Annotated in this window: 43 protein-coding genes; 24 read left to right on the top strand and 19 right to left on the bottom strand. The window is 67.9% G+C overall.

The features are described 5' to 3' along the window. Positions 1–37: 37 nt before the first annotated feature. The 7 genes from NGB36_RS06250 to NGB36_RS06220 all read right to left on the bottom strand — a co-directional run bounded on the left by NGB36_RS06250 (position 38) and on the right by NGB36_RS06220 (position 7,040). Positions 38–1,252, bottom strand: a complete 1,215-nt coding sequence (locus tag NGB36_RS06250; protein ID WP_255919085.1) for a sensor histidine kinase — start codon at positions 1,250–1,252, stop codon at positions 38–40. 10 nt (positions 1,253–1,262) lie between these two features. Next, positions 1,263–2,003 (bottom strand): ABC transporter permease, encoded by a 741-nt coding sequence (locus NGB36_RS06245; protein WP_255919084.1) that lies wholly within the window; start codon positions 2,001–2,003, stop codon positions 1,263–1,265. Beyond that, the gene (locus tag NGB36_RS06240) at positions 2,000–2,965 is read right to left on the bottom strand and encodes an ABC transporter ATP-binding protein (RefSeq protein ID WP_255919083.1); all 966 of its coding nucleotides are present in this window, start codon (positions 2,963–2,965) and stop codon (positions 2,000–2,002) included. The genes NGB36_RS06245 and NGB36_RS06240 overlap by 4 nt, the downstream gene beginning before the upstream one ends. A gap of 119 nt (positions 2,966–3,084) precedes the next feature. Continuing rightward, positions 3,085–5,316, bottom strand: coding sequence for a hypothetical protein (locus NGB36_RS06235; protein WP_255919081.1), 2,232 nt, complete (start codon positions 5,314–5,316; stop codon positions 3,085–3,087). Between the two features lie 174 nt (positions 5,317–5,490). Next, on the bottom strand, positions 5,491–5,883 hold the full coding sequence (locus tag NGB36_RS06230; RefSeq protein ID WP_255919079.1) for a DUF6113 family protein: 393 nt from the start codon (positions 5,881–5,883) through the stop codon (positions 5,491–5,493). A gap of 2 nt (positions 5,884–5,885) precedes the next feature. Continuing rightward, a complete protein-coding gene (mshB, locus tag NGB36_RS06225) occupies positions 5,886–6,788 on the bottom strand; it encodes an N-acetyl-1-D-myo-inositol-2-amino-2-deoxy-alpha-D-glucopyranoside deacetylase (RefSeq protein ID WP_255919078.1) in 903 nt (300 codons plus the stop codon). A 57-nt stretch (positions 6,789–6,845) separates the two neighbouring features. Further along, the gene (locus NGB36_RS06220) at positions 6,846–7,040 is read right to left on the bottom strand and encodes a hypothetical protein (protein ID WP_255919077.1); all 195 of its coding nucleotides are present in this window, start codon (positions 7,038–7,040) and stop codon (positions 6,846–6,848) included. 378 nt (positions 7,041–7,418) lie between these two features. Between NGB36_RS06220 and NGB36_RS06215 the strand changes: the two genes are divergently transcribed. From NGB36_RS06215 to NGB36_RS06120, 20 genes are all read left to right on the top strand, one after another. Further along, a complete protein-coding gene (locus NGB36_RS06215) occupies positions 7,419–9,575 on the top strand; it encodes a S9 family peptidase (protein WP_255919076.1) in 2,157 nt (718 codons plus the stop codon). Between the two features lie 642 nt (positions 9,576–10,217). Beyond that, positions 10,218–12,101, top strand: coding sequence for an ABC transporter substrate-binding protein (locus NGB36_RS06210; protein ID WP_255919075.1), 1,884 nt, complete (start codon positions 10,218–10,220; stop codon positions 12,099–12,101). Positions 12,102–12,240: 139 nt separating this feature from the next. Further along, positions 12,241–13,188 (top strand): ABC transporter permease, encoded by a 948-nt coding sequence (locus tag NGB36_RS06205; RefSeq protein ID WP_255919074.1) that lies wholly within the window; start codon positions 12,241–12,243, stop codon positions 13,186–13,188. Positions 13,189–13,241: 53 nt separating this feature from the next. Beyond that, a complete protein-coding gene (locus NGB36_RS06200) occupies positions 13,242–14,180 on the top strand; it encodes an ABC transporter permease (RefSeq protein ID WP_255919073.1) in 939 nt (312 codons plus the stop codon). A gap of 32 nt (positions 14,181–14,212) precedes the next feature. Further along, positions 14,213–16,405 carry an ABC transporter ATP-binding protein gene (locus NGB36_RS06195; RefSeq protein ID WP_308288806.1) on the top strand — a complete coding sequence of 731 codons (2,193 nt, stop codon included), beginning with the start codon at positions 14,213–14,215 and terminating at the stop codon, positions 16,403–16,405. A gap of 899 nt (positions 16,406–17,304) precedes the next feature. Continuing rightward, positions 17,305–18,351, top strand: coding sequence for an ABC transporter permease (locus NGB36_RS06190; protein WP_255919071.1), 1,047 nt, complete (start codon positions 17,305–17,307; stop codon positions 18,349–18,351). Positions 18,352–18,433: 82 nt separating this feature from the next. Further along, a complete protein-coding gene (locus NGB36_RS06185) occupies positions 18,434–20,098 on the top strand; it encodes an ABC transporter substrate-binding protein (protein ID WP_255919070.1) in 1,665 nt (554 codons plus the stop codon). 169 nt (positions 20,099–20,267) lie between these two features. After that, positions 20,268–21,260 carry an ABC transporter permease gene (locus NGB36_RS06180; RefSeq protein ID WP_255919069.1) on the top strand — a complete coding sequence of 331 codons (993 nt, stop codon included), beginning with the start codon at positions 20,268–20,270 and terminating at the stop codon, positions 21,258–21,260. A gap of 60 nt (positions 21,261–21,320) precedes the next feature. Further along, a complete protein-coding gene (locus NGB36_RS06175) occupies positions 21,321–22,400 on the top strand; it encodes an ABC transporter ATP-binding protein (RefSeq protein WP_255919068.1) in 1,080 nt (359 codons plus the stop codon). Positions 22,401–22,426: 26 nt separating this feature from the next. Next, positions 22,427–23,626, top strand: a complete 1,200-nt coding sequence (locus NGB36_RS06170; RefSeq protein ID WP_255919067.1) for an ABC transporter ATP-binding protein — start codon at positions 22,427–22,429, stop codon at positions 23,624–23,626. Positions 23,627–24,093: 467 nt separating this feature from the next. Further along, positions 24,094–25,113, top strand: coding sequence for an ABC transporter permease (locus tag NGB36_RS06165; protein ID WP_255919066.1), 1,020 nt, complete (start codon positions 24,094–24,096; stop codon positions 25,111–25,113). Between the two features lie 72 nt (positions 25,114–25,185). Beyond that, positions 25,186–26,952, top strand: a complete 1,767-nt coding sequence (locus NGB36_RS06160) for an ABC transporter substrate-binding protein (RefSeq protein WP_255919065.1) — start codon at positions 25,186–25,188, stop codon at positions 26,950–26,952. A gap of 108 nt (positions 26,953–27,060) precedes the next feature. Further along, positions 27,061–28,038 (top strand): ABC transporter permease, encoded by a 978-nt coding sequence (locus tag NGB36_RS06155; RefSeq protein WP_255919064.1) that lies wholly within the window; start codon positions 27,061–27,063, stop codon positions 28,036–28,038. A 35-nt stretch (positions 28,039–28,073) separates the two neighbouring features. Continuing rightward, positions 28,074–29,147, top strand: a complete 1,074-nt coding sequence (locus tag NGB36_RS06150; protein ID WP_255919063.1) for an ABC transporter ATP-binding protein — start codon at positions 28,074–28,076, stop codon at positions 29,145–29,147. A 27-nt stretch (positions 29,148–29,174) separates the two neighbouring features. Further along, on the top strand, positions 29,175–30,332 hold the full coding sequence (locus tag NGB36_RS06145; protein ID WP_255919062.1) for an ABC transporter ATP-binding protein: 1,158 nt from the start codon (positions 29,175–29,177) through the stop codon (positions 30,330–30,332). A 232-nt stretch (positions 30,333–30,564) separates the two neighbouring features. Then, positions 30,565–31,581, top strand: a complete 1,017-nt coding sequence (locus NGB36_RS06140) for an ABC transporter permease (RefSeq protein ID WP_255919061.1) — start codon at positions 30,565–30,567, stop codon at positions 31,579–31,581. Then, complete coding sequence (locus NGB36_RS06135; RefSeq protein ID WP_255919059.1) at positions 31,578–33,374, top strand: ABC transporter substrate-binding protein; 1,797 nt, start codon at positions 31,578–31,580, stop codon at positions 33,372–33,374. Before NGB36_RS06140 ends, NGB36_RS06135 begins: the two co-directional genes overlap by 4 nt. 5 nt (positions 33,375–33,379) lie before the next feature. Then, complete coding sequence (locus NGB36_RS06130) at positions 33,380–34,357, top strand: ABC transporter permease (protein WP_255919058.1); 978 nt, start codon at positions 33,380–33,382, stop codon at positions 34,355–34,357. A gap of 2 nt (positions 34,358–34,359) precedes the next feature. After that, complete coding sequence (locus NGB36_RS06125) at positions 34,360–35,385, top strand: ABC transporter ATP-binding protein (RefSeq protein WP_269469882.1); 1,026 nt, start codon at positions 34,360–34,362, stop codon at positions 35,383–35,385. A gap of 27 nt (positions 35,386–35,412) precedes the next feature. Next, on the top strand, positions 35,413–36,462 hold the full coding sequence (locus tag NGB36_RS06120) for an ABC transporter ATP-binding protein (RefSeq protein WP_255919055.1): 1,050 nt from the start codon (positions 35,413–35,415) through the stop codon (positions 36,460–36,462). Here the strand turns inward: NGB36_RS06120 and NGB36_RS06115 are convergent. The 9 genes from NGB36_RS06115 to NGB36_RS06075 form a co-directional block, all read right to left on the bottom strand. Further along, a complete protein-coding gene (locus NGB36_RS06115) occupies positions 36,452–37,468 on the bottom strand; it encodes an ABC transporter ATP-binding protein (RefSeq protein ID WP_255919054.1) in 1,017 nt (338 codons plus the stop codon). The two genes, NGB36_RS06120 and NGB36_RS06115, sit on opposite strands and share 11 nt — an antisense overlap. Further along, positions 37,440–38,453: an ABC transporter ATP-binding protein gene (locus NGB36_RS06110; protein WP_255919053.1), complete on the bottom strand. Its 1,014-nt coding sequence runs from the start codon at positions 38,451–38,453 to the stop codon at positions 37,440–37,442. Before NGB36_RS06110 ends, NGB36_RS06115 begins: the two co-directional genes overlap by 29 nt. Positions 38,454–38,494: 41 nt before the next feature. Continuing rightward, a complete protein-coding gene (locus NGB36_RS06105) occupies positions 38,495–39,484 on the bottom strand; it encodes an ABC transporter permease (RefSeq protein WP_255919052.1) in 990 nt (329 codons plus the stop codon). Continuing rightward, positions 39,477–40,400 (bottom strand): ABC transporter permease, encoded by a 924-nt coding sequence (locus tag NGB36_RS06100; protein WP_255919050.1) that lies wholly within the window; start codon positions 40,398–40,400, stop codon positions 39,477–39,479. The genes NGB36_RS06105 and NGB36_RS06100 overlap by 8 nt, the downstream gene beginning before the upstream one ends. 34 nt (positions 40,401–40,434) lie before the next feature. Then, positions 40,435–42,057 carry a peptide ABC transporter substrate-binding protein gene (locus NGB36_RS06095; RefSeq protein ID WP_255919049.1) on the bottom strand — a complete coding sequence of 541 codons (1,623 nt, stop codon included), beginning with the start codon at positions 42,055–42,057 and terminating at the stop codon, positions 40,435–40,437. A 194-nt stretch (positions 42,058–42,251) separates the two neighbouring features. Then, positions 42,252–42,467 carry a hypothetical protein gene (locus tag NGB36_RS06090; RefSeq protein ID WP_255919048.1) on the bottom strand — a complete coding sequence of 72 codons (216 nt, stop codon included), beginning with the start codon at positions 42,465–42,467 and terminating at the stop codon, positions 42,252–42,254. After that, positions 42,464–42,823, bottom strand: coding sequence for a DUF6247 family protein (locus NGB36_RS06085; protein ID WP_255919047.1), 360 nt, complete (start codon positions 42,821–42,823; stop codon positions 42,464–42,466). The genes NGB36_RS06090 and NGB36_RS06085 overlap by 4 nt, the downstream gene beginning before the upstream one ends. A 153-nt stretch (positions 42,824–42,976) precedes the next feature. After that, positions 42,977–44,839, bottom strand: coding sequence for a translational GTPase TypA (gene typA / locus NGB36_RS06080; RefSeq protein ID WP_255919046.1), 1,863 nt, complete (start codon positions 44,837–44,839; stop codon positions 42,977–42,979). Positions 44,840–45,010: 171 nt separating this feature from the next. After that, a complete protein-coding gene (locus NGB36_RS06075; protein WP_255919045.1) occupies positions 45,011–46,867 on the bottom strand; it encodes an ABC transporter family substrate-binding protein in 1,857 nt (618 codons plus the stop codon). Positions 46,868–47,319: 452 nt separating this feature from the next. On the opposite strand from NGB36_RS06075, the gene NGB36_RS06070 reads away from it, so the two are divergent. The 4 genes from NGB36_RS06070 (at position 47,320) to NGB36_RS06055 (ending at position 51,237) form a co-directional block, all read left to right on the top strand. Then, the gene (locus tag NGB36_RS06070) at positions 47,320–47,610 is read left to right on the top strand and encodes an Rv0250c family protein (RefSeq protein WP_255919044.1); all 291 of its coding nucleotides are present in this window, start codon (positions 47,320–47,322) and stop codon (positions 47,608–47,610) included. Positions 47,611–47,695: 85 nt separating this feature from the next. Beyond that, positions 47,696–48,514, top strand: coding sequence for a succinate dehydrogenase subunit SdhC (sdhC, locus tag NGB36_RS06065; RefSeq protein WP_255919043.1), 819 nt, complete (start codon positions 47,696–47,698; stop codon positions 48,512–48,514). Positions 48,515–48,532: 18 nt separating this feature from the next. Next, complete coding sequence (locus NGB36_RS06060; protein ID WP_255919042.1) at positions 48,533–50,467, top strand: fumarate reductase/succinate dehydrogenase flavoprotein subunit; 1,935 nt, start codon at positions 48,533–48,535, stop codon at positions 50,465–50,467. After that, entirely contained in the window at positions 50,464–51,237 is a 774-nt protein-coding gene (locus NGB36_RS06055) for a succinate dehydrogenase/fumarate reductase iron-sulfur subunit (protein WP_255919041.1), read from the top strand. The genes NGB36_RS06060 and NGB36_RS06055 overlap by 4 nt, the downstream gene beginning before the upstream one ends. A 736-nt stretch (positions 51,238–51,973) precedes the next feature. Here the strand turns inward: NGB36_RS06055 and NGB36_RS06050 are convergent. The 3 genes from NGB36_RS06050 to NGB36_RS06040 form a co-directional block, all read right to left on the bottom strand. Continuing rightward, positions 51,974–54,169 (bottom strand): SpoIIE family protein phosphatase, encoded by a 2,196-nt coding sequence (locus NGB36_RS06050; protein WP_255919039.1) that lies wholly within the window; start codon positions 54,167–54,169, stop codon positions 51,974–51,976. Positions 54,170–54,396: 227 nt separating this feature from the next. Continuing rightward, entirely contained in the window at positions 54,397–57,003 is a 2,607-nt protein-coding gene (locus tag NGB36_RS06045; RefSeq protein ID WP_255919038.1) for a SpoIIE family protein phosphatase, read from the bottom strand. A gap of 96 nt (positions 57,004–57,099) precedes the next feature. Beyond that, complete coding sequence (locus NGB36_RS06040; RefSeq protein ID WP_255919037.1) at positions 57,100–57,516, bottom strand: (deoxy)nucleoside triphosphate pyrophosphohydrolase; 417 nt, start codon at positions 57,514–57,516, stop codon at positions 57,100–57,102. Positions 57,517–57,671: the final 155 nt, after the last annotated feature.

Below are 57,671 nucleotides of genomic sequence, written 5' to 3'. Positions count from 1 at the left end.
GGCCTGTGGACAACTGCCCGGGTCGGCCGCCTCTGGGTCAGCCTCGCGGGGAGGTGACCGCCTCGGTCTCCGTCTCATTCACCCTGCGCAACGGCACATACGCCTTCAGAGAGAAGCCGCCGCGCCCGGGCGAACCGGTCTCCAGGCGGCCGCCGGAGAGCAGCAGGCGCTCCTCCAGACCGTTCAGCCCATTCCCCATGCGGTGGCCACGCGCCGGGCCGTGACCGTCATCGACGACTTCGAGACGCAGGTAGCGGCCCTCGTCGGCGTCCCACACCTCGTCGAGCGCGAGATCGCAGCGCTTGGCGCTGCTGTGCCGCACGACGTTGGTCACGGCCTCGCGCAGCGCCCAGGCGAGCGCGCCTTCCTCCTCCGCTCCGAGCCCGGGGTACTGCTCCTGCGGCGGGCGGTCGAGTGACGGTGCGATCCTCGCCTCGACCCCCGCCGTGCGCAGCGCCGTGCGCACGCCCGCGAGCTCCACACCCAGCGTCGGCCGCCGGTAGCCGCTGACCGCCTCCCGCACGTCGACGAGCGCCTGGCGGCTGACCTGTTCGATGTCGGCGACCTGCTTGGCCGCGTCCTCCGGGCGGTCGGGAAGCATGCGGCCCGCCAGCTCGCTCTTGAGCGTGATGAGCGAGAGCGAGTGCCCCAACAGGTCGTGCAGATCGCGGGCGAGCCGCAGACGCTCCTCGTTGGCCGCCAGATGCGCGATGGTCTCCCGGGCGTCGCGCAGCTCGCGCATGGTGCGCCGCATCTGCGCGACGCCCATCATCGCCGCACCGCCCATCATCGCCGGAAGGAACTCGCCGGCCAGGACCCAGCCGCCGGCGCCCACCAGCTTGCCGAATCCCAGCAGCGACAGCGCCGAGAACGGCACCGCCCACCTCGCGCGCCGGTACGGCAGCAGAATGCCCGTCCCGATCGTCACGTAGACGAACAGCACCAGCCACGGCACCCCGAGCATCAGCGTCAGGACCCCCGCCGTCGTGTACAGCCAGGAGAGAATGGCGACCTGCCACCACGCCAGCGGGTCGCGGGGGCGTCGGCTGAGCACCAGGTAGTAGTACGGGACCAGGAAGGCCGCGAGCCCCAGCCAGCCCAGCGCGGTGGCCAACGGGGTGTGACGCCCGCTGACCAGGTCGCCGACCGTGGATGCCATGTACAGCAGGTAGACCGAGGTCCAGCACAGCTTGATCCACTGCTCCCGCCGGGTCTCCGGCGCGTCCCCCATTCCGAGGCGGGTCTCCCTCACGGTCACGTCCTCACGCCTTGCGGGTGTCCTTGCGGTACAGCCATGCTGCCGCACCTACGAAGATCACGAGATATGCGGCGAGGATCGCCATGTCCTTGACGTGCGGTGCATTGCCGAGCTCGATCGCCTGGCCGAGAGCGGTGTAGGGGTGGGTGGGCAGCCACTTGGCGGTCTCCTGCAGCCAGTGCGGGAAGATCGTGAACGGCATCCACAGGCCGCCGAGTATCGACAGGGCGAAGTAGACGAGCATGGTGAGCGGGCGCACGGCGTCACCGGAGGCCATGTAGCCGATGGCCACGCCCAGGGCCGCGAAGACGAGGCTCCCTGCCCAGATGGAGACCGTGAGCGCGCCCCACTGCCAGGCGTCCAGCCGCACGCCCTTGAAGGCGGCCGCCACTATCTGGACCATCACGATCGAGGGCAGGGTCACCGTGGCCGCCGAGGCGATCTTGGCTATGACGTATCCCCGGCCGGGCAGCGAGGTGAGCCGAAGCTGCCGTACCCACCCCTTCTCGCGCTCCTTGGCGATGCGCTCGCTGTTGCCCATCAGCACCGCCGTCAGGGCGCCGAACGAGGCCATGGCGACCATGTAGTACAGCGGCATGGTCAGGCCGGTGCCGCCTATCGCCGTGTCGTTCTTCGCCGGGCCGGCGATGAGCATGAACAGCGCCGACGGGTAGATCACCGAGAAGAACATGAACCGCTTGTTGCGCACGGTGCGGATGATCTCAAGCTTGACGAGCGTCTTCATCGGGCTGCCTCCTCGGCGGTCGCGGCGTCGGTGATCGCTATGAACGCCTGCTCCAGGCCAAGGCCGGAGACTTCCAGATTGCGGGGGTAGAGACCGAGCCCGTAGATCGCGTGTGTGGTCGCGTCGGCGTCGGTGGACTGGATGCGGACCGTGCGGCCCGAGACGGAGAGCGTGGTGAGGGACGGCAGCCCGCGGAGCGCGGCCTCGTCGATCGGCCCCTCAAGGTCGAAGACGATGCGACGGGCACCGGCCTTCGCCTTGATCTCCGCGGCCGAGCCGTCGGCGAGTATCCGCCCCCGGTGCAGGACGATCACCCGGTCGGCGATGGCGTCGGCTTCTTCGAGGTAGTGCGTGGCGAACAGGACCGTGCGGCCCTGGGCCGCCTGCTCCCGCATCTTCGCCCAGAAGGCCTGGCGGACGGTGACGTCCATGCCGGTGGTCGGTTCGTCGAGGATGATCAGGTCGCTCGCGCCCGCAGTGGCGAGGGCGAAGCGCACCCGCTGCTCCTGGCCTCCGGAGAGCTTGTTGACCATGCGGTCGGCTATGTCCTGGACGCCCGCGCTCTGCATCACCTTCTCGACCGGATAGGCGCGCGGGTGCAGGTCGCAGGCGAGCTTGACCAGCTCGCGGACCTTGACCTCCTCCATCAGGCCGCCGCTCTGCAGCATCGCGCCCACCTTGCCCCTGGCTATGGCACGCGCGGGCGTGGACCCGAAGACCTCGACGGTGCCCGAATCGGCGTTGCGCAGTCCGAGCAGCAGGTCGAGGGTGGTGGACTTGCCCGCGCCGTTCGGCCCGAGCAGTGCCACCGTCTCGCCGGAGTGCAGATTCAGATGGAGCTCCTGGACGGCCTTGACCTGTCCGTAGCTCTTGTTCACGCCCGAGAAGCGGACGACGGGTGTTCCCGTGTCACGTTTTGGCGGCGGCGTGGATGCGGATGTCGGTGCGGCTGTAGCGCTCATGGCATACAGCTTCGCCAACCCGCCCGCCCTCGCGGCAGTGCCGCCCGTCGTGTCCTGGGGATGACATCTGTCATCCCCAGGACGTGACATCCCAGCGGTGGATCCCAGCTGTCGGCGCGCTACTTCGCCACGTTGGGGATCGTCGCGATCTTCGTTGCCGCGGTCTTGCGCAGCTCCGGCATCATCGCCGACGCCACGTCCTGCGGGGTGACCGGCGTCTTGGAGCCGTCGCCGCGCACCAGTAGGACACCGTCGAAGGAGTTGCCGTACAGCTGCTGCAGCACCTGCAGGTCGAAGTGGAGCGTGAGCTGCCCCTGCGCGTCCGGGACGATCGTGAGGATCTTGCTCAGCGACTTCTGCGGGCTGAACGGGACCTCCTTCGTCCCCGCGACCACGGTGATCCTTCCGGACATCGCCGGATCACCGATCGTCATGATCGCCTTTTCGAGCGCGGCCTGCGTGACCTTGGGCTGCTGGACGGTCACCTGAAGCGGCACCGGTTGGTTCTGGCCGGTCTCGGCGCGCTGCGTGTACTCCGCCGTTATCTTCTGCGCGGCGGAGTTCGGATCGACGGCCTGGTAGGGCCTGCCCGGGACGGCGACCGGTTTGCCGTCGACGAACTTGACCATGCCGTCTGAGCCGGAGCCGGAGCCCGTGCCCGCCGTCAGCGTCTGCAGCGCGCTGCCCAGTTTGTCCTGGTCGACGGTGATCGCCGGTGCGACGTCGTGCGTTCCTCCGAAGAGTGAGCTGATCACGGAGATCGGGTTGTAGTCGCGGTGCGCGACCTCGCGGACCGTTTCGTCCGTGTCGATGCCGAGCCCGGCGAGCTGCGGGTCCAACTGCTTGGACTGGTTGCCGACCTCGATCTGCAGCGGTGCGGTGGCCCGGTTGCCCATAGCCGCATCCAGCGCCTTGACCGCGTCGTCCTTGCTCTTCCCGCCGATGTTCGTCCCCAGCACGACGGTGCCGTTGGGAACGTCCGCGTGGTCCATGAGCAGGCCCGCGCCGTAGGCGACAGCGAGCACGCCGACCAGGCCGGCACCCGCCAGCACCAGCTTGGAACGCCCCTTGGACGCCGGCTTGGCGCCCACCCCCCTTCGGGAGGACGAAGCGGAGCCCGCAGCCTGCGGCGTGAGGGGGTTCGCCCCCGGCGGGGGCACCGTGCGCACGCCGCTGATCAGCGTGTCGCCGGAGACGTGCGCCCCCGGGCCGTCGTCGGCAGCCGAGGACATGGACGACGCTGCCGACGCGTTCGGCACCTCGGGCGTCGGACCGGGCATATCAAACATTCTCGGCGCAGCGGGCGCACCCGGCACTCCCGGCACACCCGGCGAACCCAGCGGGCCGGGAGCCGCTGCCGGTGCGTCGGCCGCGGCGTCGGAGAGTGGGCGGAAGGACCCGGTGCCGCCGCTCGGCGGACGGTACCCGGGCCGCGGCGACTCCGTCGGCGTACGCAGCCCGCCCGTCATCGGGCCGACAGTGGGACCGGCGGGCGGCTCCTGCCCGGCCGCGGGTGACGTCTGCGTCGGGAACGGCACGCTGCCGGCCGGCGGCCCGGCGACCGGGCCCTGCTCCTGATCGGACGACGGACCCGTCTCCGGCGGCCACGGCGGAGCCGTGCGGGAGGGCGCCTCCTGCTCGACGGGCCCCGCGGGGTGCGGCACGCCCGCATTCCCGTTCAGGTACGGGATGTTGGGCTGACGCGGGACACCGGCGCCCGGGCCGCCCGTGGCCGACGGCATCCCGCCGGACGACGGGCCCCCGGATTCACCTACCGCACCGGACGATGCGGCTGAGCCGGACGAGCCGGACGCGCTCGGCGGCTTGCGTGGCGCGAACCAGTCGCTGGCGGGAGGCTTTTCCGTACCGCCGCCCGGCGCACCGGCCTCGGCCGCAGCCATACCCGCAGCCGCGCCCGCACTCGCAGCACCGGCAGCGCCCGCGGAACCGACGCCCGGTGGCGGCCAAGGAGCAGGCGCCTGCCCCGAGTCGGCAGAGGGCACCTCCCCCGCAGCACCCGCGCTGCCCTGGCTCTTCGCCGAGCCGTCCTTGCCCTCCGTTACCGGAGTACGCACCACCACCGGCGGAATCGGCCGGGAGCCGGGGATGTTGATCCGGATCCGGGTGGTCAGCGTGGTCTCGGTCTTCGGCCCATCGGGGCGGCGCTCGGCCGCGCCCGCGCTCTCCGCGGCCGCCCCGCTCCCTGCGGGGCCGTCACCGCCGCCCAGCGGATCCTCCTGCGGATGCAGCGACGGATACTGGCGCGTTCCGTACGGCGGGGTCCCGGACGGGTACGCGGCACCGCCGCGCCCCTGGGGTCCTGAGGACGAACTGTCAGTTTCACGGCTCAATGCAGGTTCTCCCGGTTAGCTTCGCCACCCGTCACGGCCATCCGCAGGCGGCTCGCCGGCGCGCACCACCATACTGGCCTGCGCCAGGCAGGGCCCCGGGACCGCCGATCCGAACCGATACCGATGCACGACCGATGCCCCGCCGGCGAGTCAGCTTCCGGGACGCAGCTCTCATCACTGCCCAAGTCGGGCGCCCCGCACACTCGGTGGCGGGCCCGATGGCGAATGACGCTGCACCGTAGCGCAGATCACCCCGGCGGCCATACCACCGAGCAGGAAGATGTACGGGCCGATTTCGGCGGCGAAGAGGAAGTCTCCTTCCGGCCGCGAGACGCTGAGGTACATCACGGTGAGGAACCACGCCACCAGGGGGACCACGGCGCCCAGTCGGCTCTCCATCAGCGTCCTGCCGCCATAGAAGAGCGCAGCCGTACCCACCAGGGCCAGGATCAAACCGCCGGGAAACCAGCCGTCCTGGACAAGCGCACCAGCCACCGCGACGAGACAGCCGAGCACGGCCAAACCGACATATCCGATGGACGAGATGAACGGGCGGTTACGCGACATCGTCACACCCCCAGCCCGGCGAACAGATCGTCCTCACGCGCGTCCGCTCCTCCGCCGGTTCCCGGCGTCCCCCGCACCAACCGGTAGTACTCGGTCGCGAAGACCGGCTGCCCGAGGTCGTTGGAGAGCGCGAAGAACGGCCCGTCCACCGCGATCTGCGTCGCGTGCGCCCGCATCGCCGCCGACTTCCGCTCCGCGTGGGCGCCTGCGTCGATCGCCGCCGTCACCTGAGCGTCGTCCAGGACGCCCGGCACGTCGTCGGCGGTGGCGATCCCCTCGAAGGGGAACGAACGACCGGCCGCCCGCAGCCGGCGGAAGCCCTCCTCGACGACGGAGCGCGGCACGCAGTTCCAGTAGATCTTGGAGATGGTGTGCGGCTCGCCGTCGCCGTGGGCCGGGTCGGCGGCGAGGTCGGCGGCGCGCATCGCGACCTGGTGTGCCTTGATGTGGTCGGGGTGCCCGTAGCCGCCGTTGGTGTCGTAGGTGACGAGCACCTGAGGCTGTACTTCGCGGATTACCTCGACCAGATCCCCCGCCGCCTCGTCCAGGTCGGCCTGCCAGAAGCAGCCCGGCCGCTCGTTCTGCGGAGCGCCCATCATCCCGGAGTCGCGGTAGCGGCCGGGACCGCCGAGGAAGCGGTGGTCGGTCACCCCCAGCTCCTTCATGGCCGCGGCCAGTTCCCCGATCCGGTACTCGCCGAGGATGTCGTCGCGGTCGGCCGCCAGATGGGCGAGGCCGGGCGGGATGACCTCGCCCTCCTCACCGAGCGTGCACGTCACCAGCGTCACCGCAGCGCCCTCGGCGGCGTACTTGGCCATGGTCGCGCCGTTGTTGATCGACTCGTCGTCGGGATGGGCGTGCACGAGCAGCAGACGGCGGAGTCGGTGGTCGGGCGGTTGGCTCATACCACGCAGGGTATGACGTTCCGGCCCGGATCCTGAATCAGCGCGGGTCAGCGCGGGTCAGAACTTGAAGCTGCTGATCATCCCGGCCACGTTCGTCGTCAGCTGGTGGATGGTGGGCGCGATGGAAGAGCTGGCGAGGTAGAAGCCGAGCAGCACGCAGACCAGCGCGTGGCCGCCCTTCAGTCCGGACTTGCGAATGAGAAGGAAGACGACGATCAGCAGCAGCAGCACCGCCGATACCGAAAGTGCCACAGCGGCTCACCTCCACGTACGCAAGGCCGGACCGTGCCGGCAGGTCATTACCCACCTACGCCCGACGATCATAACTTTCCGCGCGACCGCATACGTCGGTGCACGGAAGCACGTGGGGGCGCACGCATGTACGCACCCTCGTCCGCCAGTTGACGCATCGACAGCCCCGACCTGGGAGTAAGAGCGCGGCGGGCCGGCACATGCCGCCGGCCTCATGCGTACACGCCCTCGGAAGCGGGGCCGCGAGCCGTCCGAAACCGTCCGGCATGTGGGATCGCCAGGGATCACACGTGCGATCTTTGGCCACGCCCGTTTGCGGGTAACAGGCGCGCGTCGTCCCCGCGGGCAATCGCGCTCCGGACGAATACGCTCGGCGCCATGAGCGATCACGAGCAGCAGCCTCACGACGACGGCGACCACGAGCACGTGTCCTTCCCCCAGCAGTACGCCCGCACCCAGCGGTTCACGCTCGGTGCCCCCCGTACCTTCTCGGCCTCACCCGACGGCGAGCGCGTCGCCTTCCTGCGCTCCGCTTCCGGGACCGACCGGGCCACCATGCTGTGGGTGCTCGACGTCGGCTCCGGTACGGAACGCATCGCCGCCGACCCCCGCGTACTGCTCGCCGGTGCCGAGGAGGAGCTGACGGCCGAGGAACGGGCGCGGCGCGAGCGCAGCCGCGAGGGCTCTGCCGGTGTGGTCGGCTACGCCACCGACGACGCCGTGGAGTTGGCGGCGTTTGCGCTGTCGGGGCGGCTCTTCACCGCCGAGCTGCGGGCCGGCACCACCCGCGAACTGCCCGTGCCGGGGCCGGTGACCGACCCCCGTCCCTCCCCCGACGGCCGCCGCATCGCCTATGTGGCGACGGGCGCGCTGCGCGTCGTCGACGCTGACGGTACCGGTGACCGCCCGCTCGCCGAGCCGGCGGGCGAGCACGAGAGCTGGGGCCTGGCCGAGTTCATCGCCGCCGAGGAGATGGGCCGCTCCCGCGGCTTCTGGTGGTCGCCGGAGGGCGACCGGCTGCTGGCGGCCCGGGTCGACGACGCGCCGGTGCGGCGCTGGTGGATCTCCGATCCGGCCAACCCGGACCAGGAGCCTGCCGAGGTGGCGTACCCGGCGGCCGGCACGCCGAACGCGGATGTCTCGCTCGCCCTGATCGGTCTGGACGGCTCGCACACCGCGGTCGAATGGGACCGCGAGCGCTATCCGTATCTCGCGCGCGTCCACTGGTCCGCGGCCGGGCCTCCGCTGATTCTCGTCCAGGCGCGCGACCAGCGCAGCCAGGTGTGCCTGTCGGTGAACGCCGGGACGGGGGCGACGACTCCGCTGCACGCGGACGAGGATCCGGTATGGCTGGACCTGTTCTCGGGGGTGCCGGCCTGGACGCCCGACCGGCGTCTGGTGCGCATCGAGGACAAGGGCGGGGCGCGGGTGGTCGTGGTCGGCGACCGTCCGCTGACCGGAGCGCAGTTGCATGTGCGGGCGGTACTCGACGTCGCGGACGAGGACGTGCTCGTCGCCGCCTCCGCCGGGCCCGAGGCGGACGATCCGGGCACGGGCGAGGTGCACGTCTACCGGGTGAGCGCACAGGGGGCGTTCCGCCTCTCCGAGGAGCCCGGTTGTCACTCGGCCGTGCGTGGCGGGCCGTTGACGGTGCTCGCCTCCGCGGTGCCGGGCCGTCCGGGGGCGGTGGTCCGCGTACTGCGGGAGGGCAAGCCGGTCGCCGAGATCGCCTCGTATGCGCAGACCCCCGTGATCACGGCGCGGCCGCGGCTGGTGGAGGCGGGCGAGCGGCGCATCCCGGCCGCGGTGCTGCTCCCGTCCGGCTACCGGGAGGGGGACGGTCCGCTCCCGGTGCTCATGGATCCCTACGGTGGCCCGCACGGCCAGCGCGTCGTGGCCGCGCACAATCCGCATCTGACCTCGCAGTGGTTCGCCGACCAGGGGTTCGCGGTGGTCGTGGCGGACGGCCGCGGCACGCCCGGCCGCTCCCCGGCGTGGGAGAAGGCCGTGGCGGGGAACTTCGCCGGGGCCACGCTGGAGGACCAGGTCGACGCGCTGCATGCGCTGGCCGATGGGTATCCGCTGGACCTCACGCGGGTGGGTATTCGCGGCTGGTCGTACGGCGGCTATCTGGCGGCTCTCGCAGTGTTGCGGCGGCCGGATGTGTTCCACGCGGGCGTGGCGGGGGCGCCCGTCACCGACTGGCGTCTGTACGACACCCACTACACGGAGCGTTATCTGGGCGATCCGTCTCAGTCACCGGAGGTCTATACCGCCAACTCGCTCGTCGAGGGCGGTGAGTTGTCGGGCGCCACCGTTCCCGCCCGCCCGCTGATGATCATCCACGGCCTCGCGGACGACAACGTCGTCGCAGCCCATACGCTGCGGCTTTCCTCCGCGCTGCTGGCCGCGGGACGGCCGCATGAGGTGCTTCCGCTCTCCGGCGTCACGCACATGACGCCTCAGGAACAGGTCGCGGAAAACCTGTTGCTGCTGCAGGTGGCATTCCTGAGGCGTTCACTGGGAGTGGCGTAGCAGTCGGATGCACGACTGAATGCACGCGGAAAAACGGAAGGCCGCCGGGCGGACCTCCGCAAGTCCCGCCATTAGAGCACCACTCACAGTGGTGGCACAACTGGCACAGAGATTCGCGGCGCGCATACGCACCGGAATTTGACCGGTCAACAACTCGACAGCTACATGTCGGCCCGCGCCGGGTGCCACCCACTCCACCAGGGCGCCGCTGCACCGATGCCCGGTTTGCTGCCCCTTGATACGGTGCATGCAAGACCAGAGCGGGCCGGATGCCCGAGTGTCCGGATTACAGACCCTCAAACGGGTGACACCTCCTCAAACATCCTCAGATGTCACCACTTTGGGTGGTGACAAGGACTGGCAATCGGTCAAGTCATCCATTACATAAAGCCGAGCGTTATCAATCTTTAATCGATGGTGTGTCGACATGATCTGTGCATATCAGCAAGATGAGTCGCCAAGCCGTTGGAACCAAACTCTTGCGCCAGACCACCCCGCGGACGAGAACTTTCGCCATCGGATCGCGTCCGCCCGGGTCTGCGCTGCGGACCGGTCCGGCCGGTGGGGAGATCGATGCCACCGCCGGGCGAGCACGAGCGGCAGTCAACAGGCGACCTGTCATCTTGAGAAGTGGGGAAACTGATGAGAAGCGGGAAAGAACGGGTCATCGGGGGGATGGCGGTTCTCGCCGCCGGCGCACTGGCCCTCTCCGGGTGCAGCAGCAGTTCCGGGTCCTCCGCGGCTGGTACGGCCGCCACGGCCTACTCCTACGGGAGCATCCCCGCCGCCTCGTCGAGCGTGAAGCAGGGCGGGGTGCTACATGTCCCCGAATACCCCGGTTCGGCGCCCAACTGGATCTTCCCGATCACCCCGTCCGCCAACTCGTCCGTGTACGACATCGACCAGTTCCAGTACCTGAGCTGGCGGACACTGCTCTGGTCGCCCAAGGGGTCCAGCCCGGAGTGGGACTGGTCCCGCTCGATGACCGACGGCAAGCCGACCGTTTCCAACGGCGGCAAGACCTTCACCATCAAGCTCAACGGCAAGTACACCTGGAGCGACGGGACCAAGGTCTCGGCCAAGGACGTGCTGTTCTGGTTCGACGTCTACAAAGCCGCGCTGAAGGAGAACCCCTCGAACTCCGGGAACTACGTCCCCGGCCAGTTCCCGGACAACGTCACCTCCGCCACAGCCGTGGACGACCAGACCGTGTCCTTCACCTTCGACAAGGTCTACAACCCAGACTGGTTGATGGGTACGGCGTTCGCCCTGATCGTGCCAATGCCCGCCCATGCCTGGAGCAAGACCTCCGCCAACGGCCCCGTGGTCGACTACACCAACCCGTCGAACGCCAAGGCCATCTACGACTACCTCGCCGCCCAGTCGAAGGATCTGTCCACCTACGGCACCAACCCGCTGTGGCAGGTCGTGGACGGACCGTACAAGATCAAGTCATACAACACCTCCACCGGTGCAGCTGACTTCGCGGCCAACACCACCTACACCGGCGAGGGCAAGCCGAACATCTCCGAGGTGGATCTGCTCTCGTACACCTCTCCGACCTCTGAGTTCAACGATCTGCTCAGCGGCAAGCTCGACTTCGGCTACGTCGACACAGAGGACTGGCCACAGCTCAACAGGCTCAAGACCAAGAACTTCAACCTCTACGGCCTGCCCACCTTCGCGTTCAACGACATGTACTTCAACTTCAAGGACGCGACCGGCGGCTTCGACAAGGCCGTCAACCAGCTCTACATCCGCCAGGCCTTCGCCCACCTGCAGGACGAGGACGCCGAGATCAAAGGCATCTTCCAGAACAAGGCAGCGCCCGCGTACGGCCCGCTCGGCGTGGTGCCCAAGTCGCCGTACACCCCGGCCAACGCGCTGAAGAACCCGTTCCCGTTCTCCGTCGACACCGCCAAGCAGTTGCTGACCGGCCACGGCTGGACGGTCGTCCCCAACGGCACCACCACATGCACCAACCCGGGCACAGGCGCCAACCAGTGCGGTGCGGGTATCGCCAAGGGGCAGAACCTGGACTTCACGTTCTACTACGCGACCACCCCGAAGGTCATCGGGCAGGAGGTCACGGCCTTCGCTGCCAACCTCAAGCAGATCGGCATCAACGCCACCCTGAAGACCGACACATTCAACAACGTGTACTCCCAGGAAGACGACGCCTCCAACCCGAAGAACGACAACAACTGGGGCATGGCCGACTTCGGCGGCTTCACCCAGGACATCTACCCCACGACCGACAGTCTCTTCAACACCACCGGCACGTACAACGAGGGGGGCTTCTCCGACAAGACGATCGACGCCCTCACCAACAACTCGATGTACTCGCCCAACTCCAGCGCGCTGACTGCCGAGATCAATGGAGTGGACGCAGCCCTACCGGCCATCTTCCAGCCCAACCCGGACACCATTGTCGCCTGGAGCCCCAAGCTCTCTGGCTCCCCTGACGCCTTCGCAGCGACCACCCAGACAATGCTCAACCCGGAGGACTGGTACTTCACCAAGTAGTCCGGAAGCCCGCACCGCGTCAGCCCGGCCCGCTCAGCTCCGCTCAGCGAAGCCGGGCGGGCCTGCGCGGTAACCGGGTATTCCCCAAAAGCAACCAATCCTCCCACACGCATAACGCTATGAAGCAGGAGATCCGGATATGGCCGGCTATCTCATCAAACGCCTGGCCACGGCCATCGTCGTGGTCTTCGGCATCACCCTCGTGACGTTCTTGATGCTGCACATCGTCGCTCCGTCACCGGGTCAGACCGTGCTCGGGCCCAAGGCCTCACAGGCAGCCATCCGCGCCTACAACCACGCGAACGGATTCGACCGCCCGTGGTACGAGCAGTTCGGTACGTACCTGAACCATGTACTGCACGGCAACTTCGGCTGGTCCTACAAGACCAACCAGTCCGTCAACGCGATCTTCGCCGAGAAGGCTCCGCTCAGCGCCTTCCTTTCCGGAGTCTCCCTCATCGTGGCAGTGGCCATCGCCATGCCGCTCGGGATCTACCAGGCGGTCAAGCGCAACAGCATCGGCGACATCACCGCGACCACGCTCGCCTTCGTCCTGTACTCGATGCCGGTCTTCATGGTCGCCCTGCTCATGATCCAGGTCTTCGCCCTCAGTCTGGGATGGGTCGACCCCAACGTCTCGCAGGACCAGTCGCTCAGCGGCGCGTTGAACGACTGGAAGGACCTGATCCTGCCGATCGCCGCGCTCGCCACGACCGCCGTCGCCTCGTACTCCCGCTACCAGCGATCGTCGTCCCTCGACGTTCTCGCCCAGGACTTCATCAAGGTCGCCAGGGCCAAGGGGCTCTCGAATCGCCTGGTCTACTCGCGCCATCTGATCCGCAACGCTTCCCTGCCGATGATCACGCTCATCGGGCTCTCCCTGCCCGCGCTGATCGCCGGCAATGTGCTGATCGAATACGCTTTCAACATCAACGGGCTCGGGCTGCTCTTCGTCAACAGCCTCCAGAACGACGACTACAACGTCCTGCTCGGCTACACGCTGCTGACGGCCGTCCTCACCGTCGTCGGCAACCTCATCGCCGACCTCGCGCTCACCGTCTCCGACCCGCGGATCAGGCTGGTGTGACCCATGACCCGACTGATGCACCCCGCACCCATCGGCCCGACGGAGGAGTCGAAGTGACCACAGTCATCGAGCCCATCCCGGCCGGCCCCGGCGGTCCCGGGTCCGGCCCCGCCTCCTCCGACGCCGGTGACTTGAGCACCGTCACCACCGTCGGCTGGAAGCTCACGCTCCGGGAGTTCATGAGCAACAAGCTGGCTGTCGCCGGCGTGGCGATCCTCGTGTTCTTTATCGCCTTCTGCTTCCTGGGGCCGCTGGTCTACCACACCAACCAGATCGACACCGACCTGCTCAACACTAATCAGGCACCCAGCGGCAGCAATCCGCTGGGCACCGACACCAACGGCTTCGACGTGCTCGGGCGCCTCATGCTCGGCGGCCAGACGTCGCTGGAGATCGGCTTCATCGCGGCCGTCATCGCCACCATCATCGGCACGCTCTGGGGGGCTGTCGCCGGACTCATCGGCGGACTGATCGACGCCGCCCTGATGCGCGTCGTCGACATCCTGCTCTCCATCCCCTTCCTTCTGGTCGTCCTGATCGTCGCCCACCGCTACGGCTCCAACATCTGGAACCTCAGCCTGATCCTGGGTGTCTTTTCCTGGCTGGTGCCGGCGCGTCTCGTCCGCGGCGAGGTGCTCACCCTGCGCGTCCGCGACTTCGTCTCCGCCGCACGCACGATGGGTGGCTCCCGCACTCACCTGATCTTCCGTCATCTCATCCCGAACGCGATGGGGACGGTGATCGTCAACATCACCTTCCAGATCGCCGACGCCATCCTCGCCCTCGCCGCCCTCGGCTATCTGAACTTCGGCGTCCACTACCCCGACACCGACTGGGGCTCGCAGATCTCCGACGCCCAGGACGCACTCTCCAACGGCTACTGGTGGCTGGTCTTCCCGGTCGGCGCCGCGCTGGTGCTGGTCGTGATGGCGTTCAACCTGATCGGTGATGGCCTCCGCGACGCCGTCGACGTCCGACTGCGCAAGCGCTGATGGCCGAGACAGCGACGGAATCGAGGAAGACGATGGCTCCCCTGCTCGAGGTCTCGAACCTCTCCACTCACATTCAGCTGTCCCGGTCGACGGTCCGCGCGGTCGAGGACGTCTCCTTCCACCTCGAAGCGGGCGAGACGCTCGGCCTGGTGGGAGAGTCCGGCTGCGGCAAGTCGATGACGGGCCTGTCCCTCATGGGGCTGCTGCCCCCGGGCGGCCGACTGCTCGACGAATCCTCCATCCGGCTCGACGGACGCGAGCTGGTCGGACTGCCGGACAGCGAACTGCGCAAGATCCGCGGCAACGAGATCGCCATGGTCTTCCAGGACCCGATGTCATCCCTGGACCCGACCAAGACGATCGGCTACCAGGTGGCCGAGCCGGTCCGGCTGCACCGCGGCGCGGACAAGGCGCAGGCACTCGAACGCGCCACCGAGGTTCTCGCCCTGGTCGGCCTGCCCAGGCCGAAGGAGCGGCTGAACGACTATCCGCACCACCTCTCCGGGGGCCTGCGCCAGCGCGTGATGATCGCGATGGCGCTCGCCTGCGAGCCGAAGGTGCTCATCGCCGACGAGCCGACGACGGCGCTCGACGTGACGATCCAGGCACAGATCCTCACCCTGCTCGCCGACCTCAAGGACCGGCTCGGCATGGCGATGATCCTGATCACCCATGACATGGGGGTGGTCGCGGGGCACGCGGACCGCATCAATGTCATGTACGCGGGCCGGATCGCCGAGACGACGGAGACCGGCAAGCTGTTCTCCGAGATGCGGCACCCCTATACCCAGGGGCTGCTGGCCTCCATTCCGCGCCTCGCCCAGGACAACGCGCAAAAGCTCTACACCGTGCCCGGTCTGCCGCCGGACCTGTCCGACCCTCCGGCCGGCTGCCGCTTCGCCGCGCGGTGCACCTATGCGACGGACCGGTGCCGGGAGGAGGAGCCGGAGCTGGTCGGCTCCGAGGAAGATCACCGGTTCGCCTGCTGGCACCCCGTGGACGGGCCGCTGGACCTCACCGTCCCCACGGTCGCTTCGGCGCCGTCCGAGGACGAGGCCGAAGCCGATGCGCAGGCAGAGCCCGCGACGGAAACCGACGCCGAGCCGGAGGCCGATCCGGCAGCTGCGCCCGTCGCCACGGTCACGACGCGCGCCCAACCGGAGCCCGCCTCACATCCGCTGCTCGAGGTCACCGATCTGGCCAAGGAGTTCCCGATCGCCTCGGGACTGTTCCGACGGTCGCAGCTGAGCCTCAAGGCCGTCTCCGGCGTCTCCCTCACCCTCGGTCCCGGCCAGACCTTCGGCCTGGTCGGCGAGTCCGGCTGCGGCAAGACCACACTCGGCCGGATGATCGTGGGCCTGGAGAAGCCGACCAGCGGCACGGTCACCCTGGAGGGCCGCGAGATCGCCTCGATGCGGGAGCGCGAGCTGCGCCGCTTCCGCCGCGATCTGCAGATGATGTTCCAGGACCCGTACTCCTCGCTCGACCCGCGCATGCGCGTGGAGGCGATCCTCCGCGAGCCGCTGCGGATCCAGGGGATGGGTTCCGGCAAAGAGCAGCTGGACCGGGTGACCGAGCTACTGGGCGAGGTCGGCCTGCCGAAGAGCGCGCTGGAGCGGTTCCCGCACGAGTTCTCCGGCGGTCAGCGCCAGCGCATCGGCCTTGCCCGTGCGCTCACCCTCAACCCCAAGGTGATCGTCGCCGACGAACCGGTCTCGGCCCTCGACGTCTCCATCCGCGCGCAGGTGCTCAACCTGATGAAGCGGCTGCAGGCCGCCCACGACCTCTCCTATGTGGTGATCTCGCACGACCTCGCCGTGGTGAAGTACCTGGCGGACCGGATCGGCGTGATGTACCTCGGCAAGATGGTCGAGCTCGGCAGCGGCCAGGACATCTACGAGCGGCCGGCGCACCCGTATACCGCGGGCCTGCTGGAGGCGATTCCGGTCCCGGAGCCGGAGGTCGAGCGCGGCAAGCGCGGCGGCGGCATCAAGGGTGAGCTGCCCAGCCCGGTGGACCCGCCGTCAGGGTGCCGCTTCCGTACCCGCTGCCCGTTCGCGCAGGAACAATGCGCCGTCGAGGAGCCGAAGATGCGTGTCTTCGGGGACGGCCACGTGGCCGCGTGCCACTTCCCGTTGCAGGCGCCGGTGGTTGATGCGAAGCCGTCGGCGCCAACCGCCGAATCAGCAGGTACGTCGGGGGGAGAGGCAGCGGCTGCGCGATAGCGGGCGACGTCGGGAGGGCCCGGAGCATCCGGCCCTCCCGCTCCCTTGGACTGCGCCGCGCGATGGTCTACACCATCGAGGCGATGCCCAGCGCCAACAACGACCAGGCGTGCTTCACCGCCGCCCTGCAGGCAGCCCCTCACGACGCGACCTGCGGCTGCTGGCCGCAGGATCCGGCCCGGTCACGCGCGTTTGCGGGGAGACGGACGTTCGCATCAGCCACGGGCTGCACTGCTTTCACTCAGCCCCTGAGCGTACGGGGACGCACCCCTACGCACGCGTGTGGGTCCGCACTCCCCAACGTGCCCCATCCTCCGTCGGCCACTGCTGAGCGGGATGCCGCACCCGCACGGAGCCCAGGTGCATCGCTGACCGGCGTTCTTCTGGGCGTTCCCATGTCACCGATCAAGCCACGGAGAGGCTGGCGCAAGCCTCAAGCACGCTCCTGGACGGGGCTAGCACAGGCCGCCACGCAGGCTGATTTCTTTCCCCGTCTTCCCCTGTTGTTCTTCCTCGGGACGATTGCCGGAAGGTCAGAGGGGAAACGCTCTGCATAGATCTCTTCACTATGGGCTGACGACGCCTCACACAGCACCTTTTACAACGGCGGCCCATTGGCGATCAAGGTTGCAGTGTAAACAATTGGCCAAGTCACCACTGGTCGGGGTGGCAAAGGATATTTGCTAGAAAAACAACTTAAAACGGACTACAGGAGCGGGATCAAGCGCACCCCAAATACGGACAATAGCCGCAGTCATTCACAAGCTGCGAATCTCGCCTGATCTCATTCCGGTCTCAGCCTGCCTACGTCTCTTGAGCGCTGAAATGACTCATGCGTAGAGTCCCCTCACCGCGTAGCGCCATGAACAACTGATCTCACTCCCGGGGATGTCCGCACGATGACCCAGCAACCCCAACCGATCGACGCCACCCGCGAGACCCCTTCGCCGGCTGACGAATCGGCAGAAGCGCCGCAGAGCCCGCAGCCTGCGGGCGGCGCCCCGGCTATCGCAGGCCGTTCCCCGGGCCGGATGGCGTGGGAGCGAATGAAGCGCGACCGCGTGACGTTGATCTGCCTAGGCGTCACTGTCGCATTCATTTTGATAGCAATATGCGCCCCCTTGCTTGCGAAAGTGGGTGGCTGGGGACCGATCACCGCAGATTCCAAGGCGATCAACCCGGACACGGGTAACTATCCGTACGGATCGTTCGGCGGCATCAGCGCCAAGCACCTGCTCGGCGTGGAGCCGGGCACCGGGTACGACATCTTCGCCCGCGTCGTCTACGGCCTGCGTACCTCGCTTGAGGTCGCCCTGAGCGCCGCGGTCATCTCCACCGTGGTCGGCACCGTGGTCGGCCTGGCCGCCGGCTACTTCGGTGGCAAGCTCGACCAGATCCTGTCGCGCATCATGGACATCGTCCTGGCCTTCCCGCAGCTGCTGTTCCTCATCGCACTGACCCCGGTCATCGAAAACGCGCTGCAGACCAACGCCCACGGCGGCACTAACGAGAACCTGCGGCTGCTCGTTCTGATCATCAACATCTCCGTGTTCGCGTGGGCCTACACAGCGCGCCTGGTACGCGGCCAGGTGCTCTCCCTGCGCGGGCGCGAGTTCATCGAAGCGGCGAAGATCATGGGCGCGGGCCGGAGGCACATCCTCTTCCGGCAGCTGCTGCCCAATCTCTGGGCGCCGATCCTGATCTCGTTCGCGCTGGCCGTGCCGCAGAACATCGCCACCGAGGCGTCGCTGTCGTTCCTCGGCGTCGGTGTCGTCCCACCGAACCCCGACTGGGGCGCCATGCTCTCCACCGCTGCCGAGTTCTTCATCAACGACCCGGCCTACCTGTTCATCCCCGGCATCCTGCTGCTGATCCTCGTCTTGGCCCTCAACCTCTTCGGCGATGGCGTGCGAGATGCACTCGACCCACGCGCGAACCGCAGCTGACGCGCGCCCCCTCCGTCGGTCGCGCGGCGTGTTCCATCCCGGTGCACGTCCGAACCGAGAAATACAAGAAGGAGCACTCCCCATGATGCGCAGGACGCGCACGACCGCCCTCACGGCGGCCGCGATCGCGCTTGCCCTGGGCGCCACCGCCTGCGGTGGGTCCTCAGGCAGCGGCCAGGCAACCAAGGGTGGCACCCTCATTTACTACGCGCCCAGCGACTTCGACCACATCGACCCTCAGCGCACGTACACGACTGAGGGTCAGGAGATGGACAACTCCATCATCCGGACGCTCACCGGCTGGGACGAGCCGGTCGACGGCTCCAAGCCGAAGCTGGTCGGCGACCTCGCGACCGACACCGGCGAGGCCAGCCAAAATGACACGGTGTGGACGTTCCACATCCGTCCGGGCATCAAGTATCAGGATGGCACCACCGTCACCTCGTACGACGTCAAGTATGGCGTGGAGCGCCAGTTCTCCCCCGACATCAACGGTGGCCCGCCCTACGCGAGCGAGTGGCTGGTCGGCGGTGCCAATTACACCGGGCCGTACCAGGGCAAGTCGCTGGACTCCATCCAGACGCCTGACGCATCTACGATCGTCTTCCACCTCAACCAGCCGGTCTACGACTTCAACGAGACCACCGCCATGTCCGGCTGGTCCGCTGTGCCCAAGGCGAAGGACACCGGCTCCAGCTACGACCAGCACGTCTGGGCCGACGGCCCGTACCAGATTCAGTCCTACACGAAGAACAAGGAACTGATCCTGGTCAAGAACAAGTACTGGTCGAAGTCGACGGACCCCATCCGCGACCAGAACGTCAACGAGATCGACGTGAAGATGGGGCTGAGCCACTCCGCCATCGACCAGTTGATCGCGTCCGATGGCCCCTCGGCGCAGAACGCCCTCCAGGAGTACCCGCTCGACGGAGCGGACCTGAGCCAGATGGCCAACAACCCGGCTGTGAAGTCGCGTTATCACATCATCAAGTCGCCGGGCATCTCCTACCTCGCCCTGAACGTCAACACCATCAAGGACATCAGGGTCCGCGAGGCGATCGAGTACGCGGTCAACAAGCAGAACGCCCGTGGTGCCTTCGGCGGTTCAGTGTATGGCGACTACGCCACCACCATGCTGGCCCCGGGTGTGGAGGGCCACAAGGACTTCAGCCTCTACACCAGCAACCCCATGGGCGACCTGACTCAGGCTAAGTCGCTCATGCAGCAGGCCGGCAACCCCAAGCTGACGCTGTCCCTGGCCGTGGAGAACTCCACCTTCCAGGAGAACTTCGCCGACGGCATCAAGAACGACCTCGGCAAGATCGGCATCAACGTCAACATCACGCCGGTCGACCAGAGCACCTACTTCTCCACGCTGGACAACACCAAGAACCAGTACGACATGGCGTGGATGGACTGGATCCCGGACTGGCCGAACCCCAGCACCGTGCTTCCCGTTCTCTTCGACGGCCGCCAGATCGCGAAGCTTCCGCAGTCGAACCAGGACATCTCATACCTGAACGACCCGGCGGTCAACTCGGCGATCGACGCTGCCGCGAAGATCACCAACCCGGCCCAGGCCGACGCCGCCTACGGCAACCTGGACGAGCAGATTCTCAAGGACGCCTCCGTCGTGCCGCTGTTCTACATGAACTTCAGCGACATGACCGGCTCCAAGGTCGGCGGCATCGTCCCCGACCCGGTCGAGGCCGAGCTCAACCTGGCCCACGTGTACGTCAAGCAATAGTGCCGGTGGTCGCCGCGACCCGGTGACCGCGCCGCACAACACAGCCCCGCCGGCGGCCACGCCGCCGGCGGGGCACTCCGCCACCATCGTCACCCGAGCGCAGGTCACACCCCGCCGGTCCACCGCGAGAGGGAGGCAGACCAGGCTTCACGCCAGGTCTTAGCACCGCATGTTTCGTTATCTGATCCGACGCCTACTGGCCGCGGCCGTCGTCATCGTGGTGATCAGCCTGATCACCTTCGTCATCTTCTTTGCGCTGCCGTCGAACCCCGCGCTGCTCGCGTGCGGTAAGACGTGCAGCCCCTCCCGGCTCGCGGAGATCAAGCACTCGCTGGGGCTCGACCAGAGCCTGGCCACTCAGTACTGGAACTTCGCCAAGGGAATCGTCGCCGGACGGACCTTCGGCGACAACAGCGTGGTGGTCCAGTGCAGCGCCCCCTGCCTGGGCATCTCCTTCGCCTCCGACACCCCGGTTTTCCAGACCCTGATGCAGGACTTCCCCGTCGACCTCTCCCTGGCCCTGGGCTCCGCGGTGATCTTCCTCATCGTCGGCGTCGGCCTCGGTGTGCTGGCCGCCGTGCGCAAGGGACGGCTCGCCGACAAGCTCTCGGTGGGCTTCGCCCTGTTGGGCGTCTCGCTGATGCCCTTCTTCCTCGGCCTGGTACTCCTGTGGGCCTTCGTGGACAAGTGGCAGCTGCTTCCGGCCCCCGGCTACACCCCGATCACCCAGGACCCGGTCGCCTGGTTCGAGGGGCTGATCCTCCCCTGGGCCACGCTGGTCATCCTCTTCCTCGCTATGTACACCCGGCTGTCGCGCTCGTCGATGCTGGAGGTGCTCAGTGAGGACTACATCCGCACCGCCCGGGCCAAGGGCCTCCCCCGCCGCACAGTGATCCTCAAGCATGGGCTGCGGGCCGCGATCACCCCGATCGTGACGATCTTCGGCATGGACTTCGGCTACCTGATCGGTGGTACTGCCGTCATCACCGAGAGCGTGTTCGGCCTCAACGGCATCGGCAAGCTCGCGGTCGACTCGGTGACCAACTTCGACCTGCCGACCATCCTGGCCACCACGCTCTTCGCGGCGGTGGCGATCGTCCTCGCAAACGTCGTGGTCGACATCGTCTACGGCCTCATCGACCCCCGCGTCCGCCTCGCATAACTGCTGTGCCATCCCGGGGAAAACCCCCGGGCCCCTGGCCGGAAACCAAGGAAGTACCCAGTGGCCATCGAACTCTCGCCGCAGACCGCGGACGGCACCGTCCCCTCCACCTTCCTCGACGTCCGGGACTTGCGCGTGCACTTCCCCACCGAGGACGGCCTCGTCAAGTCAGTAGACGGTGTCTCCTTCGCCTTGGAGAAGGGCAAGACGCTCGGTATCGTCGGCGAGTCCGGCTCCGGCAAGTCCGTCACCAGCCTCGCCCTGCTCGGCCTGCACAAGGGAACGCGTGCCCAGGTCTCCGGGGAGGTCTGGCTCGACGGCAACGAGCTGGTCGGACTCTCGGAGGCCGAGATGCGCGCGCTGCGCGGCGAGAAGGTCTCCATGATCTTCCAGGACCCACTCTCCGCTCTGCACCCCTTTTACACGGTCGGCAACCAGATCGCCGAGGCCTACATGGTGCACCACAAGGTCTCCAAGAAGGAGGCCAAGGAGCGCGCCGTCGAGATGCTCAAGAGGGTGGGCATCCCGCAGCCCGATCGCCGGGTCAGCGACTACCCGCACCAGTTCTCGGGCGGTATGCGGCAACGCGCCATGATCGCCATGTCACTGGTGTGCAACCCCGAGCTGCTCATCGCGGACGAACCGACGACCGCTCTCGACGTGACCGTCCAGGCGCAGATCCTCGACCTCATCGCCGACCTGCAGGAGGAGTACGGCTCCGCGGTCATCATCATCACCCACGACCTGGGCGTCGTCTCGCAGGTTGCTGACGACATCCTTGTGATGTACGGGGGCCGTCGCATCGAGTACGGATCGGCCCGGGAGGTCCTCAAGCATCCCGAGCACCCCTACACCTGGGGTCTGCTCCAGTCGATGCCCAGCCTCACTGGGGACGTCCACGCGAAGCTCAACCCCATCAAGGGCACCCCGCCAAGCCTGATCAATCTGCCAAGCGGCTGCGCCTTCAACCCGCGGTGCGCCTTCAAGGACCGCGTCCCCGACGGGCGCTGCACCACGGAGCGTCCCGAACTGCGGCCCATGGCGGGCAATGAGAAGCACATCGCGGCCTGCCACCTCGCGGATGAGGAGAAGGCCGAGATCCGCGGCACCCGCGACAAGACCGACCGGCTCGCGAAGTGACGACGGCGGACGAACAGGAGCATGGCGTGAGCACCACCGAGTCCATTCCCGAGCAGAAGCCGGCATCCGCCGCGCAGTCCGGCGGCGGGGAGAACCTGCTGGAGGTCAATGGCCTCCAGATGCACTTCCCGATCCGTCAGGGCATCCTCTTCCAGCGGCAGATCGGCGCGGTCCGGGCAGTCGACGGCATCGACTTCGCCGTGAAACCGGGCGAGTCGCTCGGCCTCGTCGGCGAGTCCGGCTGCGGCAAGTCGACGACCGGGCGTCTGGTGACGAGGCTGCTGGAGCCGACCGCCGGCTCCATCCGGTTCGACGGCGAGGACATCACCCACAAGCCGGTCACCAAGATGCGCACGGCCCGGCAGCAGCTGCAGATGATCTTCCAGGACCCGTACTCGTCGCTCAACCCGCGACACACGGTTGGCACGATCATCGAGACGCCGATGCGGCTCAACGGCATCAACCCGGAGCAGGGGCACAAGAAGCGCGCCCAGGAACTGCTGGAAATCGTCGGTCTCAACCCGGAGCACTACAACCGCTACCCCAACGAGTTCTCCGGCGGCCAGCGGCAGCGCATCGGCATCGCCCGCGCCCTGGCGCTGAAGCCGAAGCTGATCGTCGCCGACGAGCCGGTCTCGGCGCTGGACGTCTCCATCCAGGCCCAGGTGGTGAACCTGCTGCAGTCTCTGCAGGAGGAGATGGGCATCGCGTTCCTGTTTATCGCCCACGACCTGGCCGTCGTGCGCCACTTCTCTCAGCGCGTCGCGGTGATGTACCTCGGCAAGATCGTCGAGGTCGGCAACCGCGAGGACATCTACGCGCGCCCGCGCCACCCGTACACCCACGCGCTGCTCTCCGCCGTGCCCGAGGCCGACCCGGACGGCGGCGACCGCGAGCGGATCCGACTCGCCGGCGACGTGCCGTCGCCGATCAACCCGCCGTCCGGCTGCCGCTTCCGCACCCGGTGCTGGAAGGCGCAGGAGAAGTGCGCAACGGAGGAGCCGCCGCTGGTGCAGATCTCGGGGAACAGCGCGGGTCACCTGACGGCGTGCCACTTCCCGGAGGAGCCGTCGATCACGTCGCGCGATGAGGACGTTGTCCTGGACCCGGCGCTCGCCGCGCTGGAGGAATCTGCGGGCAGCGGAGCTGCGGCCGAGTCCTCGACGGGCGAGGCGGACAAGGCAGCCACCCCGGAGAAGTCGGAGAAGGCGACCGACAAGGACTGAGAGCCCGCCTGCGCGGTAGCAGAGCCATCGGCCGGGGTGCACATGTGTGCACCCCGGCCGATGGCGTGCCTGCCTCTGTGTAGGCCGAAAGTCGGCTGTGCGGATCTATCAACCGAAGACAAGCAATTGGCAAAGGTGGGCAAGAGCGCGTCGGCCGTTCTACAGCACCCCCACCGGCCCGGCCACACGCTGTTGGGCACAACATGTTCGTATGTCGGCGGTGCGACACAGAAGTTGCTGCACTGTAAACCCAACGGATTCCAGGTTATGGGAATTCGCCCCCTCCATCGGGGCACGTCAAGCACGACGGCATAGCAATTTGCAAAACTTCTGCCTAAGAAGGTGACGGACTTCACATCCACCCTCGCCAGCCTCTTGACTCAACGATGAGTCCATTGCGAAAGTCCCGTCAAACCAAGGCAATACAGAGGCTGCACCGATCCGCCGTGCGCGGGGATGGAGCCACCATGTCGAGTTCCACCCAGGCAACTGCAGGGAATGATCAAATCCCTGAGGGCCCGTCGGCTGACACCGCCGCTGTGCCGTTGGAAATCATCGGGCGCTCCCCGCGGCAGTTGGCCTGGCTCCGCTTCAAGCGGGATAGGACCGGCGTCATCTGTGCGGGCATCGTCGGAGCGTTCATCCTCATCGCGATCTTCGCTCCCTTGATCTGCGCGCTGTACGGCAAGAATCCCTACACGCTCTACGGGCAGAACGACAACCTGCTCAACTCGTACGGCATGCCCATCAAGCCCAACGGCGGTATTGATTCGAATCATTGGTTCGGCATCGAGCCGGGTCTGGGGCGCGACATCTTCGCCTTGTTGATGTACGGCATCCGCACCTCCCTGGGGATCTCCCTCTGCGTGACGATCCTGTCGGTCGCACTCGGCGTACTCGTGGGCCTCATCCAGGGCTACGTCGGCCGCAAGACGGACTACTTCCTGGGCCGGCTCACCGACTTGATGATGTCCTTTCCCCAGCAGTTGTTCTTCATCGCCTTCACGCCCGTGGTGATCGCGCTGTTCGTCAAGCCCACCGAGCAGGAGCCGACGTACATCCGCTTCTTCGCCCTGGTGCTCGTACAGTTCTTCCTCGGGTGGATGTCGGTGAGCCGACTGGTCAGGTCTCAGGTGCTCTCGCTCCGCGAACGCGAGTTCGTCGAGGCTGCCCAGCTCACCGGTGCATCCACATGGCGGATCGTCTCCAAGGAACTGCTCCCGAACATCGGCAGCACCATCCTCGTACAGACCACCTTGCTGCTCCCTGTGAACGTCACGACCGAGGCAGGGCTGTCGTACCTCGGCGTTGGAATGCAGGACCCGACGCCTGACTGGGGCCTGATGTTCCAGAAGGCAGCCGAGTACTACCAGTCCGACATCACCTACATGTTCTTCCCCGGCATCGCGATGCTCATCTTCGTTGTCGCGTTCAACCTGCTTGGGGATTCGGTCCGGGACGCTCTCGATCCCAAGACCATTCGTTGAGTGTGTCCACGTCGTCCGTCCGGGTCCCCGGTAGGTCGGCATCCAAAGGCAGTCCAGTGACAGGCGGGAATCATGAGAACGCGTAAGGCTCATTACGCCGCGATTCTGGCGGTGGGGGCACTGGCCCTTAGTGCGTGCAGCGCCGGCGGCGGTGGCGGCAGTGGAACCAGCGGCAACGGACCGACGGCCACAGTCCAGAACTTCGGGCTCGGCACCGCAGCCGACTCCCAAGGCCCGGCCACGCCCGTCTCTGGTGCGAAGACCGGCGGGACGGTCACCGATCTGGAGCCGACCGGCATCGACTATCTCGACCCGGGGCAGGTCTACGTCAGCAACGAACTTGCCATCGCCCAGCTCTACAACCGTTCACTCACGGGCTACAAGATCGACCCGAAAACAGGCAAGACCATCCTCGTCGGCGACCTCGCCACCGACACGGGTGAACCGTCGGCCGGCGACAAGACCTGGACGTACCACCTCAAGGACAACCTGAAGTTCCAGGACGGCACGCCCATCACCTCGCAGGACATCAAGTACGGCATCGAGCGGCTGTACGCCAACTTCGAGACCCAGGGTCCGACCTACATCCCCACGTGGCTCGACGGTGTGAACTACCGCAACGTCTACTCCGGTCCGTACGGTGGCAAGTCCCTGCCCGACTCCGCCATCGCCACGCCGGACTCCAAGACCATCATCTTCCACTTCCAGGCGCCGCACGCGGACGCCCCGTACGCGATGGCGATGCCGAACGTCTCGCCGATCCCCGCGTCCAAGGACGACAAGCAGAGCTACAACAACCACCCGGTGTCGTCCGGCCCGTACCAGATCCAGAGCTATCAGCCCGGCAAGCAGCTGGTCCTCACCCGGAACAAGTACTGGGACCCCAAGACGGATCCGATCCGCAACGCGTACCCGGATGAATGGAACCTTCAGCTCGGCATCGCCAACCCGGGCCTGACGCAGCGCCTGATGGCGGAGTCCGGCACCGACAAGGACGCCCTGGCACTCTCTCAGCCAGCAGACGCGTCGCAGATGTCCACTCTGGTCAGCGGTTCGCAATACCCGTCGCGTACTGTGAGCGCCTACCAGCCATACGTCGAGGTCATCAACCTCAATGCCAACGTGATCAAGGACGAGCGGGTACGCCAGGCCATCGCCTACGCGCTCCCGCTCACCGGCATCCAGCAGGCCATGGGCGGCGCGGCACAAGGCGACCTGGGCACCAACCTCCTCAGCCCCACCATCGGCGGCTTCAAGCCCTTCGACCCGTACAACAAGCTCAAGCAGCCACAGGGAGACCCTGCCAAGGCCAAGCAGTTGCTCCAGCAGGCGGGCGTACACAACCTGACTCTCTCCTTCGCCTACGCCAACACCCCGCGCTGGCAGGAGGTCTCGCTGATCATCCAGAAGGCGCTGGCCAACGCCGGCATCAACGTCCAGCGCATTCCGCTCGACCCGACCTCGTACTACACGCTGGTCGGCAAGGCGAACAATCAGTACGCGATGTACCGCACGGGCTGGGGCGCCGACTGGCCGGTGGGCTCCACGGTTATCCCGCCGTCCTTCGACGGCCGTACCATCGGCGACGGAAGCCCCAACTACTCCCACCTGAACGACCCGTACGTGAACTCACAGATTGACGCGATCAACAAGATCACGGACGTCAACCAGGCGGACGCCCAGTGGGAGAAGCTGTCAGAGTACATCCTGACCCACGACACCACGCAGATCCCGTTCCTGTACGACAAGTTCTACCAGGTCTACGGTGACGGTCTCGGCGGTGTCACCTATAACCAGGTGATCGGCACGATCAACCCGGGCACGGTCTACGTCAAGTAAGTCCTGGCGCCGAATCCGGCACGTCCAGCCGGCCCCGCCCAACCGGGCGGGACCGGCCTCCGGCCGGATCTGCGGTCCTGTCCTCGCTCCTAGGGAAGAGCCCGCCCCATGCTGCGTTTCCTCGTACGCCGGGTGCTCGGTGCCATCGTCATTCTGCTGCTGATCAGCGCCGTCACCTACTTCCTCTTCTTCGCCCTCCCGGCCGATCCGGCCGCCCTCTCGTGCGGCAAGAACTGCAATCCGCAGACCCTTGCCCTCATCCGCAAGAACCTCGGCCTCGACGAGCCGGTCCCAGTGCAGTACTGGCAGTACATGATCGGGATCTTCTTGGGCCGGAATATGACGATCGGCCACTGCTCGGCCCCGTGTTTCGGATATTCGTTCGCCAGCCAGCAGCCCGTTTGGTCGACGCTCATGAACCGCTACCCGACCACCGTGACCCTCGCTGCGATGGGCGCATTGATTTTCCTTGTTATCGGTGTGGGCCTCGGCCTGATCTCGGCGGCTCGCCAGGGCACGGCGTTCGACAAGATCGCCAGCGCGGTCTCGCTGACCGGGCAGTCGGTACAGATCTACTTCATCGGCCCTCTCGCGATCTATTTGTTCGCCGACACCCTCGGCTGGCTCAGCCGAGGACACGACCCGGACTGGACCCACGACCCGGTCGGTTCGATCACGGGAATGATTCTTCCGGCCATGGTGATGTCGGTGATCTTCTGGTCCAACTACAGTCGGCAGACACGTTCATTGATGGTCGAGCAACTCTCCGAAGATCACGTACGGACCGCCCGGGCGAAAGGCATGACGTCCCGCTATGTCTTCATGCGCTACGCGCTGCGTGGCGCCATGGGGCCCATCATCACCATCTTCGGCATGGACCTCAGCTCGGTCTTCGGCGGCGCGATCATCACCGAGTACACCTTCGGTCTCCATGGACTCGGCCAACTCGCGGTCTCCGCAGTCACCCAGACCGATCTGCCGTTGGAGATGGGCGTCATGCTGTTCGGCGCGGCCGCGATCGTGATCGCCAACATCATCGTCGACGCCTGCTACGCCGTCATCGACCCGCGGATCCGGCTCTCATGAGCGGCGCGCGCAACGCACCAGAGGAGGCCCCTCACGTGACCACGCTCACCAAGCCGGAGCAGCCATCCGGTCGCCGCGATGGGGCACCGTTCCTCTCTGTGCGTGACCTCTCCGTGCAGTTCGCCACCGAGGACGGCATCGTCAAGGCGGTCGACGGGCTCTCCTTCGACGTCGAACGGGGCCGGACGCTCGGCATCGTCGGCGAGTCGGGCTCCGGGAAATCCGTCACCAACCTCGCCGTACTCGGCCTGCACAATCCACGGAACACCGCCATCACCGGCGAGATCGTCCTCAACGGCCACGAGCTGACCGGAGCCCCCCAACGCACACTGGAAAAGCTGCGCGGCAACACAATGGCGATGATCTTCCAGGACTCCCTCTCGGCGCTCTCCCCGTACTACACCGTGGGCCGCCAGATCGCCGAACCGTTCCGCAAGCACACCGGAGCAAGCAGGAAGGCGGCCCGGGAGCGAGCCGTCGAGATGTTGCGCCGGGTCGGCATCCCCCAACCCGAGCTGCGAGTCGACGACTACCCCCACCAGTTCTCCGGCGGCATGCGACAACGCGCCATGATCGCACTCGCACTCGTCTGCGACCCACAACTGCTGATCGCCGACGAACCGACGACCGCACTCGACGTCACCGTCCAAGCACAAATCCTCGACCTGCTCAAGCAACTGCAGCAGGAGACCGGCACCGCGATCATCTTCATCACCCACGACCTGGGCGTGGTCGCCCGTATCTGCGACGACGTACTGGTGATGTACGCAGGCCGCTGCGTGGAACGCGGAACAGTACGCGACATCCTCACCACGCCCCGACACCCCTACGCGTGGGGACTGCTCAGCTCAGTCCCGCGACGCAAGGCCCCCGTCGACGCGCCGCTGAGGCCGATCCCGGGCACCCCGCCGAGCCTGCTCAAGCCCCCGACCGGCTGCCCCTTCCACCCCCGCTGCGAATTCCGTGAATATGTGGGTGACACGCGCTGCCAGGACGAGCGACCGATGCTCACGCTCGACAGCGGCCGGGGCGCGGCCTGCCACCTCCCGGCCGAGCAGCAGAAGTCGATCTTCGCCGAGCAGATCCGGCCGCTGCTGGGCCGGAGCTGATCAGGATCAGGAATCAGGGGAACGACGATGAGTGAACAGCTGAGCCTGGCCAAGCCCGCACTACCGTCGCAGCGCAAGGGCGGTCCGCTGCTTGAGGTCGAGGGACTCACCAAGCACTTCCCGCTCCGGGACGGCTTCCTGTTCAAGCGGCAGGTCGGCGCCGTCCAGGCCGTGGACGGCGTCGACTTCACCATCCACGAAGGCGAGGCACTCGGCCTCGTCGGCGAGTCCGGCTGCGGCAAATCAACCACCGGACGACTCGTGACCCGACTACTCGAACCAACCGCCGGACAGATCCTCTACCAGGGCCACAACATCACCCACACCGACCGCAAACACCTCGCACCCATCCGCTCACAAATCCAGATGATCTTCCAAGACCCCTACGCATCACTCAACCCACGACAAACAGTCGGAACGATCATCACCGGCCCCATGGAAATCAACCACATCCAACCACCCGGCGGCCACGAGAAACGCGTACGCGAACTCCTCGAAACCGTCGGCCTCAACCCCGAGCACTACAACCGCTTCCCCCACGAATTCTCCGGCGGCCAACGCCAACGCATCGGCATCGCCCGCGCACTCGGCATGCAACCCAAACTCATCATCGCCGACGAACCCGTCTCCGCACTCGACGTCTCCATCCAAGCCCAAGTCGTCAACCTCCTGCAAAAACTCCAGCACGAACTCGGCATCGCCTTCCTCTTCATCGCCCACGACCTCGCCATCGTCCGCCACTTCTCCCACCGCGTCGCCGTCATGTACCTCGGCAAAATCATGGAAATCGGCAACCGCACCGACATCTACGAAACACCACGCCACCCCTACACCCACGCACTCCTGTCCGCAGCCCCCGAAGCCAACCCCGACGACGAACAAGAACGCATCCGCCTCGCCGGCGACGTCCCCTCACCCATCAACCCCCCAACCGGCTGCCGCTTCCGCACCCGCTGCTGGAAAGCACAGCAAAAGTGCACAACCGAGGAACCCCCACTGCTGCAGATCGCAGGGAACAACACAGGCCACCTGACCGCATGCCACTACCCGCAGGACCCGACGACCGCGGCGCGCGACGAGGATGTCGTCCTCGACCCGGCGCTCGCGGCGCTGGAGCAGAACGCCCAGGAGTCGGCCGAGGAGTCGGCCGAGGAGTCCGCTGAGGGCTCCGCCGAGGAGCAGTAGGCCGGGACACCCGCAACACGAACGGCCGGAGTGCGCATCTGCGCTCCCCGGCCGTTCTACGGCACCCGCACTGGCCGCACGCAGTTCAGCCTGCGGCGTTCGCATGTCGGTGGCGAGTGCATCACGTTGCCGGTTCGTAAACGACATGATGGGGCTTCCGGGCCTTTTGCCCCGCTTCCTCCGTGCGCCTCTTGGACTTGACCGGGGCTTCGCCGCGACAGTGGGCGTCACGATGTCCAGCCCCACCCAAGCCACGACGTACCCGGAGCCCTCACGGAGCACCGGCGGTGCAGACGCCACCGTGGCCGCGGAGATCGTCGGGCGCTCGCCGCGGCAGCTGGCCTGGCTGCGCTTCAAGCGGGACAGGACCGGCATCGTCTGTGCGGTGATCGTCGCGTTCTTCATCCTGGTCGCGGTATTCGCTCCGGTGATCACCTGGTTGTACGGCAAGAACGCGTACACGCTCTACGGGCAGGACGACAACCTGCTCAACTCCTACGGACTGCCGGTCAAGGCCAACGGGGGCATCGACGCAGACCACTGGTTCGGCATCGAGCCGGGCCTGGGACGCGACATCTTCGCGCTGCTGGTGTACGGCATCCGCACCTCGCTCGGGATCTCCCTGTGCGTAACGCTGCTCTCCGTGGCGCTCGGCGTCTGCGTCGGTCTGGTCCAGGGGTATCTGGGCGGCGGCACGGACTACGTCGTCGGGCGTTTCTCCGACCTGATGATGGCGTTTCCGAGCCAGTTGTTCTTCATCGCGTTCACGCCCGTCATCATCGCGATGTTCGTCAGCCCCAGCGACCAGGAGCCGACCTGGATCCGGTTCACCGCGCTGGTCCTGGTGCAGTTCGCGTTGGGCTGGATGAGCCTCGGTCGGCTGGTCAGGGCGCAGGTGCTGTCGCTGCGGACGCGCGAGTACGTCGAGGCGGCGCATCTTTCGGGCGCCTCGCCCGGGCGGATCATCCGCAGGGAGCTGCTGCCGAACGTGTGGAGCACCGTCCTGGTGCAGGCGACGCTGCTGCTCCCATTGAACGTCACCGCGGAGGCGGGCCTGTCCTTCCTCGGCGTCGGCATGCAGAAACCCACCCCCGACTGGGGGCTGATGTTCCAGGACGCCGCGCAGTACTACCGCTCCGACATCACATACATGTTCTTCCCCGGCATCGCGATGGTCGTCTTCGTCGTCGCATTCAACCTGTTGGGCGATGCCGTCCGCGACGCGCTCGACCCGAGGACCGTCCGGTGAGGCCGCATCCGGTGAGGCCGCATCCGGTGCGCCGTCTCGCGGCGACGGCGGCGGGCGTCCTCGTCATCAGCGCGATGGGCGCACTGGGCGCATGCAGCCCGCCCGGCGGCGGCCTGGGCACGGGCGCGGGCGGCGCCACCGCCTCGGTGCAGACCGTGAGGCTCGGCGCGGCGGCCGATTCGGCCGGCCCGGCCCCCGCCGTGCCGGGCGCACGGCGCGGCGGGGTGGTCGTCGACCTTGAGGAGACAGGGCTCAACCATCTCGACCCGGCTCAGGTGTATGTCAACCGCGAGCAGGCCATCGGCTCCCTCTTCGTCCGCACGCTCACCGACTACAAGATCGACCCGCGAACGGGCCGGACCGTGCTCGTGGGCGACCTCGCCACCGATACGGGTGAGTCGTCGGACGGTGGCAGGACCTGGACGTACCACCTCAAGTCAGGCCTGAGGTGGCAGGACGGCGAGCCGATCACCAGTAGTCAGGTCAAGTACGGCGTCGAGCGGCTCTACGCGAGCTTCGAGACCGCGGGCCCCGAGTACCTCCAGACCTGGCTCTCCGGCACCGACTACCGCCGCGCCTACCCGGGCCCGTACGGCGGCAGGTCGCTCCCGGACTCGTTGGTCGCCGCGCCGGACAGCCGCACCGTCGTCTTCCACTTCCGGGCCCCGCACGCGGACGCCCCCTATGCGATGGCCCTTCCCGCGGCCTCGCCCGTCCTCCCGTCGAAGGACACGAGGACGGGGTATGACCAGAAACCGTTCTCGGACGGACCGTACAAGATCAAGAGCTATCAGCCGGGCAAGGAGATGATCCTCACCCGCAACGCCTCCTGGGATCCCAGGACCGACCCGATCCGCAACGCCTATCCGGACGAGTGGAACATCCAACTGGGTATCCCTCAGCCAGGACTGACGCAGCGGTTGATGGCCTCCGCAGGGCAGGACAGGAACGCGGTGTCACTGGTGTCGAGCGCCGACCCGACCCAGACGCCGACGATCCTGACGGGGCCGGAGTACCGAGGACGAACCGTCAGCCAGTACCAGCCGTTCGTCGACGTGTTCACCATCAACACCTCACGTGTCAAGGACGAACGGGTGCGGCAGGCGATCATGTACGCCTTTCCCATGAAGCAGATCCAGATCACGCTCGGCGGCGCCGCGCAGGGCGACCTGGCCACCAACCTGATCGGTCCCACGGTCACCGGCTTCAGGCCCGACGACCCGTTCGGGAAGCTGGCCGAGCCCGCCGGCGACCCGGCGAAGGCCAGGCATCTGCTGCGGCAGGCGGGCGTGACGCACCTGAAGCTCACCTTTGCCTACGCCAACACCGGCCGCTGGCAGGATGTCGCGGTGATCCTGCAGAAGGCGATGGCCCGGGCCGGGATCGACCTGCAGACCAAGGCGATCGACGCGACCTCCTATTACAGCCTGATCGGCAGGATCACCAACACGTACGACATCTACCGCAGCGGCTGGGGCGCGGACTGGCCCAACGCCTCCACCGTCATCCCGCCCACCCTGGACGGCCGGCAGATGAGCGACGACAGCACCGACTACTCACATCTTCATGACAGCCGCGTGGACTCCGAGATCGACCGGATCGACGCGGTCACGGACCTGACGCAGCAGGCCGCCCAGTGGGAGCAGCTGTCGGCGTACATCCTGCGCCACGACACCCCGGAGATCCCCTACCTGTACGACAAGTACTTCCAGGTCTACGGGACGGGACTCGGCGGCGTCACCTACAACCCGGCCATCGGCACCATCAATCCGACCACGCTCTACGTGAAGTAGAGGCCATGCTGAGATTCCTCGTCCGCCGGATGCTCGGCGCCGTCGTCATCCTGCTGCTGATCAGCGCCATCACCTATCTGCTCTTCTTCACCCTGCCGAGCGATCCGGCGCTGCTCTCCTGCGGCAAGAACTGCAGCCCCCAGAATGTCACCCTCATCCACAAGAACCTGGGCCTCGACCAGCCCGTACCGGTCCAGTACGGGGAGTACATGGCCGGGATCCTCTTCGGCCGTCACCTGCCGCTCGGCACCTGCCCGGCGCCCTGCTTCGGGCTCTCCTTCGCCGGCAACATGCCGATCTGGGAGATCATCAAGAGCCGATATCCGACCACCCTCTCGCTCGCCATCGGGGGCGCGGCGGCCTTTCTCACCATCGGCGTCGGGCTCGGCCTGATCTCCGCATGGCGGCAGGGCAAGCCCATCGACAAGATCGCCGGCTCGGTGTCGCTGATGGGCCAGTCGGTGCAGATCTACTTCATCGGGCCGCTTGCCATCTATCTGTTCGCCGACACCCTCGGCTGGACCGACCCCGGACACGACCCGGACTGGTCCCACGGCCCGGCCGGTTCGATCAGCGGCCTGATCCTGCCGTGCTTGGTGATGTCGGTGATCTTCTGGTCCAACTACAGCCGCCAGACGCGCTCGTTGATGGTGGAGCAGCTCGCAGAGGACCATGTGCGCACCGCCCGCGCCAAGGGCATGAGCGCGGCCTACGTCTTCTTCCGCTACGCGCTGCGCGGTGCGATGGGTCCGATCGTCACCATTTTCGGCATCGACCTCGGCTCGATCCTCGGCGGCGCGATCATCACCGAATCGACGTTCGGGCTGCACGGGCTCGGACAGCTTGCGGTCTCCGCGGTCACCCAGACCGATCTGCCGTTGGAGATGGGCGTGATGCTCTTCAGCGCCGCCGCGATCGTGCTGTTCAACGTCCTGATCGACGCCTCATACGCCGTCATCGACCCACGAGTGAGGCTCTCGTGACCATGCCCTTCCTCTCTGTGCATGACCTCTCCGTGCAGTTCGCCACCGAGGACGGCATCGTCAAGGCGGTCGACGGGCTCTCCTTCGACGTCGAACGAGGCCGGACGCTCGGCATCGTCGGCGAGTCGGGCTCCGGGAAATCCGTCACCAACCTCGCCGTACTCGGCCTGCACAATCCACGGAACACCGCCATCACCGGCGAGATCGTCCTCAACGGCCACGAGCTGACCGGAGCCCCCCAACGCACACTGGAAAAGCTGCGCGGCAACACAATGGCGATGATCTTCCAGGACTCCCTCTCGGCGCTCTCCCCGTACTACACCGTGGGCCGCCAGATCGCCGAACCGTTCCGCAAGCACACCGGAGCAAGCAGGAAGGCGGCCCGGGAGCGAGCCGTCGAGATGTTGCGCCGGGTCGGCATCCCCCAACCCGAGCTGCGAGTCGACGACTACCCCCACCAGTTCTCCGGCGGCATGCGACAACGCGCCGTGATCGCACTCGCACTCGTCTGCGACCCACAACTGCTGATCGCCGACGAACCGACGACCGCACTCGACGTCACCGTCCAAGCACAAATCCTCGACCTGCTCAAGCAACTGCAGCAGGAGACCGGCACCGCGATCATCTTCATCACCCACGACCTGGGCGTGGTCGCCCGTATCTGCGACGACGTACTGGTGATGTACGCAGGCCGCTGCGTGGAACGCGGAACAGTACGCGACATCCTCACCACGCCCCGACACCCCTACGCGTGGGGACTGCTCAGCTCAGTCCCGCGACGCAAGGCCCCCGTCGACGCGCCGCTGAGGCCGATCCCGGGCACCCCGCCGAGCCTGCTCAAGCCCCCGACCGGCTGCCCCTTCCACCCCCGCTGCGAATTCCGTGAATATGTGGGTGACACGCGCTGCCAGGACGAGCGACCGATGCTCACGCTCGACAGCGGCCGGGGCGCGGCCTGCCACCTCCCGGCCGAGCAGCAGAAGTCGATCTTCGCCGAGCAGATCCGGCCGCTGCTGGGCCGGAGCTGATCAGGATCAGGAATCAGGGGAACGACGATGAGTGAACAGCTGAGCCTGGCCAAGCCCGCACTACCGTCGCAGCGCAAGGGCGGTCCGCTGCTTGAGGTCGAGGGACTCACCAAGCACTTCCCGCTCCGGGACGGCTTCCTGTTCAAGCGGCAGGTCGGCGCCGTCCAGGCCGTGGACGGCGTCGACTTCACCATCCACGAAGGCGAGGCACTCGGCCTCGTCGGCGAGTCCGGCTGCGGCAAATCAACCACCGGACGACTCGTGACCCGACTACTCGAACCAACCGCCGGACAGATCCTCTACCAGGGCCACAACATCACCCACACCGACCGCAAACACCTCGCACCCATCCGCTCACAAATCCAGATGATCTTCCAAGACCCCTACGCATCACTCAACCCACGACAAACAGTCGGAACGATCATCACCGGCCCCATGGAAATCAACCACATCCAACCACCCGGCGGCCACGAGAAACGCGTACGCGAACTCCTCGAAACCGTCGGCCTCAACCCCGAGCACTACAACCGCTTCCCCCACGAATTCTCCGGCGGCCAACGCCAACGCATCGGCATCGCCCGCGCACTCGGCATGCAACCCAAACTCATCATCGCCGACGAACCCGTCTCCGCACTCGACGTCTCCATCCAAGCCCAAGTCGTCAACCTCCTGCAAAAACTCCAGCACGAACTCGGCATCGCCTTCCTCTTCATCGCCCACGACCTCGCCATCGTCCGCCACTTCTCCCACCGCGTCGCCGTCATGTACCTCGGCAAAATCATGGAAATCGGCAACCGCACCGACATCTACGAAACACCACGCCACCCCTACACCCACGCACTCCTGTCCGCAGCCCCCGAAGCCAACCCCGACGACGAACAAGAACGCATCCGCCTCGCCGGCGACGTCCCCTCACCCATCAACCCCCCAACCGGCTGCCGCTTCCGCACCCGCTGCTGGAAAGCACAGCAAAAGTGCACAACCGAGGAACCCCCACTGCTGCAGATCGCAGGGAACAACACAGGCCACCTGACCGCATGCCACTACCCGCAGGACCCGACGACCGCTACCCCTTGAGTTCTTCGGCGAACAGGCACGCGCTCGGGTGCGCCGCCGGCCCGTGCGTGCCGCGGAACGCCTCCGGCACGGCGAGCAGCGGCACCTCGCGGGCGCACCGCTCCTGCGCCTTCCAGCAGCGGGTGCGGAAGACGCAGCCGGACGGAGGCGCCGCAGGCGACGGCACGTCCCCGTGCAGAATGATCCGTTTCCGCTGCTCCCGCCCGGCCGGGTCGGGAACGGGGACCGCGGAGAGCAACGCTTGGGTGTACGGGTGGGTGGAGTGCTCGTAGATCTGGTCCTCGTCGCCCAGCTCCATGAACTTGCCGAGGTACATCACCGCGACCCGGTCGGAGATGTGCCGGACGATCGACAGGTCGTGCGCGATGAAGATGTAGGAGAGGTCGAACTCGTCCTGCAGGCGGGCCATGAGGTTGATGACCTGCGCCTGGATGGAAACGTCGAGCGCCGAGACCGGCTCGTCGGCGACGATGACCTCGGGACGCAGCGCGAGGCCGCGGGCGATGCCGATGCGCTGCCGCTGCCCGCCGGAGAACTGGTGCGGATAGCGGTTGATGTACTCGGGGTTGAGCCCGACGACGTCCAGCAGCTCCTGCACCCTTCGCCGGCGGTCGCCCCTGGGCGCCACCTCCGGGTGGATGTCGAACGGCTCCCCGACAATGTCGCCGACGGTCATCCGCGGGTTGAGCGAGGTGTAGGGGTCCTGGAAGACCATCTGGATGTTACGGCGCACGGCTTTCAGTGCCCGCCCGCGCAGGCGGGTGATGTCCTGGCCCTTGTAGAGCACCTGTCCCGACGTTGCGCGCTCCAGGTTCATCAGCAGCCTGGCGACGGTCGACTTGCCGCACCCCGATTCTCCGACGATGCCGAGGGTCTCGCCCTTGTGAAGGTCGAAGCTCACCCCGTCGACGGCCTTGACCGCGCCGATCTGACGCTTGAACAGGATCCCCTGGGTGAGCGGGAAGTGCTTGACGAGGTCACGCACCTGAAGAATCGGTTCGCTCAACGAGGCACTCCTTCCAGAAGTGGCAGGCGCTCCGCCGGCCCGGCCCGACCTCGTAGAGCGGCGGTTCGTCGGTACGGCACACCTGCCGCGCCAGCGGGCATCGCGGGTGGAACGCACAACCGGGCGGAATGCGGAGCAGGCTGGGCGGGAGACCTTTGATCGCGTACAGTTGGCGCCCCTTCTGGTCGAGGCGCGGGATCGACTCCAACAGCCCCTTGGTGTAGGGGTGCGCTGGGCTGCGGTAGATCTCGTGGACGGGCGCGGTCTCGACGATCCTGCCCGCGTACATCACGGCGATCTTGTCCGCGACGTCGGCGACCACCCCCAGATCGTGCGTGATCAGGATCAGTCCCATCCCCAACTCCCGGCGCAGCTCGGCGAGGAGCTCCATCACCTGCGCCTGCACGGTGACGTCGAGCGCGGTCGTCGGCTCGTCGGCGATGATCAGCTCGGGTTCGAGGGCGATCGCCATCGCGATCATGATGCGTTGCCGCATGCCGCCGCTGAACTGGTGCGGATACTGTCCGACGCGTTCACGTGCGGCGGGGATCCGTACCCTGTCCATCAGTTCGACGGCCTTGGCCCTGGCGTCCTTGTGGGACATCCCCCGGTGCACCACGAACATCTCGCCGAGCTGGTCGCCGACGTTGAGCACGGGGTTGAGCGCGGAGAGCGCGTCCTGGAAGATCATCGCCATCTGCGCGCCACGCACCTTGCGCCGCTCTCCCCCGCTCATCCGCAGCAGGTCGGTGCCCTTGAAGAGGATCTCCCCCTTGCTGATGAAACCGGGCGGGGTGTCGAGGATGCCCGTGATCGCCTGGGCGGTGACCGACTTCCCGGATCCCGATTCGCCGAGCACGGCAAGCGTCTCGCCCGCGTTCACCGAGTAGCTGACGCCGTTGACGGCCTTGGCGACGCCCTCCCGGGTGCGGAACGCGACATGCAGGTCGCGCACGTCGAGCAGTGCGGTCGGCGAACTCGTCATCGAAGAGCTCCTCCGTTCTTTGTTCGCTTCTCCGCCCACTGTCAGCGCAGCCTGGGGTCGAGAGCGTCACGGACGGCCTCGCCGAGCATGATGAACGCGAGCACCGTGACGGACAGCGCGCCCGCCGGCCACAGCAGCATGTGCGGTGCGTTGCGGATCTGGATCGAGGCCGACGAGATGTCGATGCCCCAGGAGACCGTCGGCGGCCGCAGCCCGACTCCCAGGAACGAGAGGGTCGCCTCCAGCGCGATGTAGCTGCCGAGCGCGATGGTGGCGACGACGATCACCGGCGCGACGGCGTTCGGGGCGATGTGCCGCAGCAGGATCCGCGGGCCGCTCGCGCCGAGCGCCCGCGCCGCCTGCACATAGTCGTTCTGCTTGGCGGTGATCACCGCGCCGCGTGCGATACGGCCGATCTGCGGCCAGCCCAGCAGCACGATGAAGCCGATCACCGGCCAGACCGTGGTGTTGGTGACGACGGAGAGGAAGACCAGGCCGCCGAGGATGATGGGGATGCCGAAGAAGACGTCGCTGATCCTCGACAGCAGCGCGTCCCACCATCCGCCGAAGAACCCGGCGAGCCCGCCGAGCACGGACCCGAGGAGCGCAGCCCCGGCCGTGGCGCACACCCCGACCGTGACCGACGCCCGCGCGCCGTAGACCGTACGGGTGTAGACGTCGCACCCCTGTGTGTCGAAGCCGAAGGGGTGACCGGGTGCCGCGCCGTCCTGGGACTTGGTGATGTCGCAGGCGAGCGGATCCCCGCTGGCGATCAGCTTCGGCCAGATGGCGATCGCCACCAGAAACAGGATGATCAGCGCCGAGACAATGAAGACCGGATTGCGGCGCAGGTCTCGCCAGGCGTCCGACCACAGGCTGCGTGGCCTGCCGGGGCCGGGCGCCCGCTCCAGCGTCTCGGCCTCGCTCGCGGCGAGGTCCATCGCCCCGCCGAAGCCGGTGGGAGCGACGGACTCGGGTGGTTCGTCCGGCCTGCCGCGGGAGCGGCTGATGTTGCGGCGGGGGTCAGGCATACCGGATCCTCGGGTCCAGGACCGCGTAGAGCAGGTCGACGAGCAGGTTCGCCACCAGGAAGACGATCACCAGGATGGTCACGAAGCCGACGACGGTCGGTGAGTTCTGCCGGAGAATGCCCTGGTAGAGCTGGTAGCCGACGCCGTGGATGTTGAAGATCCGCTCGGTGACGATGGCGCCGCCCATCAGGGCGCCGATGTCGGTGCCGATGAAGGTGACCACCGGGATGAGCGAGTTGCGCAGCAGATGACGCCGGATCACCCGGCCGCGCGGCAGCCCCTTGGCGATCGCGGTGCGCACGTAGTCGGCGCGCGTGTTCTCGGCGATCGAGGTCCTCGTCAGCCGGGTGACGTAGGCGAGCGAGACGAGGGCGAGGACGACGCCGGGCAGGATCAGCTGGTTGATGGGGGCGGCGAAGGAGACCGACGGATTGACCAGGCCCCACTTCACTCCGAACAGGTACTGCAGCACGTAGCCGCTGACGAAGGTCGGGATGGAGACCACGACGAGCGTGAGCAGCAGCACGCCGGTGTCGACGGCGCGTCCGCGCCGCAGCCCGCTCGCCACACCGAGCGCAATGCCGATGACCGCCTCGACGACGATCGCCACGAGGGTGAGGCGCATGGTGACGGGAAAGGCACTGCCCATCAGCGCGGTGACGGCCTGTCCGTTGAATGCGGTGCCGAAGTTCCCGGCGAAGACCTGGCTCATGTAGTGGACGTACTGGGCGCCGAGCGGATGGTCGAGGTAGAGGTCCTTGCGGATCTGGGCGGCGACCGCCGGGTCCGGTGCACGCTGGCCGAAGAGGGCGGCCACCGGGTCGCCGAGCGCATAGACCATGAAGAAGATCAGAAACGTGCTTCCGATGAACACCGGGATCATCTGCAGCAGCCGGCGGATCACATAGCGTCCCATGATGCCTTCCAAAGACGAGGGGAACCGGAGTGGATCAGCTCACCGTGATCTCGTTGTAGAGCGGGACGCTGAACTGGTTGAGCATCACGTGGGAGATGTTCGACGAATAACCGACGCTGCCGTTCTGGTACCACAACGGGATGGCCGGCATCTGCTGGGCGAGGATCTGCTCCGCCCGCTGGAATTCGGCAACGGCGAGCACGGGGTCGGATTCGCTGTTGGCCCGGTCCACCAGTTTGTCGAAGTCCGGGTTGCTGAAATGCGCGTCGTTCGACGATCCGCCGGTGTAGTACAACGGCTGCAGGAAGTCCTGGATCAGCGGGTAGTCCATCTGCCAGCCGGAGCGGAAGGGATCGGTCTCGGTCTTGGCCGTGATCCGGCTGCGGAAGTCGGCGAAGGTGCCGACGGGCGCGCCCACGCATGCCGTTCCGTTGCCGAGCACGTTGTTGATGCTGTTGCAGACCGCGTCGACCCATTCCTTGTTGTCGCCGATGTCGGCGTTGTATCCGATCGACATGTGCCCGCCGGGCAATCCGCCGCCCTGCTGGATCAGGGACTTGGCCATGGCCGGGTTGTAGGTGCAGGCGTCGCCGCACAGGTTCTCCTTGTAGCCGCCCTTGGCGCCGAGCACGGGCGAGGTCCAGTCGGTGGCCGGGGTGCGGGTGTTCCGGAAGATCTTCGCGGTGATGGCCGCGCGGTCGATCGCCATGGAGATGCCGCGCCGCAGCTTGTCCGTGTTTGGGCCGCCCCATTTCGCGTCGTACATGGGGAAGGTGATCGTCTGGATGATCCCGGCCGGCTCGTTGACGTAGCGGCCGCCGAGGTCCTTCGTGACGTTCTTCAGCTGCGTGGCCGGGATCTCGTCGACGAGGTCGAGATTTCCCGCCTGCAGATCGGTGTAAGCGGTGTTGTTGTCGGTGTAGACGACGAGGTCGACGCCTTTGTTCCGCGCCGCGTCGGAGCCGTGGTAGCCGTCCCACTTGCGCAGCGACATGACCGCGCCGCGGGTGTACGACGTGATCTCGTACGGCCCGTCGCCGACCGGCTTCTTCAGCCAGCCGGAATGGTCGGTGAAGAACGTCCGGGGAAGCGGGTAGAACGCGGAGTAGCCGAGGGTGTCGGGCCAGGTGGAGAACTTCTGCGAGAGCCGGACGGTGAAGGTGAGGTCATCCTTGACCTGCAGCCCCGACATGGTCGTGGCGGTGGGGGCGCCGGAGGCAGGGTGCGCCTGGTCGTACCCGTCGATGTAGGAGAAGAACGGCGCGTTGAGCTGCCTGTCGGTGACGAGTGCGCCGTAGTTCCAGGCGTCCACGAAGGAGTGGGCGGTGACGGGCTCGCCGTCGGAGAACTTCCAGCCGGGCTTCAGCTTCACCGTGAAGTTCTGCTGGTCGGAGGTGGTGATCGAGTCGGCGATCCAGTTGTCGGCGGCGCCGGTCCTCGGGTCGTACTTCTTCAGCCCGCGGAAGATCATGTCCAGGACTTTGCCGCCCTGCACCTCATTGGTGTTGGCCGGCTCCAGCGGGTTCTGCGGGTCGCCCCAGGAGGCCCGTACGATGCCCGGTCCCCCGATCCCCGCACCGCCGCCGCAGCCGACGGCCGCCGCCGCCACGGCCATCACCGCGCAGGCGGCGCACGCGACGCGTCCGAATCCGCGCATACCTATAAATAAACACCCATACCTGGGTGTCTGCCCCGCCAGACACGCACCCGACGACGCCGGAGGCCCCGGGGGTCCCGGCGCGAGCGCTCCAGCCTGGGTCCTGGCCCGGAGCTGGGCCGGGGCCCCTCAGATCGAAACCGGTGATGCCGTCCAGCCCGGTCAGCCGGCCCACACCACTCTCACCACGACGATCAGTTGCTGTTCTCGAGCGGCAGGAACCACAACATCGCTCCGCCGTCGATGTCGACCACGCGAAGCCGGTGCCCCGTGCCCACTTCACACGCGTCTCGGCCAAGCTCCGCCAATTGCCGTGCGGTGTGCTCGACCACACTGGTGATCGAGTCCGGCAGGCCGGCCACCACCTGCTCACGATCCGGGTCGTACGACCACGACCACGCGTCGCTCACAGAGCCCGGACCTCACGCTCGGCAACGTCGAGGATTGCGCGAATCTCTGCAAGCGCCGTGCTCCGGCGCTTGTCGTCAGGGGCCTCAACGGCCAGGGCCTCGCATTCCCTCATCCGGGCGGCGCGATCAGGCCAGCGTTCGACTGCGATGATCATGCCCCAGTGGAGGGAGAACAGACGCAGCGGTGCCAGGCTCTCCTGATCCCGCGCCTGATGCATCGCCCGGGCCATATGCCGGTCGAACTCCGGCCGACGCGTCGGGACGATCATCTCCACTGCGGCTCTCAAGGACTCGGCGTCCAGGGCGGGCATCGGAATCAGCGGCCCCTCGCCAGTGACTGCCGGTTGGCTGCTCATGGGCAACCACCCCTCGTACGCAGCTGTGTCGTCCTTACCCCGCGGAGGGTATCGATCGTTGGCGCTGTGCCGACGCGCTCCGCCAAGCCCCCACTCAGCGGTGAGGCGGGGACGTGGCGGAGCCCGGGGAACTTGTGGAACGCGCCGAAGTCGTTACCGCTTGGCGCGGGCGGCCGCGCGGCCCCGCTCCTTCTGGTCGAGGACGACCTTGCGGATGCGTACCGTCTCCGGCGTCACCTCGATGCACTCGTCCTCGCGGCAGAACTCCAGGGACTGCTCGAGCGACAGCTTGCGCGGCGGGATGATCTTCTCGGTCTCGTCCGCCGTCGACGAGCGCATGTTGGTGAGCTTCTTCTCCTTGGTGATATTCACGTCCATGTCGTCGGAGCGCGAGTTCTCGCCGACGATCATGCCCTCGTAGACCTCGGTGCCCGGCTCGATGAAGAGCGTGCCGCGCTCCTGGAGGTTGATCATCGCGAAGGCGGTGACCGCGCCCGCGCGGTCCGCGACCAGCGACCCGTTGTTACGGGTGCGCAGCTCGCCGAACCACGGCTCGTACCCCTCGAAGACGTGGTGCGCGATACCGGTGCCGCGGGTGTCGGTGAGGAACTCGGTGCGGAAGCCGATCAGGCCGCGCGACGGGACCACGAACTCCATCCGGATCCAACCGGTGCCGTGGTTGGTCATCGTCTCCATGCGACCCTTGCGGACCGCGAGCAGCTGGGTGATGGCACCCAGGTACTCCTCGGGCGCGTCGATGGTCAGCCGCTCGACGGGCTCGTGCTTCTTGCCGTCGATCTCCTTGGCGACCACCTGCGGCTTGCCGACCGTCAGCTCGAAGCCCTCGCGGCGCATGGTCTCGACCAGGATCGCCAGCGCGAGCTCGCCGCGGCCCTGGACCTCCCAGGCGTCCGGACGCTCGGTCGGCAGCACGCGCAGCGACACGTTGCCGATCAGCTCGCGGTCGAGGCGGTCCTTGACCAGGCGCGCGGTGACCTTGTGGCCCTTGCCGCCCTTCCCGACCAGCGGAGAGGTGTTGGTGCCGATGGTCATCGAGATCGCCGGCTCGTCGACCGTGATCAGCGGCAGCGGGCGCGGGTCCTCGGGGTCGGCGAGGGTGTCGCCGATCATGATGTCCGGGATGCCGGCTATGGCGATGATGTCGCCGGGCCCGGCCTTCTCGGCCGGCTTGCGCTCCAGCGCCTCGGTGAGCAGCAGCTCGGTGATCTTCACCCGCTCGACCGAGCCGTCGTGGCGGCACCAGGCGACCTGCTGGCCCTTGCGGATCGTGCCGTTGTGCACCCGGCACAGGGCGATCCGGCCGAGGAAGTTGGAGGCGTCGAGGTTGGTGACGTGCGCCTGCAGCGGCGCGTCCTCCTCGTACGTCGGGGCGGGCACGGTGTCCAGGATCGTCTGGAAGAAGGGCTCCAGCGTGTCGTTGTCCGGGGCCGCGCCGTTGGCCGGGCGGTTGAGGGAGGCCTGGCCGTCACGGGCGCACGCGTAGACGATCGGGAACTCGATCTGCTCCTCGGTCGCGTCGAGGTCCATGAACAGCTCGTACGTCTCGTCGACGACCTCGGCGATCCGCGAGTCGGGCCGGTCGACCTTGTTGATGCACAGGATCACCGGAAGCTTGGCGGCGAGCGCCTTGCGCAGCACGAAACGGGTCTGCGGCAGCGGGCCCTCGGAGGCGTCGACGAGCAGTACCACGCCGTCGACCATCGACAGGCCGCGCTCGACCTCGCCGCCGAAGTCGGCGTGGCCGGGGGTGTCGATGATGTTGATGGTGATCGGCTCGGAGCCGTCCTTGGGGTGGTACTTGACCGCCGTGTTCTTGGCCAGGATCGTGATGCCCTTCTCACGCTCCAGGTCGTTGGAGTCCATGACCCGGTCGTCGACGTGCTGGTGGGCGGCGAAGGCACCTGCCTGCTTGAGCATGGCGTCGACCAGCGTGGTCTTGCCGTGGTCGACGTGGGCGACGATGGCGACGTTACGGATGTCGTGGCGCGTGGGCATGCTGGGGCGCTTCTCCCGGGTTCGTGGGTGGCGGCGCGTACGGTCCGGTACGCGCGCTCGCCGGGCAGGGTCACGCCACGGCCTTCCTCCATGGTACGGGGCCGGGGCGAGGACAACCGCCCCGGCAGGTTCACGTCATGCGGCCGGGAAGGGCGCCAGGCGCGGACGGGGCTAGGGGCGCCGGAAGCCGATGTCCTGATAGCGCGGCGTGGCGAAGCCGAAGGCGCCGGCATTGACGATGGTCCACCGCTCGGCGACCAGCTCGGGGCGCTGGTACAGGGGAATCGACGCGGCCGTGGCCCAGATCCGGGTGTCGGCGCGCTCCGCGAGGCCGCGTGCCGTGCTCGGGTCGAGCGTGGTGGAGGCCTGGTCGAGCAGTTGGTCGACGCGGTCGCTGCCGACCCGGGCGTAGTTCTCCTCCACGTTGAGCGAGCCGTCGGGGGCCGGGACGGGCTTGGCGTAGACCGGGCGGGCATCGGTCGCCGGGTAGGCACTGCCCGGCCAGGAGTAGAGAGCGAGATCGAAGTCGCCGTTGGCGATGTGGTCGCGGAAGAAGCTGTCGCCCGAGACGCGGGTGATCTCGGTGCGGATGCCTACGGCGGTCAGCATGTGCGCGATCCGCTCGCCGACCGAGACGAGCGTCGGGTCGTCGCCGGGCAGGACGAAGCGCAGGGTCAGCGGGTGGCCGGCCTTGTCGGTGCGCACGGCGGCGGGCTCGATCACGGGCCCGCTCATCTCGGCCTCGGCCTGGCCGCCCGGGGCCGACGCGGACAGCTGCGCCGACGGTTGAGCGGAGGTATGAACCGCCGGAGCGGCGCTCCCGGGACCGGGGCCGCCGGCCTTGGCGCCCTGCTCCTGCGTCCGGTCCTGCCCCGGGATCTCGTTCTGCCCGGACCGGCCGGCCTGCCACCCGGCATCGGCGAGCAGCATCTGCGCCGACTGCAGGCTCATGGAACCGATCGCCGAGCTGTTGTCCTGGTAGCCGTACTGCGAGGCCATCACCAGATGGTTGCCGAGCGTCCGCACGGGCAGGCCCGCCGGACGCAGCACCGCTGTCGCGATGGCCTGGCGGTCGATGGCACGGGCAACGGCGCGCCGCACCCGCTCGTCGGCAAGCGGTCCGGTGCTGCCATTCATCGTCAGCTGCGTGTACGCGGCGCCCGGGGCGCGGCGCACGACGACGCCGCGGTCCCTCGCCACGCCGGGCAGCGCGGAGGGGTCGATCCCGGCCACGTCGATCGATCCGTCGGCGAGGGCGTCCGCGCGCTGGTCGCGGGGCACGACGGTCAGCTCGATCCGGTCGAGTTTGGCGCGCTCTCCCCACCAGCGCGGGTTGCGCACCAGCGTGACCGTGGAGCCGGTGACGCGCTCCACGGTGAACGGGCCCGCGGTGGCCGGCAGCTTGCCGCGCGCGCCGTCGTTGAAGGCGTCGGGGCTTTCGGTGACGGACTGCGGGTAGAGAGGGGTGAACAGCGACTGCCAGGTGGACAGCGGGGTGGCGAAGGTGACCCGCACCTCGTGCTCGTCGGCGCCTTGTTCGACCTTGGCGATCCGGTTGTACCCGTCGTTGTGAGCGGCCCAGTACGTGGATTCGCCGCCGTTCAGCGCCTTCCACTGGGCGATGAAGTCGGCCGCGGTGACCGGCCTGCCGTCGCTCCACTCCGCTTTCGGGTTGAGCTTGTAGTCCACGATCTGCTGTGGCGAGCGCTGGACGACGTGGGCCGAGAGCAGATAGTCGGGGTCGCGCTGCGGACGGCCGCGCCCGTCGATGGTGAAGAGGGAAGGCAGCGTCGCGGCGGCGATCTGCGCTGTCTGCGTGTCCGCGTCCGCCTGGAAGGTGTTGAAGGTAGCGGGGACGTCGTCGACGGCCCAGCGCAGGGTGCCTCCGTCGCGTACGAGGGCGCGGGGGGCGGCGGCGATGTCGATCGCGGCCGGGGCGTCGTCGCCGGAGGAGCCGCACCCGCCGAGCGCGGGGAGCAGCGCGAAGGCACCGACGAGAGCGGCGGCGGCCTTGACTGGGTGCGGCATGTGTCCTACCTCCGGGATGTACCGCCGCCTCCACGGCACGGGCCGCAGGGCGGCGTGGGCCGCAGACTTCTGCGTGACATATGCTTATGTCAGTATTTGTCGCTATCGCTCTTATCTGGGTTATTTAGGACAGGCTCCAGTGAAGGTGACGCACACGAACCCGGTGCGCCGACACGACGGGGCGAGCCGCCACGCCACTCGGGCGGGTGACACGAGCGCCGTGAGCGTCGCACGCAAGCTGGCGGAGGGGGCCCCTGCCGCAAGGCATGGGGAGGGCGGAGAGAACCGACCGCCCGCATGCCGTCGTGCGGTCGCGCACGGCCCGTAGCGCCCGGATGCCGTCCCCCCGGAGGGGGAATCGCCCACCGCCGTCTTCCCAACCACACACGTGACGCGCGACACTCTCTGCGCGTGAACGTCGCCGCCAGTCCGCTCCCGCTAAGGTGCCAACCATGTCAATTCAGGATGATTTGACGGCAATTCAGCGACGCCTCGACGATCTGATGCGCAGCCTCGGCACACTCGAGAACCATGTGGGTCATGGCCTCGACATGCGCCGGGTCCGCACCGACGCCGAGCACCTCCGCGACTCGTTGTCGTTGCTGCGTGAGACCGCGCGTGAGGAACGGGGCGGCCGCCCCGACGCCGAGATGGTCACCATCCCGGACGCGCCGTACGACCCCAGCCTCTGGAAGGACGCCGAGGACGAGGGGCTGGGTTACCAGGGCCGGCACGCGCCGTAATCCCCCAACACCAACGCCGACTTCAGTCGACTGCCGGCAACGTCCGCGCACGGCCCCGATCCCCCTCACTCCGTACGGAGTCCCCTTGGCCACGACCCAGACCCCAGGCACCGGAACCGGCATCCGCACGCCAGGCCGCGCCTCCATCCCCGACCGGCATCTGCGCACCGACCGCTGGTGGCTCGCGCCCACCGTGACAGTCGCGGTGCTCACCGCCTTCGTCATCTACTCCACGTGGCGCGCCTTCGCCAACAGCGACTACTACGCGGCGCCCTACGTCTCGCCCTTCTACTCACCCTGCCTCGCCTCGAACTGCGTGCCCATGAAGGGCGGCGCCGATCTGCAGATCTTCGGCCCGTGGTGGGGAATCTCGCCCGCGCTGATCGTGCTGATCTTCCCGCTCGGCTTCCGGCTCACCTGCTACTACTACCGCAAGGCGTACTACCGCGGTTTCTGGGCCGCTCCCCCGGCCTGCGCGGTCGCCGAGCCACACGCCAAGTACTCCGGTGAGACCCGCTTCCCGCTGATCCTGCAGAACATCCACCGCTACTTCTTCTACTTCGCGGTGATCTTCGCCGTGATCCTGAGCTACGACGCGGTGCTGGGATTCCGCAACGCCGCCGGGCAATGGGGCCACATGGGCCTCGGCACTCTCGTTCTGCTCGTCAACATCGCGTTGATCTGGGTCTACACCCTGTCCTGTCACTCCTGCCGGCACATCGTCGGCGGCCGGCTGAAGAACTTCTCCAAGCATCCGGTGCGGTACCGGATGTGGACGTGGGTGGGCAAGCTCAACGCACGGCACATGGCGCTGGCGTGGGCCTCGCTGGTGAGCGTCGCGCTCGCCGATTTCTACGTCTACCTGGTCGCCAGCGGGGCCTTCCACGACCCACGGTTCTTCTAGAAGGGGATGCGGCACCAAATGACGCAAGTCGAGCGGCACTCGTACGACGTGGTCGTGGTGGGCGCGGGCGGTGCGGGACTTCGCGCCGCCATCGAGGCACGAAGTCAGGGCATGCGCACAGCGGTGATCTGCAAGTCTCTCTTCGGCAAGGCCCACACGGTGATGGCCGAGGGCGGCATCGCCGCCAGCATGGGCAACGTCAATGAGAACGACAACTGGCAGGTCCATTTCCGCGACACGATGCGGGGCGGCAAGTTCCTCAATCAGTGGCGCATGGCCGAGCTGCACGCGAAGGAGGCGCCCGACCGGGTCTGGGAACTGGAGACCTGGGGCGCGCTCTTCGACCGTACGAAGGACGGGAAGATCTCCCAGCGCAACTTCGGCGGCCACGAATACCCGCGGCTCGCGCACGTGGGAGACCGTACGGGCCTGGAGCTGATCAGGACGCTGCAGCAGAAGATCGTCTCGCTGCAGCAGGAGGACAAGAAGGAGTTCGGCGACTACGAGGCCCGCATCAAGGTCTTCCAGGAGTGCACGGTCACACGCGTGCTCAAGGAGGACGGCCGGGTCGCCGGGATCTTCGGCTACGTGCGGGAATCCGGACGCTTCTTCGTCATCGAGGCACCCTCGGTCGTCCTGGCCACCGGAGGCATCGGCAAGTCGTTCAAGGTCACCTCGAACTCCTGGGAGTACACCGGCGACGGGCACGCGCTCGCGCTGCTGGCCGGCGCGCCCCTGATCAACATGGAGTTCGTGCAGTTCCACCCGACCGGAATGGTCTGGCCGCCGTCGGTGAAGGGAATCCTCGTCACCGAATCCGTGCGCGGCGACGGCGGGGTACTGCGCAACAGCGACGGCAAGCGCTTCATGTTCGACTACATCCCCGACGTCTTCAAGGAGAAGTACGCACAGGACGAGGCCGAGGCCGACGGCTGGTACACCGCTCCCGACACCCACCGGCGGCCGCCGGAGCTGCTGCCCCGCGACGAGGTGGCCCGCGCCATCAACGCCGAGGTGAAGGCGGGACGCGGCAGCCCGCACGGCGGAGTCTTCCTCGACGTCTCGACGCGCCTGCCGGCCGAGGAGATCAAACGGCGCCTGCCGTCGATGCACCACCAGTTCAAGGAGCTGGCGGACGTGGACATCACGGCGGAGCCGATGGAGGTCGGGCCGACCTGCCACTACGTGATGGGCGGCGTCGACGTCGACCCGGACACCGCGGCCGCCACCGGCGTCCTTGGCCTCTTCGCTGCCGGCGAGGTCGCAGGCGGCATGCACGGCTCCAACCGCCTCGGCGGCAACTCCCTCTCCGACCTGCTGGTCTTCGGACGCCGCGCCGGACTGCACGCGGCCACGTACGCGGCGGATCTCGGCGGCTCCCGCCCCCGGATCGCCGAGGAGCAGATCGACAACGCGGCGGCCGAGGCGCTGCGCCCGTTCAGCGCCGAGGACACCGGCACGGTCGGCGGCCGGGCCGAGAACCCGTACGCGCTCCACCAGGAGCTGCAGCAGACCATGAACGACCTGGTCGGCATCATCCGCCGCGCGGGCGAGATGGAAGAGGCGCTGCGCCGCCTCGCCGACCTGCGCGTCCGGTCGCGGGCCGCGGGCGTCGAGGGCCACCGCCAGTTCAACCCGGGCTGGCACCTTGCGATCGACCTGCGCAACATGCTGCTGGTGAGCGAGTGCGTGGCACGCGCCGCGCTGGAACGCACCGAGAGCCGCGGCGGCCACACCCGCGACGACTACCCGGAGATGGACCGGCAGTGGCGCAAGTCGAACCTGGTGTGTGAACTCGCCGACTACCGCGGGGGTCCGGCGGGCCAGGACCCGGCGATGGGCCAGATCAAACTGACCCGCAGCGACATGCCGCCGATCCGTGCCGACCTGCTCGCTCTCTTCGAGAAGGACGAGCTGCTGAAGTACCTGACGGACGAGGAGCTCAGCGCGTGAGCTATACAGGACGTTTCAAGGTCTGGCGCGGAGACGCCGGGGGCGGGGAACTGCAGGACTTCGAGGTGGAGGTGAACGAGGGCGAGGTCGTCCTCGACATCATCCACCGGCTGCAGGCCACGCAGGCGCACGACCTCGCCGTGCGGTGGAACTGCAAAGCGGGCAAATGCGGTTCGTGCAGCGCGGAGATCAACGGCCGTCCCCGGCTGATGTGCATGACCCGGATGTCGGTCTTCGACGAGTCCGAGACGGTGACGGTCACGCCGATGCGGACCTTCCCCGTGGTGCGCGACCTGGTGACCGACGTGTCGTTCAACTACACCAAGGCGCGGGAGATCCCGTCGTTCGTACCGCCGCCGCGGCTGGGGCCCGGCGAGTACCGGATGCAGCAGGAGGACGTGGAACGGTCGCAGGAGTTCCGCAAGTGCATCGAATGCTTCCTGTGCCAGAACGTCTGCCACGTGGTGCGCGACCACGAGGAGAACAAGACCGCGTTCGCGGGACCGCGCTTCCTGATGCGCATGGCCGAGCTGGACATGCACCCGCTCGACGCGGCGGAGGAGACCGGCCTGGACCGGAAGACGACGGCGCAGGACGAGCACGGGCTCGGCTACTGCAACATCACCAAGTGCTGTACGGAGGTGTGCCCGGAGCACATCAAGATCACGGACAATGCGCTGATCCCGCTCAAGGAACGGGCAGCGGATCGTAAGTACGATCCGCTGGTCTGGCTGGGCTCCGTGATCCGCCGCCGCGGCGCCATCGACTGACGTCGCGCGGGCCCGTTCGCCGTGACCTGTGGGGTCACGTGCGCCTCGGCGCCGCTGCCGTGACTGGCCCGGTCACGTGCGCCTTGGCGCTGCGCGCCGTCGGCCCGTCGGCGTGATCGGTCTGGTCACGTGCGCGCGGCACCGCTGGCGTGGTTGGCCCGGTCACGTGCCCGGGGGCGCGTTGCGCCTTGGCCGCTGTGGGGTGCCTCCTCGGCGCTCGAACGTCACGTGACCTGCTTTGTGTGCCGCGCGGTTGTTCTCGTCGCCTGCGGGGGCACCCCTGCGCGTCCCCTCCATTGCCGTCGCGCGGCTGCGGGCCGGTGGCACCTTCCGCCGACACCTCTGTCCGCGGGAGCCGCAAAAGAAGGAACCCTCTCGTGCTGCCGGGTGGCAGGCGCGAAGCCGGCCCGGGAGGGGGCGCGCAGGGGTGCCCCCGCAGGCGACGAGAACAATTCCACGCCCACTGTCCGTACGAGGTGACGTTCGAGCGCCGAGGAGACACCCCACAGCGGCACCGACCCCACCCACCCACGCAACGCCCACGCGACCCACCCGATCACGGCAACGGGCGGGCGGCGGGAAAAACACCTCGCGCAAGCCGCAGTGTCACGCAACCGCGGGCGGCGGGAAAAACACCCCACCCCAGCCGCAACCGCGGGAAACACGCGAACCGACCCCCAAAGGCCCAGCGCCCAGCGCAACGACACCGCAACCGCGGGAAGCCGCGTCACCGGGGTCAGAAAACACTAAGAAGCGCTTCCGTGAGGTCCGGCCCCGGCGAGTCGTTTCCCGGGAGCGCCAGTTCGAACCAGACCGTCTTGCCATGCGGCGTACGGCGCGAGCCCCAGCTCTCGCTGAGCAGGCTCACCAGCTGAAGCCCGCGGCCGCCCTCGTCCGTGTCGCGCGCGCGCCGGCGCCGCGGCTGGACGAGACCGGAGTCCCACACCTCGCACACGAGCGTGCGGTCGAGCAGCAGCCGCAGGCGTATGTCGCCTTCACCGTGCCGCAGGGCATTGGTCACCAGCTCGCTGACGAGCAGCTCGCTGGTGTCGACGAGCTCCTCCAGACCCCACTCCTCCAGTCGCCCGCGCGCGAGATCGCGCGCCTTGGCGACCGACTGGCCCTCGGGCGGCAACGTCCAGTCGCCGACGGATTCGGCCGGCAGGCCGTGGACGCGGGCCATGAGCAGGGCGACGTCGTCCTCGCCGTGGTGGGTGTCGAGGCTGGTCAGCACGTGGTCGCAGACGTCCTCCAGCGGCTGCGCCGCGCCCGAGAGCGCGTCGCGGAACGCCTCCAGGCCGACGTCGAGGGGGTGGCGGCGCGATTCGACCAGGCCGTCGGTGTAGAGGGCGAGCAGTGCGCCGTCAGGGAGTTCGATCTCGACCTCCTCGAACGGCTCACCTCCGACGCCGAGCGGCATGCCGGACGGTACGTCGAGCATCAGCGCGGGGTCGCCCGGCTGGACGAGGACGGGCGGCAGATGGCCCGCGTTGGCGATGGTGCAGCGCCGCGTCACCGGGTCGTACACCGCGTAGACGCAGGTGGCGAGGTACACCTCGGCGAGGTCGGAGCCGTCGCGTTCCTTGGTGCGGCGCGGCCGCCCGCGCGAGGGGTCGGACAGGCCACGGGCGATCTCGTCGAGCTGACTGAGGATCTCGACCGGCTCCATGTCGAGCAGCGCCAACGTGCGGACGGCCATGCGCAGTTCGCCCATGGCGACGGCGGCGCGCAGCCCTCGGCCCATGACGTCGCCGACGACGAGCGCCGTACGGTGGCCGGGCAGTTCGATCACGTCGAACCAGTCGCCTCCGACCTCCGCCGCCGTGTTGCCGGGCAGATAGCGGCAGGCGATGTCGAGCCCGGCGGCCTCCGGGTTGCCCGGCGGCAGCAGACTGCGCTGCAGGAGCAGGGCGCGCTCGTGCTCGCGGCGGTACAGACGCGCGTTGTCGATGCAGACGGCGGCGCGTGCGGCCAGTTCCGCGGCGAGCGCGGTGTCGCGTTCGCCGAACGGCTCACTGCCCTTGGCGCGTGAGAACTGGACGAGGCCGAGCACGGTGTCCCGGGCCACCATCGGCACCACGAGCGTCGAATGGACGACGCCGCCGAGCTCGACCCGTTCACCGCCCTCCGGCTCGCCGCCCTCAAGCGCGCCGACGACCTGGACCTGGGCGGTGCGCAGGGCGCTCGCCGCAGGTGAGTTGAACGGGTAGCGGTGCACCGCGCCCACCGGGACGGCACCCTCGCCCCCCAGCGTCCCGGGCCCGCCGGAGACGGCGCTCGCCCCGGCAACCCTGCGGACCTCGCCCGATCCGTCGGTGACGCCGACGGGGTCCTCGTCGCCTGTGAGCAGCGCCCGGTAGAGGTCGACGGCGGCCAGGTCGCAGAAGTGCGGGACGGCGACGTCGAGCAGCTGACGCGCGGTGGTCTCCAAGTCCAGGGAGTTGCCGATGCGGGCGCCCGCCTCGTTGAGCAGGGCGAGGTCTCGGCGGGTGTGCGCGGCCTCCCGCTCGGCACGCTGACGTGTGGTCACATCGGTGGCGAGCCCAGCCACTCCGACCGGCTCGCCGGCTACCCCGTGCAACCGGTACAGGGAGATCGCCCAGCGCCGGCGGCCAGGTGCAACCGAGCTGGTCCCCACCACGTGCATGTCGACGACGGGATCGCCGGTGTCGAGGACGTGCCGCAGCGCCCCCGCGAGCCGGTCGGCCTCGACGCGCGGCAGGAAGTCGTGCGGGGTCAGGCCGCGGTAGTCCTCTGGCGGCTTGCCGTAGACGTGCGCGAAGCGCTCGTTGACGCGGATGAGCTTCGGCTGGGCGTCCGTCAGGAAGAATCCCATGGACGACTGGCTGAAAATCGCTTCGAACGCGGCCCGGGACGCCTCCTGCTGTTCGTCGAACGCACCGGCGTCCCGTGGTCGAGGCACATCACCCATGGACGGCCTCCCGGGCCCGGGCGTTCACCCGGGGACGGGCGTCTCCTCCGCGTATGCAGCGCACGACCCCTCCAGTTCCTTCAAGGACCGGCCGCTACCGAGTATTCAGCAAACCCGGGGTCGACCACAGCCACTAGCGGGGCCGCGATCTCCCGCACCTCATGGTCCCGTCGATCACAGCAATCTTCCCGTGTTCAACTAGCGCGTCAAGGACATCATCAGAGGAATCAGTTACCCGGCAAGGCGAGTTCGAACCAGACGGTCTTGCCGAGCGGCCCCTGCCGGGTGCCCCAGCGACGCGAGGCGCGGGCGACGAGCTGCATCCCGCGCCCGCCCTCGTCGTCGTGTGCGGCCGAGCGCGTACGCGGCGGCTCCGGCAGCGGATCGGAGACCTCTACCAGCAGCGAGGTGCCGCGCACCATCCGCACGCCGATGGGCCCGTGAGCATGTCGCAATGAATTCGTTACCAGTTCGCTGACCAGCAGGATCGTCACGTCAGTGAGCGCCGCGAGCCCCCATGCGGCCAGCGTCTCCCCCACGTGCAGCCGCGCCTGCCGCACCGCACTAGCCTCGGCCGAGAATTCCCAGAAGGCCGCGCTGCCTTCCGGTAGTCCGCCGAGCCGGGCCATCAACACCGCGACGTCGTCCGGCTCCAGCGGCGGCACCAGCGTCGACAGCACCTCGTCGCACGCGTCCTCCAGCGAGGCGTGCCTGCGGCCGAGCACGGCGACCAACTGGTCGATACCGGTGGTGAGGTCCTGACCACGCCGCTCGACCAGTCCGTCGGTGTAGAGCACGAGCACCGACCCGTCGGGGACATCGAGCTCCTCCGACTCGAAATCGCTCCCCTCGACGCCGATCGGTGTGCCGGACGGCAGTTCGAGCCGCTGCACCGTGCAGTCGAACCCGATGTCGTCGTAGCGCACCAGCAGCGGCGGCAGATGGCCGGCCCGGGCGATGGAGCAGCGCCGCGTGGACGGTTCGTAGACCGCGTAGACCACCGTCGCCATCATCGGCTCCTCGGGGGTCTGCATGAAGTCGTCGGAGAGGTTGTTGATGCGGCGCAGCAACTCGTCGGGTGTCAGATCGAGCCCCGCGAGGGTGCGGACGGCGGTGCGCAGCCGTCCCATCGTCGCGGCGGCGCGCAGCCCGTGACCCATGACGTCGCCGACAACGAACGCGGTGCGCCCGCCGGCCAGCGGGATGACGTCGAACCAGTCGCCGCCGACCTCGGCACCGGTGCTGCCGGGCACATAGCGGTAGGCGATCTCGATACCCGGCGGCTCCGGGACGTGCTGCGGCAGCAGGCTGCGCTGGAGCATCAGCGCGCCCTGCCGCTCGCGCGCGTAGAGCCGGGCGTTGTCCAGCGCCGCGCCGGCCCGGTCCGAGAGCTCGGTGGCGAGCGCCAGGTCGTCGGGGTCGAAGGGTTCGCGTTCGCCGTCGCGGCAGCCGACCAGCAGCCCGAGCACGACGCCGCGGGCCCGCAGCGGTACCGCGAGCGCCGAGCCTATGCCCAGTTCGAGTGCCTTGCGGATGCGCGGGTCGAGCGCCTCCACGGGGAGGCCGCCGCCCAGGTCGGCCGGGGTCTCGGCGAACCAGGCCGGGCCGCTCGCGAGCACGTCCGACAGCGGCGAGCCGGCCGGGAAGGTCATCACCATGCCCGGCTGCAGGAGCGGCGCGATCTGCACGTCACCGGGCGGGCTGGCCGCACCGAGCAGTACGAGCGGGGTACCGGGGGTGTGCGAGTGGCGCGGCAGCTCGCCGCCGCGCGGAACGGCCCGTACCAGCAGCACCCCCGCGTAGTCGCAGAAGGCAGGCACCAGCGCCTCCGCGAGCGCCCGCGCGATCCGGTCGACGTCGAGGAGGTCGGCGAGGGACGCACCGACGTCGTTGAGCAGCGCCAGGCGCGTGCGGGCCCGCTCGACCTTGGCGGCGGAGAGGAAACGGTCGGTAATGTCCATGACCACGGCGGAGACGCCGAGCACATGCCCCGCGCGGTCGGTGATCCTGCTGTACGAGCTGGATCGCATCCCGCGGCCGTGGGGCCCGGGAGTACGCAGGTCGAGCACGGTGCGGCCGGTGTCGAGCACGGTCTTCTGGACGATGGCGAGGTCGTCGCCCGTCTCGCCGAGGAGGATCTCGTCGACGGTGCGGCCGATGTGGTCCTCGGCCGGGAGGTCGTCCATCCGGCAGAGCGCCTGGTTGACGCGGACGCAGCGCAGGTCGGTGTCGTAGACGGCGATACCGAGCGGTGAGGTGTCGAAGACGGCGTCGATGAGGGCGAGGTCGTGTTCGACCCCGCGCAGCAGGTGGGTCTCGGCGATCGAGGCCAGGACGAACGGTTTGCCGTCGCCGTCGACGAGCAGCGAGGCGCGCACCTCGGCGAAGACCGTGTGCCCGTCGCGGTGGCGCAACGGGAGCACCCCGCCCCAGCGGCCGGAGCGCAGCAGCTCGGCCATCAGCCGCTCGGCGGGCCCGGGGGGCGGCACGCGACCGCGGTGCGGCGCCTCGGCCCCGGAGCCCGCGGGGGCTTCGCGGGCCTCCGTACCGGCCCACGGCTTGATGATCGTGTCCAGTCGGCGGCCGACGATGTGCTCACCGGCCCAGCCGAGCATCTCCTCGGCGAGCGGGGACCAGAGGACGACGCGGCCGCGGGTGTCGAGCATGACAACGCCCACCCGCAGGGTGTCGAGGAGTCCGCCGGACGCGGCCGACGGCGGACCCGCGGGCTGCAGCCCTCCGCGTCCGTGCGAGGACGCCGGGTGCAGATGCGTATGGGTAGGGGGCGGCGGCAGCTTCGCCGAGGGCTGCAGCGGCTCGGGACTGGTGCTCATGCGGCACACCTCCCGAGCAAATGGACGAAGTGGGCGAAACCCCCTTACCCCATGGTCAACGGAGTATACGTCCGCAGGCGCGCCGCGTTGCTCCGTTCACCCCGTCGGATCGCACGACAGCGCAGCCAGGCGCCGCATGGCCTCCGCGACCGCGGGCCGGTCCTGGTCGAGCCAGTCGACGGCGTCCTCCTCGGCGGGCGCGAGCCAGCGGAGTGCGTCATGGTCCTCGAGCGGGCGGGGCTCGCCCGCGACGATTCGGGCGGTCCACACCTGCAGGGTCAGGCCGGGCCGGAGCGGCCACTCGCCGGGGATGCGGTCGAGCGGTTCGGCGTCGACGCCGAGCTCTTCGCGCAGCTCGCGCACGAGCGCGTGCTGCGGGCTCTCGCCCGGCTCCACCTTGCCGCCGGGGAGCTCCCAACGCCCCGCCAGCGCGGGCGGCGCGGAGCGGCGCGCGGCGAGGAGCCGGCCCCGTGCGGTGTCCAGCAGGGCCGCGCCTACGACCAGCGTTCTCATGGATGAACCTTATGCGGTGACGCTGCGCTGGCATTCTGGGATCGGTTCGCCTGTTCCCCGCCGTCTCGGCTGGGGTGGGGTGTTTTCCCCGCCGCCCGCCCGTTGCCGTGACTGGGCGGGTCACGTGGGCGCTGTGTGGGTGGGTGGGGTCGGGG

This window comes from Streptomyces humicola, from assembly GCF_024436035.1.
In the GTDB taxonomy this organism is placed as follows: Bacteria; Actinomycetota; Actinomycetes; order Streptomycetales; family Streptomycetaceae; genus Streptantibioticus_B; species Streptantibioticus_B humicola.
Note: the sequence above shows the minus strand (reverse complement) of the source record. Positions and strands in the feature narration are given on the sequence as shown.

Coding starts and splice junctions, on each gene's coding strand:
- NGB36_RS06060 (WP_255919042.1), top strand. CDS start 48,533: ATGACGCAAGTCGAGCGGCACTCGTACGACGTGGTCGTGGTGGGCGCG.
- NGB36_RS06180 (WP_255919069.1), top strand. CDS start 20,268: ATGTTTCGTTATCTGATCCGACGCCTACTGGCCGCGGCCGTCGTCATC.
- NGB36_RS06210 (WP_255919075.1), top strand. CDS start 10,218: ATGAGAAGCGGGAAAGAACGGGTCATCGGGGGGATGGCGGTTCTCGCC.
- NGB36_RS06185 (WP_255919070.1), top strand. CDS start 18,434: ATGATGCGCAGGACGCGCACGACCGCCCTCACGGCGGCCGCGATCGCG.
- NGB36_RS06155 (WP_255919064.1), top strand. CDS start 27,061: ATGCTGCGTTTCCTCGTACGCCGGGTGCTCGGTGCCATCGTCATTCTG.
- NGB36_RS06050 (WP_255919039.1), bottom strand. CDS start 54,169: ATGGGTGATGTGCCTCGACCACGGGACGCCGGTGCGTTCGACGAACAG.
- NGB36_RS06245 (WP_255919084.1), bottom strand. CDS start 2,003: ATGAAGACGCTCGTCAAGCTTGAGATCATCCGCACCGTGCGCAACAAG.
- NGB36_RS06040 (WP_255919037.1), bottom strand. CDS start 57,516: ATGAGAACGCTGGTCGTAGGCGCGGCCCTGCTGGACACCGCACGGGGC.
- NGB36_RS06110 (WP_255919053.1), bottom strand. CDS start 38,453: ATGACGAGTTCGCCGACCGCACTGCTCGACGTGCGCGACCTGCATGTC.
- mshB (WP_255919078.1), bottom strand. CDS start 6,788: ATGAGCCAACCGCCCGACCACCGACTCCGCCGTCTGCTGCTCGTGCAC.
- NGB36_RS06165 (WP_255919066.1), top strand. CDS start 24,094: ATGTCGAGTTCCACCCAGGCAACTGCAGGGAATGATCAAATCCCTGAG.
- NGB36_RS06095 (WP_255919049.1), bottom strand. CDS start 42,057: ATGCGCGGATTCGGACGCGTCGCGTGCGCCGCCTGCGCGGTGATGGCC.
- NGB36_RS06160 (WP_255919065.1), top strand. CDS start 25,186: ATGAGAACGCGTAAGGCTCATTACGCCGCGATTCTGGCGGTGGGGGCA.
- NGB36_RS06205 (WP_255919074.1), top strand. CDS start 12,241: ATGGCCGGCTATCTCATCAAACGCCTGGCCACGGCCATCGTCGTGGTC.
- NGB36_RS06195 (WP_308288806.1), top strand. CDS start 14,213: ATGGCTCCCCTGCTCGAGGTCTCGAACCTCTCCACTCACATTCAGCTG.
- NGB36_RS06145 (WP_255919062.1), top strand. CDS start 29,175: ATGAGTGAACAGCTGAGCCTGGCCAAGCCCGCACTACCGTCGCAGCGC.
- NGB36_RS06085 (WP_255919047.1), bottom strand. CDS start 42,823: ATGAGCAGCCAACCGGCAGTCACTGGCGAGGGGCCGCTGATTCCGATG.
- NGB36_RS06100 (WP_255919050.1), bottom strand. CDS start 40,400: ATGGGACGCTATGTGATCCGCCGGCTGCTGCAGATGATCCCGGTGTTC.
- NGB36_RS06045 (WP_255919038.1), bottom strand. CDS start 57,003: ATGAGCACCAGTCCCGAGCCGCTGCAGCCCTCGGCGAAGCTGCCGCCG.
- NGB36_RS06105 (WP_255919052.1), bottom strand. CDS start 39,484: ATGCCTGACCCCCGCCGCAACATCAGCCGCTCCCGCGGCAGGCCGGAC.
- typA (WP_255919046.1), bottom strand. CDS start 44,839: ATGCCCACGCGCCACGACATCCGTAACGTCGCCATCGTCGCCCACGTC.
- NGB36_RS06070 (WP_255919044.1), top strand. CDS start 47,320: ATGTCAATTCAGGATGATTTGACGGCAATTCAGCGACGCCTCGACGAT.
- NGB36_RS06230 (WP_255919079.1), bottom strand. CDS start 5,883: ATGTCGCGTAACCGCCCGTTCATCTCGTCCATCGGATATGTCGGTTTG.
- NGB36_RS06215 (WP_255919076.1), top strand. CDS start 7,419: ATGAGCGATCACGAGCAGCAGCCTCACGACGACGGCGACCACGAGCAC.
- NGB36_RS06130 (WP_255919058.1), top strand. CDS start 33,380: ATGCTGAGATTCCTCGTCCGCCGGATGCTCGGCGCCGTCGTCATCCTG.
- NGB36_RS06190 (WP_255919071.1), top strand. CDS start 17,305: ATGACCCAGCAACCCCAACCGATCGACGCCACCCGCGAGACCCCTTCG.
- NGB36_RS06240 (WP_255919083.1), bottom strand. CDS start 2,965: ATGAGCGCTACAGCCGCACCGACATCCGCATCCACGCCGCCGCCAAAA.
- NGB36_RS06140 (WP_255919061.1), top strand. CDS start 30,565: ATGTCCAGCCCCACCCAAGCCACGACGTACCCGGAGCCCTCACGGAGC.
- NGB36_RS06120 (WP_255919055.1), top strand. CDS start 35,413: ATGAGTGAACAGCTGAGCCTGGCCAAGCCCGCACTACCGTCGCAGCGC.
- NGB36_RS06075 (WP_255919045.1), bottom strand. CDS start 46,867: ATGCCGCACCCAGTCAAGGCCGCCGCCGCTCTCGTCGGTGCCTTCGCG.
- NGB36_RS06125 (WP_269469882.1), top strand. CDS start 34,360: ATGCCCTTCCTCTCTGTGCATGACCTCTCCGTGCAGTTCGCCACCGAG.